A 57,671-nucleotide genomic window follows, 5' to 3' on the forward strand; every position below is an offset into this window, starting at 1 on the left:
GTCTGGGCGCGGCTCGCCAACCGTTCGATTGCCCGTTACCGCGACATCGAGCGCGACAGCGGCATCGATTTCTTCGGCGAGGTTGGCGCGCTGATCGTCGGGCCGGGGCGCTCGCGCGGGCGCTATGTCGAAACCATCATGGATGCCGCCGGACAATGCGGGGCCACCGCCGAAATCGTGGACGGCGCGGGGCTTCAGGAGAAATTCCCCTACTTCTCCTTCGCGCCGAAAACCGAGGGCGTGTTCGAACCGCGCCGGGCGGGTTACATCTCGCCGCGCCGGCTCGTGGCCGCGCAGTCCCTTCTTGCCGGAAAGGCCGGGGCGGAGGTGATCGCCGCGACCGTGACCGAGGTGAGCGATGGCGGCGTGCGGGTCAGCGTCACCACCGATGCCGGCGAGACGCTGACCGCCGACAAGGTGCTGGTGGCCGCCGGCGGCTTCACCATCAATGAGAAGCTTCTGCCGGCGAAGGTCGACCTCACCGTCTTTGCCCGCACCATCGCCTATTTCGAGGTGGATGAGGAGGAGGCGCGGTCGCTGTCGGCCATGCCCAGCCTGATCTACAAGGCGGAGTTCGACGAAGACGGCATCTACCTGCTGCCGCCGATCCGTTATCCCGATGGCCGCTGGTATATCAAGATCGGCGGCGACCCCGATGATGTGCCGCTTTCAAGCGAGGCGGATATCCGCGACTGGTTCCGCTCGACGGGGCATAACGCCACGCGCGAGCATCTGACCCGGATCATTTGCGACCTGATGCCGAAGCTGAAGGTGTTGCAATCGGAAACCGGCACCTGCGTGACGAGCTACTCGCCGTCGGGCTATCCGATGATCGGCTTCTCGCCATCGCCCCGGATCGCGGTGCTGACCGCCGGTTGCGGCGCGGCCGCCAAGAGCTCGGACGAGATCGGCCGGCTGGGCGCGGTGCTGATGGCGCAAGGTTCGCTTGCGGGTGAGGGCTACCCGGTCGATTTCGCGCCGTCATTCTCATAATCCCTTCCTTTCCGTCACAAAACGCACTAGAGAGGCCCGACCAGTTGGCCGGGCGGCCGCGCTTTGCCAATGCCGAAAGGCGGCAGGGTGAGGAAAGTCCGGGCTCCACGGAAACACGGTGCCGGAGAAAGTCCGGCGGGGGCGACCCCAGAGACAGTGCCACAGAAAGCAAACCGCCCGGCCTTGGCCGGGTAAGGGTGAAAGGGTGGGGCAAGAGCCCACCGCGCCGGCGGCAACGCATGGCGGCACGGTAAACCTCACCGGGAGCAAAACCGAATAGGGATGACGCGGCGCTTGACGCCAGCCTGTTTCCAGGCCGGTCATCCGGGTGGGTTGCGAGAGGCAGCGCGCAAGTGCTGTCCCAGATGAATGGCCGCCACGTTTTGCGGGCAACCGCAAAGCCATACAGAACCCGGCTTACAGGCCAACTGGTTATTTCCTTTTTTCATTCAAAAACGGGCGTTTGGGCGCGCCGTTTCGCACGCCGCGACGAAAGCTTTCGTTAAGGGCCGGCTGATAGAATCAGCCTTTCCGGAAGCGCTGTCGACACGGTTAATAACGGCTTATCCCATTGACGCCCAAATCTGCCCATGTTATCCCATTAAGCATAAATTCGCCTCCCGGTGCAGATGCGGCTTCCGGGCAGAGCGATGGCTTCAAGTGTTTGTATTTCATGCTGAGTTCGCCCGTCGGGCGGTTTGGTTTTCCAGGGTATTCCTTTGGGTTGGCGGTCTGCGAATGGCTGCTTGAGACGTCGGTAGTAGCGCGTAATGAACCGGTTTCTGTCCAACGCGACCAAGAAGGTCGACGCCAAGGGAAGGGTGTCGGTGCCTGCGGTGTTCCGCACGGTGCTGGCGGAGCGGAATATCACGGAGCTTTATTGCTTCCAGGATTTCGTCTTCCCGGCAATCAGCATCGGCGGCCCCGATTTGCTCGACCGTTTCGAGCGGCAGATCGACCAGGAGGACCCGTTCTCGGCGGAAGCAAACAGCATGTCGCTGCTGATCCATGGCGGCGGCGTGTTCGCGAAACTCGATGCCGAGGGGCGGTTGATGGTCACGGACTTCATCCGCGATTTCACCGGCATCGATACGGAGGTCACATTTGTGGGGCGGGCGGATCACTTCCAGCTTTGGGAGCCGCAGGCATTTCAGGAAGCGCAGGCGCAAGCGCGCAAGGCCCGTCTCGGCGGGCGGGCGGGCGCCTGATGAAACGGGGAAACGGAATGGCGGGGAATCCTGGCACAATCGATGCCGATGGCGGACCGGTTCGTCACATTCCGGTTATGCTTGCCGAGGTGCTGGCTCAATTGAAGCCGGCGCCCGGCAAGATCATTCTCGACGGCACGTTCGGCGCGGGCGGCTATTCCAGCGCGCTGCTGGAGGAGGGCGCCGAGGTCATCGGCCTCGACCGCGATCCAAATGCGATTGCCGCAGCCAGCGATCTTCTCGCACGCTACCCGCGCCTGTCTCTGCATCACGCCCGTTTCTCCACGCTCGATCGCTATGCCCCGGAAGGCGGGCTTGACGGCGTGGTTCTCGATATCGGCGTTTCCTCCATGCAGATCGACGAGGCCGAGCGCGGCTTCTCCTTCCAGAAAAACGGCCCGCTCGACATGCGTATGTCGGGCGAGGGCGTTTCCGCCGCCGATGTCGTCAATCGGGCGAAGGTCGGCGACCTGACGCGGATTTTCGGTATTCTGGGCGAGGAAAAGAACGCCGGCCGCATCGCCCGCGCAATCGAGAAGAAGCGCGCCGAAGAGCCGTTTGCGACCACCCGCGACCTTGCCGGTCTGATCGAGATCGTTACCCCGCGCCGCGCCAAGGACAAGATCCATCCGGCGACCCGCGTGTTTCAGGCGCTCCGCGTCTACGTGAATGATGAACTCGGCGAACTCGCCGGCGCGCTGCTGGCCGCCGAACGGGCTTTGAAGCCGAGCAGCGTGCTGGCGGTGGTTACCTTTCATTCGCTCGAGGACCGGATCGTCAAGCAGTTCATTTCGGCGCGCCTCGGCAAGGCTGGCGGTTCGCGCCACCTGCCGGAAGTCGCGCCGGCGCCCGCTCTTTTCGATCAGCCGGGCAAGGCCATGATTGCGGCGAGCGAGGCAGAGGCCGCGGAAAACCCGCGGGCGCGCTCGGCCAAGCTCCGCGCTGCGATCCGCACATCCGCGCCTGCGCCTGAAACCGGGCTCGATGCCTTCGGCCTTCCGTCCCTTGCCGATATTTCCCGCCTTGGAGGCGCCTGATGCTTCGTCCGCTCGATCTCATCCTTATTCTGGTCATGGTCGCGACCGCGACGGTCACCTACACGATCAAATACAGCGTCGAGGCGACCTATGACGAGGTTCGCGCGCTCGACGACCAGATCGCGCTGGAGCAGAACAATATCGATCTCCTGAAGGCCGACGAGGCGCTGCTGACGCAGCCCGCCCGCATGGCGCGGCTTGCCGAATTCTTCGCCGCCGAGCTCGACCTGCACCCGGCCGAACCGGAGCAGATCGCAACGCTCGACCAGCTTCCCCCCATCAAAGCCGAGCCCGTCGAAGAGGATCTGCCGCCGCTGATGGCTGGCGACGCCCCCGACGGCACGGATATCGTCATAACCGGATCGGTGACACCATGATCAAGCTCCCCGGCATCCTCAAACTGAAGCCCAAGCTGAAGCCCATGCTGAAGCCCAAGACGCGTCGTGCTGCGAAGGCCACGGAAGATGCAGCGCGGCCCGACGTGTTCCAGGGCACGGCCAAGAAACGGGTCAATCTTGCGCGCAGCCGCGTCGGCTTTGTCACCTTCGCCTTTGTCGCCGTCTATGCCGTGATCGGCGGGCGGCTGGTGCACTATTCGCTGGCCAAGGATGATGGCGCGGTTGCCCGCGCGGCGATGCCGCTGACGCTGGCGCGCCGCCCGGATATCGTCGACCGCAACGGCGCGGTGCTTGCGACCGATGTCCGGATGATGTCGCTTTATGCCGACCCCTCGATGATCACCAGCGCCGACGACGTTCTCGACGCGCTGCTGCCGATCTTCCCCGATCTCGATGCCAAGCGCGCCTACCGGCTGCTAAACTCCAAGGGCGAATTCGTCTGGCTGAAGCGCCAGATCACGCCCAAGCAGCAGAGCCAGGTTCTGGCCGCCGGCGTGCCCGGCGTCGGCTTCCGCCCGGAAGTGCATCGCTTCTATCCCGGCGGTCCGCAGGCGGCACATATTCTCGGCCTTGTCGATATCGACAATCGCGGCCTGTCCGGCATCGAGCGCTATATGGACAGGACCGACGGGATTTCCGGTCTGATGGGCCTCGGCCTCTCCGGCGCGATGGACCTGAAGCCGTTCGAGACCTCGATCGACCTGCGCGTCCAGAGCATCCTGCGCGACGTTCTGGTGGAAGGCGTCAACAAGTTCCACGCCATCGGCGCGACCGGAACCGTTCTCGACGTCAACACCGGCGAGATCATTGCGCTTGCATCGGTGCCCGATTTCGATCCGAACAACCCGCCGCCGGCGACCGATCCGCGCATGCTGAACGACGCGATCACCGGCGTCTACGAAATGGGCTCGACGTTCAAGGCTTTCACGCTGGCGATGGGGCTGGAATCCGGCAAGTTCAACATGAACAGCCTCGTGGACGCAAAGACGCCGCTGATCTTTGGCCGCTCGCGCATCCGCGACGACCATGCCCAGAACCGGATACTCACCTATCCGGAGGTCTTTACCTATTCCTCCAATATCGCCGCATCGCGCATCGCCGCCGCCGTCGGTCCCGATTACCAGCGCACCTTCCTGGAAAATCTCGGTCTGCTCGACAAGATGGACACCGAGATCGGCGGCGCGGGAACGCCCCAGCGGCCGCAGAAATGGGGCGGGGTCTTCTCCGCGACCGTCTCCTTCGGCCAGGGCGTGACCACGACCTCACTGCAGACGGCGGCCGCCGCGGCGGCGCTCGTCAATGGCGGCAAGCTTCTGACGCCGACCTTCCTGCCGCGCAGCCGGGAGGAGGCCGACCGGATCGCCAAGCACGTGGTTTCCAAGGAAACCAGCGACAAGATGCGTTATCTCCTGCGGCTGAACGGCACGGACGGCTCGGGGCGGAACGGCCAGGTGCCGGGCTATCGCGTTGGCGGCAAGACCGGCACGTCGGAGAAGATTATCGATGGGAAATATTCGAAAGATCGCAACTTCAACGCTTTTCTTGCCGCATTTCCCATGGACAACCCGCAATATGTCGTCCTCGTGACGATTGACGATGCCAAGAAGGTCGAGGGGGTCCCCGGTCGTACGGCCGCCTGGAACGCCGGGCCGATGAATGGCGAGATCATTCGCCGGACGGCGCCCATCCTCGGCGTTGATCCCGATTTCGGCGCGGAAGGGGCAGCCCTCCTCGCTTCCTACTGATGCCATGCCATCCGGCCCGCCGGGTGCAGAACAGAGACTGACACGATGAAACTGAGCGCTCTCGCCGGAACGGCCTTTCCCGAACTGAATGCGGCGCTTGCCGGCAGCTCCGGTGCGCTCGACATAACCTCCCTGACCGCCGACAGCCGCAAGGCCGAGCCCGGCGCGCTGTTCGTGGCGATTGCCGGCAGCAAGGCGGATGGCGCGGCCTTCATCGATGATGCCGCCCAGCGCGGCGCGGTCGCCGCCATCAGCGCTTCCCCGCACGAGGGTTCGCGCATACCGGTGCTGACCGTCGACAATCCGCGCGCCTTTCTGGCGATCGCCGCTGCCCGTTTCTACGACGCGCAGCCGGAAACCATGGTGGCCGTCACCGGCACGGCCGGCAAGACCTCCGTCGCCTCCTTCACCCGCCAGATCTGGGCCCAAGCCGGCCTTGCCGCCGCCATGATCGGCACCACCGGCGTGACCGCCCCCGGCCGCACCGAATATGGTTCGCTGACCACGCCCGATCCGGTGGCGCTTCACGCATTGCTTGCCGAGCTTGCCCGCGACGGCGTCACCCATGGCGCGATGGAAGCCTCCAGCCACGGGCTCGATCAGTACCGGCTCGACGGCGTTCGGCTTTCGGCCGGGGCGTTCACCAATCTCGGCCGCGACCACATGGATTATCATCCGACCGTAGAGCATTATTTCGCGGCCAAGATGCAGCTTTTCGAGCGGGTGCTGCCGACCGGTTCGCCGGCGGTGATCAACGCCGATGACGAATGGTCGGATCGCGCGATCGCAGCGGCGGAAGGTGCAGGCCAGCGCGTTCTCACCGTCGGCCGCAAGGGCAAATTTCTGGCGCTGAAGCGCGTCGAGCAGAAGCGCGACAGCCAGTTTGCCGAAATCCTGCACGACGGCACGATCCACGAGGTCCGGCTGCCGCTAGCGGGCGAGTTCCAGATCTCCAATGCACTGGTCGCCGCCGGTCTTGCGATTGCGACCGGCGTTGATGCCCGAACCGCGTTTCTGGCGCTGGAAAAGGTGGAGGGTGCTGCCGGCCGGCTTCAGCTTGCCGGCAAGGCCGAAAACGGCGCGCTCGCCTATATCGATTACGCCCACAAGCCCGATGCGCTGGAAAAGGTGCTCACCGCCGTGCGGCCGTTCACCACCGGCCGGGTCATCGTGGTCTTCGGCTGCGGCGGCGATCGCGATCGAGGCAAGCGCCCGATCATGGGCGAGATTGCCACCCGGCTTGCCGATATCGTGATCGTCACCGACGACAATCCGCGCTCCGAGGTTCCTGCGGAAATCCGCTCGGAAATCCTGGCTGCGGCCCCCGGCGCTAAAGAGATCGGCGACCGCGCCGAGGCGATCGCCCATGCCGTCGGCCTTTTGCAGACGGGTGATACACTGATCGTAGCCGGCAAGGGCCACGAGGAAGGGCAGACGGCGGGCGGCGTGACCCGCCCCTTCTCCGACCTTGCCGAAGTCAAGAAGGCATTGGAGGGCCACGCATCGTGAGTTTGCTTTGGACATCAGCCGAAATGGTCGAGGCCATGGACGGGCGTCCCGTGGGCGAACTGCCGGAAGGCGTTACGGGCATTTCCATTGACAGCCGCACGATCTCCCATGGCGAGGCATTTTTCGCCATCGCCGGCGACCGGGTGGATGGCCACAAATTCGCAGGCCTTGCCGCCAAGAACGGCGCGACGCTCCTGGTCGTCTCCGAGGCCAAGCTGCCGGCGCTAGGCCGGCTGACCTGCGGCATGATCGTCGTTGACGATGTGCTGGAGGCGATGGGCCGGCTGGCGATGGCCGCGAGGGCGCGCACGGACGCGCGCATCATCGCCGTCACCGGTTCGGTCGGCAAGACCAGCACGAAGGAAATGCTTGCCACCGGGCTGAAGGCCTCCGGTAAGGTTCATGCGGCCGTCGCCTCGTTCAACAACCACTGGGGCGTGCCGCTGACGCTTGCGCGCATGCCGGCCGATACCGAGTTCGGCGTGTTCGAGATCGGCATGAACCATTCCGGCGAGATCCGGCCGCTGACGAAAATGGTGCGCCCGCATGTGGCGGTGATCACCACGGTCGCGCCGGTCCATATCGGCAATTTTTCCGGCATCAAGGAAATCGTCGCCGCCAAGGCCGAAATTTTGGAAGGCCTGGAGCCTGAGGGCGCGGCGATCCTCAACCGCGACATTGATGCCTTCGATACGCTGGCGCGGGTCGCCCGGCGCTATGGTGCCCGCGTCGTTTCCTTTGGCGAGCATGCCAAGGCCGACTATCGGCTGCTCGAATACCGCACCGTCAGCGACAGGAAGAACGAGCGGGGCCATGTTCTGGCGGCGCTCGGGACCGAGGAGCCGACCGCCTTCAACCTCGGCCTGCCGGGCCAGCATATGGCCGAAAACGCGCTTGCCGCCCTTGCCGCGATCGCCGAGGCCGGCGGCGATGTCCATGCCGCGCTCGGCGCGTTCGAGACCGTCGAGCAGATGAAGGGCAGGGGGCGGCGTCAGCGTCTGCGCGCGCCGGACGGCGTCTTTACGCTGATCGATGAAAGCTATAATGCCAACCCGGCCTCGATGCGGGCGGCGCTCGAGCTTCTGGGCTCCGGCAACGAGCCCGGCCGGCGGATCGCGGTTCTCGGCGACATGCTTGAACTCGGCGATTACGCCCGCGAGGCGCATGAGGCGCTCGCCGGTCCGCTGGTCGCGGCCGGCGTGACCGATGTCTGGCTTGCCGGCGAGGAAATGCAGGCGCTCAGCGAGGCGCTGCCGGAAAGCATTGTTGTGGAATATCGCGACAACGCCGCCGAATTGGCTGAATTCGCCGTCGGCGCTGTCGCGGCCGGCGACACGATAATGCTAAAGTCGTCAAACGGAATGGGATTCGGCATCATCGTTCAGAAATTGACCGAGACCTATCCGGCGGAAGGGTAAACCGGGCGTAAACAATTTCGTGGCATACCGGTGTTCAACATGCTGCGAACAACGATAAATGACTGCGCCCGCCGTGGCCCGAAAGGGAATGATGGCGCGCGCTCTGCCTTCTCTGGAAAGGGGCGTTCATGCTGATTTGGCTCGTGGAGTTGTCGGACAGGTTCCAGTTTTTCAATCTGTTCCGCTACATCACATTCCGCTCCGGCGCCGCCGTATTCACCTCGGCACTGATCGTCTTCCTGTTCGGCCCGCGAATCATCGCCGCGCTGAGATTGCGCCAGGGCAAGGGCCAGCCGATCCGCGCGGATGGACCGCAGACCCATTTCAAGAAGGCCGGCACGCCCACCATGGGCGGGCTGATGATCCTGGCCGGCATCATCGGTTCCGCGCTGTTGTGGGCCGATCTTTCCAACGCCTATGTGGTGGCCACGCTGCTGGTGACGCTCGGCTTCGGCGCGATCGGCTTTTATGACGACTATCTCAAGGTCACCAAACAGTCCGACAAGGGGTTTTCCGGCCGCCGCCGCCTGTTCTTCGAATTCGTGATCGCCGGCGTCGCGGTTGCCTTCATGATGTATGCCGCCAATCTCGCCAGCATTGACGGCGCGACGCTCGGCTCGGCGCTCACCTTCCCCTTCTTCAAGGATTTCGTGATCGATCTCGGCTGGTTCTTCATCCCGTTCGGCGCTTTCGTGATCGTTGCCGCCGGCAATTCCGTCAACCTGACGGACGGGCTCGATGGCCTCGCCACGGTTCCGGTGATGATCGCCGCCGGCTCCTTCGCGCTGATCGCCTATGTCGTCGGCAACACCGTGTTCGCGACCTATCTCCAGATCAACTACGTGCCGGGCACCGGCGAACTCGTGGTGCTGCTCTCTGCAGTGATCGGGGCCTGTATGGGGTTCCTGTGGTTCAATGCGCCGCCGGCAGCGATCTTCATGGGCGACACCGGCTCGCTGGCGCTTGGCGGCCTGATCGGCTCGGTGGCGGTCGCCACCAAGCACGAGATCGTGATGGCGATCATCTGCGGCCTGTTCGTGCTGGAGGCGCTCTCCGTGATCATCCAGGTCGCCGTCTTCCGGCGCACCAAGCGGCGCGTGTTCCTGATGGCGCCGATCCATCACCATTTCGAAAAGCTCGGCTGGACCGAAAGCCAGGTGGTGATCCGCTTCTGGATCATCTCCTTCGGCCTCGCGCTGATCGGGCTTTCAACGCTGAAGCTCAGGTAGGTCGATGATCGCGGTCTCGCAATTCTCCGGCAAGAAGGTCGCGCTGTTCGGGCTTGGCGGTTCGGGCATGGCGACCGCGCTGGCGCTGATTGCCGGCGGCGCTCAGGTGACCGCCTTCGACGACAACGCCGAGAGCTGCCGCCTTGCCGCGGAAAAAGGCATTCCGATCGCCGATCTGCGGCATATGGACTGGAGCGGATTTGCCGCGCTCGTCCTTGCCCCGGGCGTGCCGCTGACGCATCCGAAACCGCATTGGGTGGTGGAGCTGGCAAGGACTGCTGACACCGAGATCATTGGCGATGTCGAGCTTCTGGCGCGCGAACGCCGCGCAACCTGCCCCGAGGCAAAGCTGATCGCGATCACCGGCACCAATGGCAAATCAACCACCACGGCACTGATCGGCCATATCCTGAAGGCGGCGGGGCGCGATGTCGAGGTCGGCGGCAATATCGGCCGCGCCGTCCTCGATCTCGCGCCACTCGCGCCAGGCCGCATCTATGTCGTCGAATGCTCGTCCTACCAGATCGACCTTGCGCCCACGCTCGACGCCGATGTCGGTCTGCTCCTGAACCTCACGCCGGACCATCTCGACCGCCATGGCGACATGACGCGCTATGCCGCGATCAAGGAGCGGCTGGTCGCCGGCGCGAAGCTTGCCGTGGTGGGCGCGGACGATGACTATTGCAGGGCGATAGCGGAGCTGCTTGAGAAGGCCGGACACGATGTCGTTTCGATTTCCTGCGATCGCGCCCATATCAGCCGGGGTCTCGCCTTCGATGGCGGGGCGATTGTCTCTTTAGAGAACGGGGCAGTGGTCGCGGACCTTTCCAATCACCCCGTTCTGCGCGGCGCGCATAACGGTCAGAACGCGGCTGCTGCTATTGCCGCCTGCCGGGCCGTCGGGCTGACCGACGCCGAAATCCGCGATGGACTTTCCAGCTTTCCGGGCCTTGCCCACCGCATGCAGCCGGTGGCGCGATTGGGCTCTGTGATTTTCGTCAACGATTCCAAGGCCACCAATGCCGAGGCATCGGCCCCGGCGCTGAAGACCTTCAGCGATATCCACTGGATCGCGGGCGGACGCCCCAAGGAAGGCGGCATCGCGTCGCTCGCGCCTTTCTTCCCGAAGATCGCCCGCGCCTATCTCATCGGCGAGGCGGCGGAGGCCTTTTCGGCCACGCTTGCGGGTGCTGCCGACACCGTGATTTGCGGCACGCTGGAAAACGCCGTCAAACAAGCGGCGGACGATGCGGCGAAAAGCAAGGCGGAGACGCCGGTGGTGCTGCTGTCGCCGGCCTGCGCCAGTTTCGACCAGTACCGGAATTTCGAAAAGCGCGGCGATGCCTTCGTCAGCGCCGTGATGGCGCTTGACGGCATCGAGCCGTTTACAGCAACCGGCAAGGAGGCCTGATCCATGGTCAGTCGCGTTCAGCGAGGCCCAATCGCAGACTGGTTCTGGACCATCGACCGATGGTTGCTGGCGGCCTTCATCGTGCTGATGGGCATCGGCTTCATGCTCTCCTTCGCCGCTTCGCCCGCCGTTGCCGAACGCCTCGGCTATGACAGCTTCCACTTCGTCACCCGCCACGCGATCTTTCTGGTGCCGTCGCTCGCGGTGATGATTTCGTTGTCCTTCTGTTCGCCGCGCATGATCCGCCGGCTTGCGGTGATCATCCTTATCGGCTCGCTGCTGGCGATGGTCGCGGCGCTGTTCATCGGCACCTCCAACAATGGCTCGCGCCGGTGGATCGTGCTGGCCGGCTTTTCGGTACAGCCCTCGGAGTTCCTGAAACCGGCCTTCGCGGTGGTCTGCGCATGGCTCTTCGCCGAGCATCAGCGCTATCCGGAAATACCGGGCAATCTGTTCGCCGGCATGCTGTTCATCGTTTCCGCGGTGCTGCTGATTGCCCAGCCCGACTTCGGCCAGACCGTGCTTCTCGGCATCGTCTGGGGCGGCATCTTCTTCATGGCCGGCATGTCCTGGATCTGGATCGCGGGCCTCGGCGGGGCCGGCGTCGCGGGCATTCTGGCGGCCTATACCTGGCTGCCGCACGTGACCTCGCGTATCGACCGGTTCCTGACCGGGGAGGGCGACAATCTTCAGGTGGAGCTTGCCGCCAAGGCGATCCAGAATGGCGGCCTCTTCGGCCTCGGGCCGGGCGAGGGGATCGTCAAGCGGCGGCTGCCGGACAGCCATACCGACTTCGTGTTCTCGGTCGCAGCCGAAGAATTCGGCATTCTGTTCTGCATGTTCATCGTCGCGATCTTCGCCTTCATCGTTCTGCGCGGCCTCAGCCACGCCTATCGCGAACGCGACGATTTCGCCCGCTTCGCGGTTGCCGGCCTCGTGCTGCAGATCGGCATGCAGTCGGTGATCAATATCGGCGTGGCGCTGCAGCTGATGCCGGCCAAGGGCATGACGCTGCCGCTGATTTCGGCCGGCGGCTCGTCCATGATCGCAACCTGCATCGGTGCGGGCTTCGTGCTGGCGCTGACCCGCCACCGCCCCGACAAGCGCGCGCGCCAGGACCATTTCTTCGAGCCGGGTCGACCGCGCGGCGTACCGGCGGAGTAGATGATGGACAATTATTGCTTCTTCCTGTCGGCCGGCGGAACCGGTGGACATCTGTTCCCGGCGGAATCGCTGGCGCATGAGTTGATCGCGCGCGGTCATACGGTGCATCTGATCACCGATCACCGCGCCGAGCGTTTTGCCGGCAGTTTTCCCGCCGACATCCATGTGGTGCCGTCCGCCACCATCGGCTCGAAAAACCCGGTCGCCATCATCAGGGCGGGCTGGAAACTCTTTTCCGGAACCCGCAAGGCGCGCGCGCTGTTTGCGCGCTACAAGCCGGCCGCCGTCATCGGCTTTGGCGGCTACCCCACGGTTCCGCCGCTGATGGCGGCAACCAGCGCTGGCATTCCGTCCATGGTGCACGAGGCCAATGCCGTGATGGGCCGCGCCAACCGCATGCTGGCGTCGCGGGTCAAGGCGATTGCCGGCGGCTTTCTGTCTAGCGACGACGCGACCTATGGCTCGAGAATTTTGGTGACCGGAAACCCGGTGCGCCAGAGCGTGATCGAAGCATCGCAGACGCCCTATCGCAAGCGCGGCGCTGCGGACCCGTTTCATCTCCTGGTTTTCGGCGGCTCGCAGGGCGCGCATTTCTTTGCGGACGCCGTGCCCGATGCGGTGGCAGCCCTTGACGATGAACTCCGCAAACGTCTTGTCATCACCCAGCAGGCACGGCCGGAGGATCTGGACGCGGTGCGCGAGCGTTTCGCCACGCTCGGCATCGACGCCAAGGTCGCGCCCTTCTTCGACAATATGCCGGAACTGATCGCCGATGCCGATCTGGTTGTGGCGCGCTCGGGCGCTTCGACGGTGACCGAACTGTCGGTTATTGGCAGACCCGGTGTTTTCGTGCCGCTGCCGCATGCGCTCGATCAGGATCAGGCGGCCAATGCCGCCCTCGTCGAGGCCAATGGCGGCGCTGAAGTCGTGCGCCAGTCGGAGCTGACGACCGAGCGCTTTGCGGAAATTCTGAAGGATGCGATCGCGCATCCCGAAAAACTTGAAACCGCCGCCGCCGCCGCGCGTGCGGCCGGCCGCCCGGATGCCACCCAAAGACTCGCCGATATGGCCGAGGCGCTGGCGCGCGGACAGAAAATTGAAGGAATTGACTGATGAGAATGCCTGAAGCGATCGGCGTGGTCCATTTTGTCGGGATCGGCGGCATCGGCATGAGCGGCATTGCCGAGGTGCTGAACAATCTCGGCTACAAGGTGCAGGGCTCGGATCAGGCCGAAAGCGCCAATGTTGCGCGCCTGCGCGAGAAGGGCATTTCCGTGTTCATCGGCCACAAGGCCGAAAACCTGGGCGACGCGGAGGTCGTGGTCGTCTCCTCCGCGATCAAACGCGCCAATCCCGAACTCACCGCCGCGCGCGAAAAACACCTGCCGGTGGTGCGCCGCGCCGAGATGCTGGCCGAGCTGATGCGCTTCCGCGACGCGATCGCGATCGGCGGCACCCATGGCAAGACCACGACCACCTCGATGGTGGCAACGCTGCTGGAGGCAGGCGGGCTCGATCCGACCGTCATCAATGGCGGCATCATCAACGCTTATGGCACCAATGCGCGCATGGGCGAGGGCGAGTGGATGGTGGTGGAAGCCGACGAATCCGACGGCACATTCCTGAAGCTTCCGGCCGAGATTGCGGTCGTCACCAATATCGATCCCGAACATCTCGATCATTACGGCACGTTTGACGGCGTGCGCGCGGCCTTCCGGCAGTTCGTCGAGAGCGTGCCGTTCTACGGCTGCGGCGTGATGTGCCTCGATCATCCCGAAGTGCAGACGCTGGTCGGCCAGATCGAGGATCGCCGGATCGTGACCTATGGCGAGAACCGTCAGGCCGATGTGCGCTTTTCCAATATCCGCAATGAGGGCACGCGCACGATCTTCGACGTTGATATCCGCCGCCGTCGTCGTCCCTCGGTGAAGCTTGAAAATCTCTCCCTGCCGATGCCGGGCCGCCACAATGTCTCGAACGCCACGGCGGCGATCGCGGTTGCCGACCGGCTGCATATTTCCGAGGCGGATATCCGCAAGGGGCTGGCCGCATTCGGCGGCGTCAAGCGCCGGTTCACGCTGGTGGGCGAGTGGAACGGCGCGCAGATTTTTGACGACTATGGCCATCACCCGGTCGAAATCCGCTCGGTGTTGAGAGCGGCGCGCGAGGCCTGTCAGGGCCGGATCATCGCCGTCCACCAGCCGCACCGCTATTCCCGCCTCGAAAGCCTGTTCGAGGACTTCACCAATTGCTTCAATGATGCCGATACCGTGTTCATCGCCCCGGTCTACGCCGCCGGCGAGGACCCGCGCCCGGGCTTCGATGCCGAAACGCTGGTCTCCGGCATGAAGTCCGCCGGCCATCGTGACGCGCATTACCTTGCCGACGAATCGGCGCTTGCGGGTGTCGTGGCGAAGATCGCCCGGCCCGGCGACTTCGTCGTCCTGCTCGGCGCCGGCAGCATCACCAACTGGGCGGCAAAGCTGCCGGGAGAGCTGGCGGCGGAGGCGTGATTCGGGGCGATTGCGGCTCACAATCTCCCCCCTTGAGGCAGGGCTATCGCATATGAGCGATCATTGAGATTAGGAAGGTATCGTCCCATCCGGCTTTTTTCATTTTGCGCCGGATGGACGCCTTGTCCGGGTGGTGTCGGATGATGTTGAGAGCGAGCTTGCGAAGGATCGAGAGGTTCCGGGGCCCGTGATCCTTTCGGTTTCTGGCGGCGTCTTCGCAGAAGGCGACGTCGAGCACCCAGTGCAGTTGGTTCTCGATCGTCCAGTGCGCTCTGGCGATGTCCAGAAAGGCGGTAGCGCTGACTGACCTGGACAGCAGGAAATGTCGGATGTGACGCGTTTGCCGGCCATCGGGCTCCACCCGGATGCTTTCAAGCCGTGCGATCGCCTTGACGCCGGGAAAATCCATTCCTTCCGCCTTGACGATGACGGCGCGTCGGGTTTCGGTTCTGTCATGGGCCTTGCCATCGGCCTTTTCGGCTCTGTCGGGGTTGCTTTCCTTTTCAAGCAGGGCGATCGCCCGGTTGAGAAGGCCCGGTTGGTTGCCCTTGAGTGCAAGCGCATAGTCGGCGCCGGTCTTGAGAATGGCAGAGGCCGTGTCTGCCCTGCAATGCAGCGCGTCAGCCGTCACGATGCAGCCATCCAGCGACAAGCATGAAAGAGCTTGCAGAACGCCTTTGACTTCACTGCGGCCCGGCGCGAGCTGCTGGCCGATGACCATGCGCTGGTCGGCGGCCCAGATGTTGACCAGATGCAGGGGCGAGGCCTTGTCGCCGCGTTTGTAGGCCCCGCGCACGGCCTTGCCGTCGATGGCGATGACGCCGCTGATGGATTTTGCGAAAGCCTGCGCGAAGCGTGCAAAGACCGTTTCGAAAGCCTCAGGGTCGATATGTCTGAAAACATTCGAGAAAACGTCGTGACTGGGAGTGCCGTAAGGCAGAGGCACGATCTCCTTCAAAAGCTTGTGCTTGGAGACGCCAAAGTCGGCCATGTCCTGACAGGTTTCGGCCCCGCACAGCACCGCGGCCAAGGCAATGAACAAAACGCTGTTCAGCGAATAGCGGACATTGGCCGCCCGAGGGTCCGGAACCGACCCGAAAAGAGACGCAAATCCGTCCATCCAACCCTCCACAACAGAAAGGCTGAAGATGAATCGATTTGCGTCAAATATTCAATAGCTTAAAAGCCATACGCGATTCCCCTGCCCTTGAGGGGGAGATGCCCCGACAGGGGCAGAGAGGGGTGAACCCTCTCGATAGGGTCGGAGCTTGCGGTTTTTAGGGCTTACGCCCTTTACCCCTCTCTGTCGCTTTCGCGACATCTCCCCCTCAAGGGGGGAGATTGGTGCTGAGAAATTTGAACGAGCCCGAAGGTCAGCAAAGCGGTTTTCGGCCGGTGATGCGCGATGGCTTTGCCGTCGAGTTGGGCTTGTGGGAGATTTGTGATCCGCTTGGTTGTTCTTTCTCCATCACACTGATGAATGGTATACCGCCCCCTTTTGCCGCGAAAAGCCAGGGCAAATGGTATATTGTCGACCAATTGACCAGCGCTGTCATCGCCCCTTAACCCGTTTCACCGCATCGATTTTTTTGCCCTGGTTAACCAAAGTAAACGGTTCATTAACCATCCTCGGTCACTAATGGCTTCATCACGCTTTCCTTAAAAAAAGCGGCATTGTGAGTGTGCTTTCCGGCTTTGGTCGGAAAAGATGGGGATGGGCATGACTGCCTTGCATGTAGCGGTATTGATGGGCGGGTTTTCCTCCGAGCGGCCGGTGAGCCTTGCCTCGGGAAATCCCTGCGCCGATGCGCTCGAGGCGGAAGGCTTCAGGGTCACCCGCATCGATGTCACCCGCAATGTGGCAAGCGTGCTTGCCGAGCTGAAGCCGGACGTGGCCTTCAACGCGCTGCATGGGCCGTTCGGCGAGGACGGCACCATTCAGGGCATCCTCGAATATCTGCAGATCCCCTACACCCATTCCGGCGTGCTGGCCTCGGCGCTTGCCATGAACAAGGTGCAGGCCAAGCGCGTGGCGGGCGCCTGCGGCATTCCGATCGCCGAGGACCGGCTGATGCAGCGCGCCGAAATCGGCCAGACTCATCCGATGGCGCCACCCTATGTGGTCAAGCCCGTCAATGAAGGATCGTCCTTCGGCGTGGTCATCGTCGATGAAGGCCAGAGCGCGCCGCCGCAGTCGATCACATCATCCGAATGGCCCTATGGCGAGACGGTTATGGTCGAGCGCTTCGTGCGCGGACGCGAATTCACCTGCGGCGTGGTCGACGGCAAGCCGCTTTGCGTGACCGAAATCGTCCCTGTCGGCCAGAAATTCTACGATTTTGACGCAAAATACAAACCTGGCGGCTCAAAACACATTCTGCCGGCAGAAGTTAAACCGAATATTTACCAAAAGATTCAATCATTGGCCGTTCAGGCGCATCAGATCATGGGATGCCGCGGCGTCAGCCGTTCGGATTTCCGGTTCGATGAGGAGAGGGGCGAGGAAGGGTTGATCTGGCTGGAAATCAATACCCAGCCCGGCATGACCCCCACCTCCCTGGTTCCTGAAATGGCGGCTGAAGCCGGTATGAGTTTTGGTGCTTTTCTCCGTTGGATGGTGGAGGACGCTTCGTGTTTGCGTTGAAGACTGGAAGGGATGATGTCGACAGGGGCGACCGCATGGCTCAGGGCAGCCGCGCGGGCGTATTGCCGCGCCCTTTCCGGCGTCTGGTGCGCGCCACGACCGGCATCTTTACCGGCCGCACCGGGGCGCCCAAACATATCGGCAGCGCCGCCGCGCTTGTGTTTTTCGCAGCCGTCGGCGCCAACGCCGTCGTCGTGGCCGGCAAGGGCGATCTCGTGCGCCGCGCCGCCTTCCAGCTTTCCGGCTTCGCCGTCGAGGATATCGAGATTTCCGGCAACAGCGAGACCTCGGAAATCGTGGTCCTGCAAAGCCTCGGCCTCGAGGGCGCCTATTCGCTGCAGGGCGTCGATATCCAGATGGCGCGCGGCCAGCTTTTGAACCTTCCCTGGGTCGCCGACGCCGATATCCGCAAGGTCTATCCCTCGACCCTGAAAATCTCGCTGAAGGAGCGCGTTCCCTATGCGCTGTGGCAGCAGGAAGACGGCCGTCTTCTGATGGTCGAGCGTGACGGCAATATCATCGGTCCGCTGAGCGCGCCGAAATTCCGCCGCCTGCCGCTGGTGCTGGGTCAGGGCGGCAATGTCGCGGCGAAGGATGTCGAGGAACTGATGCAGGAATGGCCGGAGCTTTCCGAACGCGTCCGCGCCTTCAAGCGCGTCGACGAGCGCCGCTGGGACCTCTATCTCGATAACGGCATGATCGTGAAACTGCCGGAAAAGGACAGCGATGCGGCGCTTGTGCGCCTGCGCAAGCTGGAAGATGAACGTTCCATCCTCGAGCGCGAAATCGCCGCCGTCGACCTTCGTCTCGACGACCGGGTCGCGATCCAGCTTACGCCCGCCGCCATGGAGCGCCGCGCGGAAGCCACGGAAGCGCTGCACAAGACATTCAAGAACAAGGGGAGGCGTCTTTGACCCTGTTCCGCACGTCCGGCTTCAGTCGCGCCAAGCCTCTTTCGGCCAAGAAGACGCATATCGTCAGCGTGCTCGACGTCGGCTCGTCGAAGGTCGTGTGCATGATCGCGCGCCTCACCCCGCGTGAGGAAAGCCAGATCCTGCCGGGCCGCACCCACAATATCGAGATCATCGGCATCGGCCATCAGCGTTCGCAGGGCATCAAGAGCGGCGTGATCGTCAATCTGGATGCGGCGGAACATGTGGTCCGGCTGGCGGTGGACGCGGCCGAAAGCATGGCCGGCATCACCATCGACAGCCTGATTGTCAATGTTTCGGCCGGTCGCCTGAAGAGCGATACCTATACGGCGGCGATCGACCTTGGCGGGCAGGACGTGGACTCCTCCGATCTCCGACGCGTCCTGTCCGCCGTCTCCCGCCGCTCGATCAACGAGGAACGGCAGGTGCTGCATTCGCTGCCCGCCGGCTTCACGCTCGACGGCGAGCGCGGCATTCGCGATCCGCTCGGCATGTATGGCGAGACGCTCGGCGTCGACCTGCATGTGGTGACGGCGGAAAGGCTGGCGCTGCGCAATCTCGAACTCTGCGTCAACCGCGCCCACCTTTCGGTCGAGCGCATGGTCGCGACGCCTTATGCCAGCGGGCTTGCCGCACTTGTCGATGATGAAGTCGAGCTTGGCTGCGCGGCGATCGACATGGGCGCCGGCACCACCACGATCTCGGTCTTTTCCGAGGGCCGGCTTGTTCATACCGATGCGATCAGCCTCGGCGGCCATCACGTGACGACCGATCTCGCCCGCGGTCTTTCGACCCGGATGGAAGACGCCGAGCGGCTGAAATGCGTGCACGGCTCGACCATTGCCTCGACTGCCGACGAGCGCGAGATGATCGCGGTCCCCTCCATCAGCGAGGACGATCACGATCAGCCCCGCCAGGTCTCCAAGGCGCTGCTTTCGAAGATCGTCAGGGCGCGAATCGAGGAAACGCTGGAGCTGATCCGCGACCGGATCCAGCTTTCGGGCTTTTCGGCGGTTGTCGGAAAGCGGGTGGTGCTGACCGGCGGCGCAAGCCAGCTGATCGGACTTAGCGAATTGTCGCGGCGGATCCTGAGCAGGAATGTCCGCATCGGTCGTCCGATGGGCGTTTCCGGTCTGCCGCTTCCGGCCAAGGGGCCGTCGTTTTCGACGGCCGCCGGCCTTCTGATCTATCCGCAGCTTGCGGAAAGCGAAACCTATGGCAGCGAGCAGCGGGGCTTTCTGTCGTCGGGCGGCGGACGCCTAGCGCGCGTCGGCCAGTGGTTCAGGGAAAGTTTTTAACGAACACCAGAGATTGGCCGGCTAGGCGGTACGGCCATAGCGAGAAGGAACGAAACTCATGACTATCACGCTGCAGAAGCCAGATATTACTGAACTGAAGCCGCGCATCACCGTTTTCGGTGTCGGCGGCGGCGGCGGCAACGCCGTCAACAACATGATCACCGCGGGCCTCCAGGGCGTCGACTTCGTCGTCGCCAACACCGATGCCCAGGCGCTGACCATGACCAAGGCCGAACGGGTCATCCAGCTCGGCGTCGGCGTTACCGAAGGTCTCGGTGCCGGCTCCCAGCCGGAAGTCGGCCGCGCGGCCGCCGAGGAGTGCATCGATGAGATCATCGATCACCTCAACAACACCCATATGTGCTTCGTCACCGCCGGCATGGGCGGCGGAACCGGCACGGGCGCTGCTCCGATCGTGGCCCAGGCCGCCCGCAACAAGGGCATCCTGACCGTCGGCGTCGTCACCAAGCCGTTCCAGTTCGAAGGCCAGCGCCGCATGCGTCTTGCCGATGCGGGCATCGAGGAACTGCAGAAGTCGGTCGACACGCTGATCGTCATTCCGAACCAGAACCTGTTCCGGATCGCCAATGACAAGACCACCTTCGCCGATGCCTTCGCGATGGCCGACCAGGTGCTCTATTCGGGCGTTGCCTGCATCACCGACCTGATGGTCAAGGAAGGCCTGATCAACCTCGACTTCGCCGACGTTCGCTCGGTGATGCGCGAGATGGGCCGCGCCATGATGGGCACGGGCGAGGCATCCGGCGAAGGCCGCGCGATGCAGGCCGCCGAAGCTGCGATCGCCAACCCGCTGCTCGACGAAACCTCGATGCGCGGCGCACAGGGCTTACTCATCTCGATCACCGGTGGTCGCGACCTGACGCTGTTCGAAGTTGACGAAGCCGCAACGCGTATTCGTGAAGAAGTCGATCCGGACGCCAACATCATCCTCGGCGCCACCTTCGACGAGGAACTGGAAGGCATCATCCGCGTCTCCGTCGTCGCCACCGGCATCGACCGTTCGGTCAATCATGCCGATGACGACATGCCGGAACCGCGCCGCGAAACCCGCGCGCCGGAAATCCGCTCCAGCAACGCGCAGCCGAGCCAGCCGGCCCAGCCCGCGGCCCCCCAGCCGCGCCAGGACCCAATCGCCGAAACGATCCGTTCCGCCGAAGCTGAAATGGAACGCGAGCTGCAGATGGCGATGAGCCATCAGCCGCAGCAGGCAAAGCCGCAGCCGCGCGCCGAAGCCCCGCAGATGCAGCCGAAGAGCCAGATCTTCTCCGCTCAGGCTCCGCGTCAGCCCGCGCCGCAGGCAGCCCCCCAGCAGCCGCGCCCGCAGATGGCCGAGCCGCGCCGCATGCCGGAAGTCTCCGACTTTCCGCCGGTGGTTCAGGGCGAGATGAGCGCAAGCCGCCGCCAGGAGCATGAAGAGCGCGGACCGAAGGGCCTGTTCAAGCGTCTTTCCAACACGCTTGGCCGCGGCGACGAAAGCTTCGAGGGCCATCACGAGGAGCCGGTGGCTCGCCGCGAACCCACGCAGCAGCCGCAGCAGAACCCCTACGCGCCGCGCCGTGCCGAAGCACAGCCGGCCCGCCAGGATGACGATCAGTTCGATATCCCCGCCTTCCTGCGTCGTCAGGCGAACTGAAACTCCATCGGTCCCCATTCGTTAGGGGACCGGTAACCGTCTTTTTGAAAACCTTCTCGCACAACGAACCCGGTCGCCCGCGCGGCCGGGTTTTTACGTGTTTCGTAACATTACGAAAGAAACAGTGATTTGGAATTATGCGGACGTATGCGTAACTACATGCAAAGGCATCGACTCGCCAGACGCCCCGCGCGTGCCGTTCTTTCCAGACTGCAACGCAATCCTGAACGGACTATCGGGCATTGATGAGGCAGGGTCGGAATTAGTTGAGTAGGGACATGATCATGTCGACAGGTATTTTCGGATTGCAGACGACCATCTCGAACTCCGTCAGGATTTCGGGGATTGGCGTGCATTCGGGCAAGCCGGCGACCATCGTCCTGCAGCCGGGCGAGGCCGATCAGGGCATCCTGTTCGAACGCTACGAAAACGGCAAGCGCATCAGCAGCTTCAAGGCCGTGGCGGACAATGTCGGCCCGACCGCGCTCTGCACCGTGCTCGGCACGCATCCGGGCGAGTGGATCGCCACGATCGAGCACCTGATGGCCGCGATCTACGCGCTTGGCATCGACAATCTCGTCATCTCGGTGGACGGCGCCGAAATGCCGATCATGGACGGCAGTTCCCGGGTTTTCGTCGATGCGCTGGATGAGGTAGGCATCGTCAAGCTGTCCAAGCAGCGCAGCTATATCAAGGTCGCCAAGACGGTGCGCGTTGAAAGCGGCGCCGGCTGGGCCGAGTTCTCGCCCTATGACGGCACCCGTTTCGACGTCGAGATCGACTTCGAGACGCCGGTCATCGGCCGCCAGAAATGGGCGGGCGACATGAACGCCGATACTTTCCGCAAGGAGCTTTCCGGCGCGCGAACTTTCGGCTTCATGCGTGACGTCGAGCCGATGTGGGCGCGTGGTTTCGCGCTCGGCTCGTCGCTCGAAAACTCGGTGGTGATCGCCGATGACGACCGGGTGATCAATGCCGAGGGCCTACGCTACGAAAACGAATTCGTCCGTCACAAGACGCTCGACGCCGTCGGCGATCTGGCGATGATGGGCATGCGTTTCGCCGGTGCATTCCGCTCCTATCGCGGCGGGCATGCGTTGAATGCGGCCGCCGTGCGCAAGCTGTTCGAAACGCCCGGTGCCGCCGTTATCGTTTCGCCGCGGGGCGCGCTGCCCTTCCGGCTGCGTCAGGAAGGCGTGGTTGCCGCGGGGCCTGCATCCTGAGTTCTATCGGATAAAGCTAAAATATTCAGGCGGATCGCGCGCATTTGCGGCGGTCCGCCTTTTCATTTGCTGGCTCTGTCGGCTCGGGTCGCTTCCAGCCTTTCGGAGTGCTTAAGGATGCGTTATTGAAGCGCCATTAATTTGTGCGTTTTTCGCGCGCCTGCGATTGCTCTTGGCAGCGGGATATGCGTAAAACGTCGGTTGAAACAGAAATGCGTCCGCATGACGCGCAACTGGGGCACAAGCAATGTCTGATACTTTGAGCCGGAAAAGACTGGGAGCGTTTCGCGCAGCGGCGCTGCCGGCGGTCATAATTGTCGGAGCAGGTATCGTTCTTGGCGGCTGCTCCCGGGACAAGGACGTCGACATCACGACGCTGCAGTACGAGGCTGATCCGCCCCAGCAGGTTTACGATGAGGCGCTTGCCAACATCAACGCCGGCAAGGTGAGCGAGGCGCTGCGCAAGTTCAAGGCTGTGCAGGACCAGAACCCGCTTTCCGATTACGCCCGCCAGGCGCTGCTGATGCAGACCTATCTGGAGTATCGCTCGCGCAAATATGAGGCGGCGGTCAAATCCGGCACCCGCTATGTCCAGCTTTATCCGAACTCGCAGGATGCCGCCTACGCGCAATATCTGATCGGCCTTGCCTATTCGAAGGAAATCGTCGACGTCACCCAGGACCAGACGGCGGCCGAGCAGACGATCGTCGCGATGCAGAAGGTGATCGACAACTATCCCGACTCCGATTACGCTGGCGACGCGCGCGCCAAGATCCGCTATGCCCGCGACCAGCTCGCCGGCAAGGACATGCAGGTCGGTCGTTACTATCTCGAGCGCAAGGACTATGTCGCCGCGATCTCCCGCTTCAACCAGGTGGTTGACGAGTATTCGGACACCAACCAGATCGAGGAAGCGCTGGAACGCCTTGTCGAGGCCTATTACGCCATGGGCGTGGTTTCCGAGGCGCAGAACGCGGCCTGGGTGCTGGGTCATAACTATCCCGACAGCCCGTGGTATGCGCGCGCCTACAAGCTCCTGAGTTCCAAGGGGCTCGAACCGAAATCGGCCGGCCGGGGCTCCGCTGTTTCGGACGCCACGCCGAGCTAAAACGGCGCATCCGCCAGGTCGCGAAAAACATGCTTGTCCAGCTTTCCATTCGGGACATCGTTTTGATCGAGCGGCTGGAGCTTGACCTCGGCGCGGGTCTTTCGGTGTTGACCGGTGAGACCGGCGCGGGAAAATCCATTCTGCTCGACAGTCTTTCGCTCGCGCTCGGCGCGCGCGGCGATGGCGCCTTGGTGCGTCACGGGCAGGATTCGGGACAGGTAATCGCCGTTTTCGACGTGCCGATGGATCATCCGGCGCGGCTTCATCTGCGCGAAAACGATCTCGATGACGATGGCGACCTGATCTTTCGGCGGATGCAATCCGCCGATGGCCGGACCCGCGCCTTCATCAACGACCAGTCGGTGAGCGTGCAGATGATGCGCCAGGCCGGGCGGTTGCTCGTCGAAATCCACGGACAGCATGACGAGCGCGCGCTGATCGACACCGATGGCCATCGCCTTCTGCTCGATGCCTTCGGCGGGCTGACGGCTGAAGCGGAGACCGTAGCGGGCCTTTATCGCGGCTGGCGCGATGCGGAGCGCAAGCTGAAACAGCACCGCGCCCATATCGAGGCGGCGATGCGCGAGGCGGATTACCTGCGCGCCTCCGTGGACGAGCTTCAGGAGCTTTCGCCGGTTGACGGTGAAGAGGACGAACTGGCCGAAAAGCGCGCGACCATGATGAAATCCGAGCGGATCGCGGGCGATATCGCCGAGGCGCTGGAATTCCTGAACGGCAATGCCTCGCCGGTTCCGATGATCGCCTCGCTGGTGCGCCGGCTGGAGCGCAAATCGCACGAGGCGCCGGGCCTGCTGGAAGAGACGGTCGAACTGCTGGACGCAGCGCTTGAAAAGCTCTCAAGCGCGCAGATGGAGGTTGAGACGGCCCTGAACCGCGCGGCCTTCGACCCCAAGGAACTGGAGCGCACCGAGGAGCGGCTGTTTGCGCTGCGCGGTGCAGCGCGCAAATATAATGTGCCCGTAACGGAATTGCCGGCGCTGGCCGAGCGCATGGTCGCCGCTCTCGACGAACTCGACGCCGGCGAGGCGAAGCTTGCGGCGCTGACCGAGGCCGTGACGGTCGCCGAAGCCGCCTATTTCGCGGCCGCTCGGGCGCTTTCATCGCGACGCCAGGTCGCCGGCGAACAGCTGAGCGCCGCGGTGATGGCGGAGCTGCCGGCGCTGAAGCTGGAGCGGGCGCGGTTCACCGCCGTGGTTACAGCCGATGACGACGCGGCCGGCGCGGAGGGCATCGACACCGTCTCCTTCGAGGTGCAGACCAATCCCGGCACCAGGGCAGGGCCGATCATGAAGGTCGCCTCCGGCGGCGAGCTCTCGCGTTTCCTGCTGGCGCTGAAGGTGGCGCTCGCCGACAAGGGGTCCGCTCCGACGCTGGTCTTCGACGAGATCGATACCGGGGTCGGCGGCGCGGTCGCCGACGCCATCGGCCAGCGCCTGAAGCGGCTTGCCGAGAATGTGCAGGTGCTTTCGGTCACCCACGCGCCGCAGGTGGCGGCGCGCGCCGAGGGGCATTTCCTGATCTCGAAGGGCGATCGCGGCAAGGATACCGTCAGCACCCATGTCGAGGTGATCGGTCCCGAGGCCCGCCAGGAGGAAATCGCCCGCATGCTGGCCGGTGCCAAGGTTACGGCCGAGGCGCGCGCGGCGGCGGCGAAACTGCTGGCCGGTGATGGTTGATCGGCAATTGCTGATATAAGCTGAGGACGAACCCGCAATTGCTCCCGCCGATCTCCCTTTGACAGGGCGATTGGAGGGCGGGGCGTTGACGGACAGAACAGCCGCCTCCATTTTCCGGTGGCGCAGGAATCAAGGGGACCGCCGCCGATGGAGACTTTTCTGGAACATTACTGGCCGCACATCCTGGCGGCGATTTCGTTCCTCCTCGGCGCGACGGCGGCGATCCATGCCGCGATGACCAAGGATGAGGTGCGCGCGGCGATCGGCTGGGTTGGCGTCATCATGCTGTCGCCGCTTCTGGGCGCTGCGATCTATGCGGTTGCCGGCATCAACCGGATGCGCCGGGCGTCGATCCTCGACCGGCGCGGCAGCATTCCGGATGCGGTTGCCAACGAGGAGAGGGAACATCATGTCGGACGCGAGGCGATCGTTTCCGCCTTCGGCCCGCGCATGGGGGCGATGTGGAACCTCGGCAACCGCGTCACGGGCATGCCGGCGACCGATGGCAATGTCATTCATCTGTTGGAGACCGGCGATCTGGCTTATGCCGCCATGCTGGAGGCGATCGACAAGGCCGAACGCTCGATCCTGATGGAAACCTATATCTTCGATTCCGACCAGATCGGCCGCCGCTTCGTCGACAGTCTCGATGCGGCGGTCAAGCGCGGCGTCGAGGTGCGGATCCTGGTCGATTCCATCGGCGCGCGCTATTCCCGCCCGCGGATCACATCGCTGCTGCGCGAACGCGGAATCAGGGTCGCGACCTTCAACGGCGCGGTGCTTTTGAAGATGCGGCTGCCCTATGCCAATCTGCGCACCCATCGCAAGATCATGGTGATCGACGGCGAAACCGTCTTCGCCGGCGGCATGAACATCCGCGCGGCCTTTACCGGGCCGAATGCCGCCCACGATACCCATTTCATGCTGCGGGGCGCGGCTGCGGGCGATTATTTCACCGTGGCGGCCGCCGACTGGTATTTCGAGACCCGCGAAAAGCTCGACGGGCCGGCCTGGAAGGTCTCCGCGCCTGACACCCATGAGGGCGTCATCGCCCGCGTCGTGCCGTCGGGTCCGGATCGCAATCTCGGCAACAATAACAGCATGATCATCGGCGCGCTTTCGGTGGCGGAAGAGAGCGTGATGATCATGTCGCCCTATTTCCTGCCCGACCGCGATCTCCTGTCCGCGCTCTCCACCGCTGCCAAGCGCGGCGTCGCCGTCGATATCATCGTGCCGGGCCAGAACAATCTCGGCCTTGTCGACAAGGCCATGACGGCGCAGTTCGAGGAGATACTGGAAGGCGGCTGCCGGATCTGGCGCGACAACGGGCCGTTCAACCATTCCAAGCTGATGACGATCGACGGTCGCTGGTCCTATCTCGGCTCGTCCAATCTCGATTCGCGCTCGCTGCGGCTGAACTTCGAAACCGATCTCGAAGTCTTCGATACGGGGTTTGCAACGGAGCTTCACGCGCGCATCAGCGCCGCGCGCGCCAATTCCACCGAGGTGACGATCGCCAAGCTGAAGGAGAGGCCATTCCCCTACCGGCTCCGCGACCGGATTTTGTGGCTGGGATTGCCGTATCTCTGAAAACACCCCATATTCATGTTTATTGAATTGCGTGTGAAACATGATCCCGATCAAATCTCCACTCGCCAATGCCGTGTTGCGCTCCTTCCGTGAGAACGGAAAGCGTCCGGATTCGGTCGTGCCGATGGCAGGCGAGGGGCTCAGGGTCGCGACCTATAACGTGCATAAATGTGTCGGCACCGACGGCCGTTTCGATCCCGACCGCACCTTTGAGGTGATCCGCGAGATCGGCGCCGACCTGATTGCACTTCAGGAGGCCGACACCCGTTTCGGCGAGCGCACCGGGCTTTTGGATCTCAAGCGCATCGAGGATGAAACCGGCCTGGTCGCCGTGCCGGCGGAGGCAAGCGTTCGCGCCCATGGCTGGCACGGCAACGTTCTCCTGTTCCGCGACGGCGCGGTGCGCGATATCCACCGCGAGAAACTGCCGGGGCTGGAACCTCGCGGCGCGTTGTTAACCGATATCGAACTCAGGAGCGGCATACACTTGCGTGTTGTTGCCGTGCATCTCGGCCTGTTCCGCGCCTCGCGCCGCCAGCAGGCCGATCACATTATCGGCCTTCTCGGAAACCGCGAGGAGAGCCCGACGCTGATCATGGGCGACATGAACGAGTGGCGGCTGGGCAATGGCTCGGCGCTGCGGCGGTTCGAGGACAGTTTCGGCGCGCTGCCGCCGCCCAAGGCGAGCTTTCCCGCCCGCTGGCCGGTGCTGGCGCTCGACCGCATCATCGCCAATCGCGACGATCTGGTCGCCGACCTGGCGGCCCATGATTCGCTCTTGGCCCGGGTCGCCTCCGACCATCTGCCGCTGACGGCGTTGCTTGATACGGCGGCGTTGAGCGGCGAGACGACTGAGACGGCACGGGCTTCGGGGTGAATGAACGTGCAGCCTGTTTCTGGAGTCATCCTCGGGCTTGACCCGAGGATCCAGGCCACACGGCGAAAGCTGCCTTGACCCTCGGGTCAAGCCCGAGGGCGACGCGCCGAAACGCGTTATGAAACAGAATGGAACGCTGCGGCGCGCGCGGCGCTGCTCTGGCCAATGAAGTCACAACCCGCTTCCATTTCGCGCCGAACCGCTCTAATTCAGCGGGGGAGCCGCGAAGGAGTGTGACATGGCGAAGAAACCGGTCGAGGAACTGTCCCGCGATGAAGCCGAGGCGGAGCTTGCGCATCTGGCCGCGGAAATCGCCCGTCATGACGTTGCCTATCACGGCAAGGACGCGCCGGAGATCACCGACGCCGAATATGACGCGCTGAAGCAGCGCAATGATGCGCTGGAAGCGCGGTTTCCCGACCTCATTCGCGCCGACAGCCCGTCGCGCCGGGTCGGATCGACGCCGTCGGAGGCGTTTGCGCCGGTGGTGCATGCCGTGCCGATGCTCTCGCTCGGCAATGTGTTTTCCGATGAGGACGTGCAGGATTTCATCGCCTCGGTCTATCGCTTTCTGGGGCAGATGCCGGATGGCTCGATCGCCTTTACCGCCGAACCCAAGATCGACGGGCTGTCGATGTCGCTGCGCTATGAGGACGGCGTGTTGGTCTCCGGCGCCACCCGCGGCGATGGCGCGACCGGCGAAAATGTCACCGCCAATGTCCGCACCATTAGCGAGATCCCGAACCGGTTGCCGAAGGGCGCGCCGGCGGTGGTCGAGGTGCGCGGCGAGATCTACATGGCCAAGAGCGATTTTGCCGCGCTCAACGCCGCGCTCGCGGAAGAAGGCAAGCCCACCTATGTGAACCCGCGCAACACCGCCTCCGGCTCGCTGCGCCAGCTCGACCCGCAGGTGACGGCGAAGCGCAAGCTGCGATTCTTCGCCTATGCCTGGGGCGAGATGTCGGAGATGCCGGCCGATACCCAGATGGGCATGGTCGAGACCTTCGGGAAATGGGGCTTTCCGGTCAATCCGCTGATGCGGCGGTTATCCTCCGTCGATGACCTGATCGATCATTACCGAGAGATCGGCGTAGAGCGCGGCGATCTCGACTATGATATCGATGGCGTCGTCTACAAGGTCGACCGGCTCGACCTGCAGGCACGGCTCGGTTTCCGCTCGCGTTCGCCGCGCTGGGCGACGGCGCACAAGTTCCCGGCCGAACAGGCGATCACCCGGCTTCTCAACATTGATATCCAGGTCGGCCGCACCGGAGCGTTGACGCCGGTCGCGCGGCTGGAGCCGATCACGGTCGGCGGCGTGGTGGTGACCAATGCGACGCTGCACAACGAGGACTATATCGCCGGCAAGGGCTCCGGCGGCGAGCCGATCCGCGAGGGCCGCGATATCCGCATTGGCGACTATGTCATCGTCCAGCGCGCCGGCGACGTCATTCCCCAGATCGTCGACATCGTGCCGGACAAGAGGCCCGACGATGCCGAACCCTATCAGTTTCCCGATCACTGCCCGGTTTGCGGGGCGCATGCGGTGCGCGAGATCAACGAAAAGACCGGCAAGCTCGATGCGGTGCGGCGCTGCACGGCGGGGTTCTCCTGCCGGGCGCAGGCGGTGGAGCACCTGAAGCATTTCGTCTCGCGCAATGCCTTCGATATAGAAGGGCTCGGCTCCAAGCAGGTCGATTTCTTCTTCGAACATGAGGACGAGGCGCTGGCGATCCGCACCGCGCCCGACATCTTCACGCTGGAGCGGCGGCAGGGGGCGGCGCTCACCAAGCTCGAGAATTTCAACGGTTGGGGCAAGACTTCGGTCGCCAATCTCTACGAGTCGATCAACGAGCGTCGCACGATCGCCCTCAACCGCTTCATCTTCGCCCTCGGAATCCGCCATGTCGGCGAGACCACGGCAAAGCTGCTGGCGCGCTCCTACGGCTCCTATGAGGCCTTTGAGAAAGCGATGCGCGAGGCGGCCAGCGGCGAGGGCGAGGCCTGGGACGATCTCAACAATATCGACGGCATCGGCGCTGTCGTCGCCCGCGCCATCGCCGAATTCTTCGCCGAGGAGAACAATACCGATGTCATCGCCCGCCTGCTCAAGGAGGTGACCCCGGAGGACGACCAGCAGCGCATCGACACCTCAAGCCCGGTCGCCGGCAAGACGGTGGTGTTCACCGGCACGCTTGAGAAAATGACGCGCGACGAGGCGAAGGCCAAGGCCGAAAGCTTGGGCGCCAAAGTCTCCGGCTCGGTGTCGAAAAAGACCGATATCGTGATCGCTGGGCCGGGGGCAGGTTCCAAGCTGAAGAAGGCGGAGGAGCTCGGGGTTCAGACCATGGACGAGGATGAGTGGCTGGCGCTGATCGGCGGGTAACCCGGCTCAGTTTGGGAGACACGTGGTCTGCCGCTTGCTCCAAATACTCTCTCCCGCTGGCGGGAGAGATGCCCCGAAAGGGGCAGTGAGGGTGGCGCAGCGTATCCAGCTGTGAGGGCGTTCGCGGGGACACTCTCCCCCCTCACTGTCGCTTTCGCGACATCTCTCCCCTCCGGGGCGAGAAGATTGGGGGGCTATGCGTCAGAGCCATGTGCCATTCGCTCGCTTTCTCGCAGGCGGTTCGCTTGCATAGCGTCGGCGACAACCTATCTTGAGAGCATGGATTTTCAGGGAGTTTCGATATGAAGCGGTTTGGTTTTGCCCTTTGCGCGGGTCTGTTGACGGCGGGGCTTGCGCAGGCGGAGCAGGTGGGCGAGGTCGGGGTCGACTGGGTCGGCAACGATATCGTCGTGGAAGCCCTGCATGATCCTGAAGTGGACGGCGTAACCTGCCACATCGCCTATTTCGACCGCTCGATCATCGACCGGCTGTCGAAGGGGAACTGGTTCGAGGACCCGTCGAATTCCTCGATCGCCTGCCGCCAGACCGGACCCATCAGGATCGGTGACATCGACCTCGACGCAAATGGCGAGGAGGTGTTCCGCGAGGGGCGCTCGCTGATCTTCAAGCAACTCGTGATCAAGCGCATATACGACAAGGCCAATGAAACCCTGATCTATCTCGCCCACACCCGCGAGATCACCGAGGGCTCCGCCAAGATGTCGATGTCGACCGTGCCGCTTTACGGCCAGGACGTCGTGTGGGAAAACGGAGCGCCCGAGTAAAGCAGGCACGAGGAGAGCATCATGAGGCTTGAAGCGAGCTGCCAGTGCGGCAAGGTTTCCTATTCGGTCGAAAGCCGAACGCCCTATCCCTATATGCGCTGCTATTGCAGCATCTGCCGCAAGCACGCCGGCGGCGGCGGTTATGCGATCAATCTTGGCGCAGACTCGGATACTCTGGAGGTGAGGGGCGGCGAGCACAAGCGGTTCTACCACGCCCGCATGCATGACGGCGAAAGCGAGGGCGAGCGACACTTTTGCGGCAATTGCGGCAGCGCGCTCTATCTCTATGACGAGCGCTGGCCGGAACTGGTGCATCCAATTGCCGCAGCGGTGGATACGCCCTTGCCGCATCCGCCCGAGATCGTGCATATCATGCTGGACTCCAAGGCCAATTGGGTGGACGTGCCGGAAGGCCCCGGCCATGTCCATTTCGGCGGCTATCCGGAGCTTTCGATCGAGGACTGGCACCGCAAGCACGGTCTTCTGGAGGAATAGGGCGGCGCTCGGCGCGCCGAACAAGGGATAAGCATGAAAACCTTCCGTCGCGTGCTCTGGGCTTCCGTCGCTGTGATATGCGCGGTGCTGATCTGGCTGGTTTATGAAATCGGCGAGACCAATGAGGAGATGATGAATGTCCCCTTCGGTCCCTCCTTCCAGTTGACCGCCGGCGACGGCCAGCCGATCACCGAACAGGCGCTGCGCGACAAGCCGACCGCGCTGTTCTTCGGCTTTACCCATTGCCCGGAAGTCTGCCCCACAACGCTCTACGAGTTGAACGGCTGGCTCAACGAGGTTGATCCCGATGGCGACAGGATCAACGCCTACTGGATGTCCGTCGACCCAGAACGCGATAGGCCGGAAACCATGGAGCGCTACCTTTCCAATGTCTCCGATCGCATCGAGGCGATTTCGGGCGATCCCGACAAGGTGCGCGCCGCGCTCGACAAGTTCGGGATCTACTACGAGAAGGTCCCGCTCGACCCCGATCAGCCGGATGGCGATTACACGATGAACCACAATGCCTCGGTGTTTTTGCTCGATGATGGCGGGGTGCTGAAGGGCACGATCGCCTATGGCGAAAGCCCGGATGTGGCGGTGAAGAAGCTCGAAAACCTGATCAACTGACGGCTGTGGCCTTGCCATTGACGGCGGGCGGGCTTATCGCGGATGGCAGGAATTTCAGGAAAGGCCGCTCCGTGAGCCAGATCAGACTTTACGTCACCACCAATGAAGCCGGCGCGGGCCAGATGCTCGATGCGCTTTCCATGGCGCTCGGCGAGGAGCCCTATGCGCTGGCGACCATGGAGATCGACGAGAAGGCTGATCGCTGGGAGGCCTCTGTCTATCTCGACGCGGACGAGGAAGACGCGCTGCGGGCGATCTTCGCGGACGTGGTGAAATCCGTCTTTGGCGAGAGCGGTCCGGAAATCGAGAAGGAAGAGATCGAGGAAATCGACTGGATCGCGAAATCGCTGGAAGGGCTGAAGCCGGTGCGTGCGGGGCGCTTTCTGGTTCACGGTTCGCATGACCGCGATCACCGCCGCGCCGGCGATATCGCCATCGAGATCGAGGCGGGGCAGGCGTTCGGAACTGGCCATCACGGCACCACCAGCGGCTGCCTGGAAATGATCGATACCGTGCTGAAGGCCGAGCAGCCGCTGAACGCGCTCGATCTCGGCACGGGTACGGGCGTGCTGGCAATGGCGGTGCGCAAGCTCAGGCCGATCCCGGTTCTCGCCACCGACATCGACCCGGTCGCTGTCAAGGTGGCGCGCGACAATGCGCGCGCGAACGGCATCGCCTCCGGCATCGATTTCGTCACCGCGCCGGGCTTTCACCACGCGGCCTTTGCCGAATATGCGCCGTTCGACCTGATCATCGCCAATATTCTCGCCCGCCCGCTGATGAAGCTCGCGCCGGGCTTGAAGCGCAATCTGGCGCCGGGCGGCGCGGTCATCCTGTCCGGCATTCTCGCCGAGCAGCGCTGGAAGGTGCTCTCAGCTTACCGTACGCAAGGCATGCGCCACGAGCGCACCTATTGGCGCAATGGCTGGGTGACGTTGCTGCTGAGAGGGTAGGCCGTCACTTTCGGGACGGCATCAGACTGCTGACAAAGTTCTCCCCACCTTCCTTCGTCACCCTCGGGCTTGTCCCGAGGGTCTAAGCACGTATCAATGCGACAAGCGTATCGGACGAAAGGTCAATTCAAAGCAAGATGTTACGGACCGCCGACTCCGCTCGTGCGAAGCGGTGGTTAGATCCTCGGGACAAGCCCGAGGATGACGTCCGTAAAAAGGGTTGGTTTGTAAGTAACCCGAAGGCTCTACACCGCAACCCCGATCGCGCTTTCCCGCACAGACATGCGGGCCTGGCGGCGCTGGGCGCGTTCCTGCTGGGGGGAACACTGGTAGATTTCGCGGTAGCATTTTGAAAAATGCGAGGCGGAGACGAAACCGCAGGCGACCGCGACATCGACGATCGGCATGGTCGATTGTGCCAGCAGCCGGCGGGCGCGATCGAGGCGGATTTCGAGATAATAGCGCGCCGGCGAGCGGCCCATCTCCTGGCGGTACAGCCGTTCGATCTGGCGGCGCGACAGCCCGACCGCATCGGCAATCTCGATTAGCGAAAGCGGCTCGGCGAGGTTGGCCTCCATCAGCTCGATGATCTGCAGCACCTTGCCGTTCTGGACTCCGAGGCGGGCGCTGAGCGGCAGGCGCTGGCGCTCGGAGGACAGGCGCACCCGGTCGGTCAGCGCCTGTTCACAGATTGCGTTGACGAGGCCCTCGCCGAATTCCCGGCCGATCAGGTGCAGGATCATGTCGAGCGAAGCGGTGCCGCCGGCCGAGGTATAGATGTTGCGGTCGATGACGAAGAGGTCGGCATGGGCGTCGATTTCCGGCCAGGTTTCGGTGAAGCCCGGCATATTCTCCCAATGGATCGCGCAGCGGCGGCCCTTGAGCAGGCCGGCGCGCGCCAGCAGGTGCGTGCCCGTGCACATCGCGCCGATGCCGCAGCCGCGATTGTTGAGCTCGCGCAGCCAGGCCTCGAAGGATTTGTTGTAGTAGTCCTCGACGTCGATGCCGGAACAGACCAGCACCAGATCCGGACGCTTCTCGCCCATCAGCGCGCGGCGCTCGTCGGCGAGCGAGGTGTCCGGCTCGATGGCGATGCCGCTCGAGGAACAGATTTTCAGCCCGCTATCGGAGGCGATCCGCCAGCGATAGGCCTCATAGCCGAGCATCCTGTTGGCGATGCGCAACGCCTCGATCGCGCTGGTAAAGGGCAGCAGCGAGAATTGCGGAACGAGATAAAAGACAAACGATCTTACCATGATGGACACCGCCGCGCTGAGAGCCGGATTCGACACTTGAGAAAATACAATTTCCGCAAGAAACCGGGTCGCCAATAGTCTGTTTACGACATTGACACAGACAAATGCGGCGGGAAAGAGCACGACACTTAGAATGGTTCGATTTTTCCGGTCGGCCATGCCCTTTCAGGCGCAAAGGACGTGGCCGACCGGCGCTTCCGGCGCGCCTCAATCATGCCGCCAGTAGCGGTCATCGGAAAAGACATCCTGGCGCAGATGCGGCGGGACCCGCCTGATGTTTTTCTCAAGCTGCTGCTTGCGCGCAAGCTGGTCCTGCAGGTTGGCATATCCTGCGAGCGGCGCCACCAGATGGCGTAATATGATGAACAATCCCATGACTTCTCTCCTTCAAGCGGGGGTGATGAGAGAAAGGTAGGCGGATTTGACATTCAATCAAACGAAATGTAATCATAGGTTCAGTCAAAAATATTGATCCAAGAGGCAGCCATGACCCTCAGCCTGCAAACGCCGCTCCCGGTTCTCGACAACGACATTCTGCGCACCTTCGTGGCGATCGCGGAAACCGGCAGTTTTTCCGGCGCCGCCGAGCGGGTTTTCAGAACGCCCTCGGCGGTGTCGATGCAGATCAAGCGCCTGGAAGAAGTTGTCGGCGCCTCTCTGTTCGTGCGGGACTCCCGATCCGTGCGGCTCACCCGCAGCGGCGAGACGTTGTTGTCCTATGCCAGACGGATGCTGGCGCTGTCCAATGAGGCGATGTCGCGTTTCCGCCATCCCGATATGCATGGCGTGGTGCGGCTCGGTGCGACCGACGATATCGGCGAGCGCGTCCTGCCGACCGTGCTCAAGCGTTTTGCCGAGGCATTTCCGAGCGTGATGGTCGACGTCACCATCGATAATTCCAACGGCCTTGCCCAGCGGCTGCGCGAGCAGCGGCTCGACCTCACCCTTCTGAACTCCGGCGACCTGCCGGGCAGGGATGAAGACGGCGAACTGATCATGCGCGAACGGCTGGTCTGGGTCGGCGCGAAATGCGGCACGGCCTATCTCAAGGAGCCCTTGCCGGTGTCGATGTGGGAGCAGAGTTGCTGCTGGCGGCACGAGGCGGTGCGCAAGCTTGCCGAGGCCGGCCGGCCCTATCGCGTCGCCTATCTGAGCGCGACCACCATGGTTCAGCGCGCCGCGGTTCTCTCCGATCTCGCCGTCGCGCCGATGGCGGCTTATTACGTCACCGACGACATGGAAGTGCTGGGACCCGACAAGGGGCTTCCCGAACTCGGCCTTTATGACATCCGGCTGAAGTTTTCCGACCAGCGCGGCGAGCTGATCGAGGCGGTGGCCGATGCGATCCGCCATGCCCTGCAGCCGACCCAGCTTGCCAACCGGGTTGCATGAACTGCGTAAGACAAAGCCCGTAAGCCTTTAGAAAAGCAGTGCAATCAGTGCCCCTGCCGCAATCACCACGAGGCCCGCGAGCAGGATCGAAATGACGCCGGTGATGATGCCGACGATAAGGCCATAGCCGTCCCGTTCGGTGTCCGACAACCCGATCACGGCGAGCGCGAATGCCGGCAGCCAGTTGCCGAACGGGATCGGCATGAACACCACCAGCGACAGCAGAAAGGCGAAGGCGCCGAGCAGGCGCTCCGACCGACGGGTTTTCAGGAACCAGTATCGGGGCCGCACCGCGCTTTCGATCCAGCGCAACCAGGGCAGTATCCGTTCCAGCAACGCCATGAAGCGCGCGCCGTCCATCGAGAATTGTGCGATCCGCTCCGGCAACCAGACGCGCTTGCGGCGCGATGCCATCATCTGCCAGCTCACGAGGATCAGCGGTATGCCGAGCACCAGTGTCGCGCCCGGCGGCAGCGGTATCAGGTTGGGGATCGCAAACAGCACCAGAAAGGCGCCGAAGGACCGTTCGGCCAGCGCGCCATCGAGCTGATCGAGGCTGACGCGGCCATCCGGTCCAGGCTGGAGGCGGGCGAGAATGGCGGAGAGCTTGTCACTGTCTTCCGTATGTTCGTTCACGACGGTTTCCTCTGCTTGGGCACGGAAGAAAGTAGGAACGCAATGCGGCTTTTGGAAGTGCCACCGGGCGTCTTCGCGGGGCATGGTGAAGCCTGTGGAAATCTCTGCTTTTCATTGTGGATAATGGAGGGAAGATCTGGGGAGAAACTGTGAAGATCTTTTCGAGCCCGGTTCTGAGTAGGGATTAGTTTCGCTCTCGCAGGCATTGGCCCGGAACACGATGCGGTTCTGAACGTTTAAGAGACATCCGAACGAAAAATCAGGAGTTCGAAATGTTCAAAGGTAAGGTCATCCTCGCTTCCATTCTTTTCGCCATGGGCAGCCTGCTTGCCTCTTGCGGCAACACCATCGAAGGCATGGGCCAGGATACGGCGAACGCCATCGATGCGACGCAGAACGCCGGCCAGTCCGTAGACCGCGCTGCAAGCTATTAATCCAAGATTTTGATTTCATTGCAAAAGCCCGGGCCGAGCGCTCGGGCTTTTTGGTTTCCGGAAGAAGGTCAGATCGCGTTCTGCCAGCCGTGGTAAAATGCGTGATCGGCCATCACCGGCAGGGGTACGGGGCTGTAGGTCTTTGCCGACCAGTATGCCGCCGTGGCGAAATCGAGGCTGTGGCGCGCGTCGGCAAGGGTCAGCGGCAGCGGCGTCTTGGTGCAGATGGCGTTATGGAAACCCTGCATCTGGCCCGCAAAGCCGGTGGGCGGCGGGGCGAACTCGGCCAGGGCCTCGTCGATCCGGCGCGCGATTTCGTCATTCGCCGGGATAAAGCGCCACGGCGCGTCCTCGGCCGTGAAGTCGGGTCGGCTATCGGTCTCGATCACCATGTTCTCGAAGCACAGCCGCATGCGGCTCAGCGGCTCGACGGAGCCGAGCGTTGCCGATGTGGTGGCGAGCGCGCCGCAATGCAGTTCTACGGTCACGCTGGCGCAATCCTCGACCTCGATGCCGCGGTTGACGCGGGTGGCGATGCGCGCGGACAGCGAGCGCACAGGACCGAGCAAATAGAACATCAGGTCGTTGGCGTGGATCGCGTGGTTCATCAGCACCCCGCCGAGCGCATCATTCCAGTGCCGCCGCCAGTCGTGCTCGTAATAATGCGCATCGCGCAGCCAGTGAACCTCGCATGTCGCGACATAGGGCTTGCCGGCAATGCCGGTGGTGATCAGATGCTTGGCCTTCTGGGCGCCGTCATTGTAGCGATACTGCATGATCGGCATGACATGGCCGCTGGAGCGCGATTCGGCATCGAGCAGCTCGTCGATATCGGCAAGCGAGCCGACCAGCGGCTTTTCGCAGATCACGTGTTTGCCGGCTTTCAGCGCCGCAAGCATCAGGGCCTTGTGGGTGCCGGGCGGCGTGCAGACGTCGATCACGTCGATATCGTCCATGCCCAGGATTTCGAGATAGTCGGTCTCGCGCCGCTCGATGCCGAACCGGTCGCCGACCGCGTTGAGGTGGCTGGCGTCGATGTCGCAGATGGCGGCGACTTCGAAGCGCTCCGGGTTGGGAAGATAACCGCGGCTGATATGCGTTTGGCCGACGCCCAGGCCGACGACGGCGACTTTGAGTTTTCTCGTCATTCCAATGTCCTGTTATGCATATTTCGGACGTTTGCTTTCAATGCCGTTCCGTGCCTTCGGGCGCGGTCAAAGCCTGACGATCCGGCAGGGCGCGGCGCGCGGCGCTGGCAAGGGTTTCGGGGGCCAAAACAAACTCTGAGCAAGAATCATGCTTCCAGCAGGTAACCGCCAGCATTATCCGATTTCGCGCTGGCGAAGCTTTGTCACTTTATCGCCATGTTCGGGCGCTCATGGCAAGCCCCTTGCGTGATTCGATCCGATGCGAATCGATTTTAAAAGTGAGCGAAGGCGGCTAAGTTTTTGACTAAAATCAGTTTTCAATGCCCGCTCTCAGTCAGAAAACCTTCGACCATCGCCCTGTAGCCCGATCCGAAAAGCCGGAAATGCACCAGCGCCGGCCAGAGACTGTAGACAGCGCGCCGCGTCTCGAAGCCGGGATCGAGCGTGCCATAACGTTCGTAGAATCGGTCGTCGAGATGGCCGAAAAGCGCGGCCATCGCCAGATCGACCTCACGGTCGCCATAATAGCAGGCCGGATCGATCAGCGCGGTCACGCGACCGCCCGACGTCATCACATTGCCCGACCAGAGATCGCCGTGCAGCAGGGCCGCCGGCGGGGTGTCCGGAATGATATCGCCAAGCCGCGCGGCGAGGCTTTCGACCCGCCGGGCGAGCGGGGAAGGCAGGTCCGCGAGGTTGTTGAGCAGACGGTTGTCGCGCCAGAAGGCGACCCAGGACGGGGTCTCGTCATTGCGGATGGTAACCTTGCCGAAAGAAAAGTCCGCGCCGAAGCCGTAGGGTCTGTCGACCGGCTGGTGCAGGGCGGTCAGAACGCGCGCCAGATCGTCCTCCGCGCCCGAAAATCCGCTGCGGCCCTCGACCTCCTCCATGATGAGCAATGTATCGTCGGCCGCAATCACCCTGGGCGCGGGCGCGCCGGTCGCCGCGATCAGCCGCAGCATCGCGGCTTCCAGCGCCGGCGCCGGGCCGGTCTTCACGATGTAGCTCTGTTCCGTACTTGTCACGGCGCGCATCAATGCGGAGAGGTCGCCGCTTGAAAAATGGGTGAGTTCGACGCTTTCGACGCCGAGCAGACGGGCGGTGTGGCGTGCAATCTGGTTCATCGTCGTTCCGTGGCTGAGCGCGCTCTGGACGCCGGGGGCGGTGCTGTCTTAAAAGCAATCACCGCCGCCTGAAGGCTACGGCAATTTACCCGCGGAGTGCAAGAATGGCGATCGAGGACGTAACAACCCGGCTGAGAAATCCAGAGGCGGCGCAGACCGTCATCGCCATCCTGCAACAGCGCTTCGCCGACAAGGTGCAGACCGGCGAGGCCTTCCGCGCCCAGCATGCCCACACCACCACCTATCTGCCGGCGCAGCTTCCCGACGCCGTGTTCTTCGCTGAAAGCGCCGAGGATGTGAAGGCGGTGGTCAAGGCCTGCGCCGCCCACAAGGTGCCGGTGATACCCTTCGGCACGGGCTCCTCGCTGGAGGGGCAGGTGAACGCGCCCGAGGGCGGCATCTCGATCGATTTCTCGCGCATGAACCGCGTGCTTGCGGTGAATGCAGAGGATCTCGACTGCACGGTCGAGCCCGGCATCACCCGTGAGGAACTGAACGCATATCTGCGCGATACCGGCCTGTTTTTCCCGATTGATCCCGGCGCCAACGCCTCGATCGGCGGCATGGCCTCCACCCGCGCCTCCGGCACCAATGCCGTGCGCTACGGCACGATGAAGGACGTGGTCCTGGCGGTAACGGCGGTGACGGCGGATGGCGAGGAGATCACCACCGCCAGCCGCGCGCGCAAATCCTCGGCGGGCTACGACCTGACGCGGCTGTTCGTCGGCGCGGAGGGCACGCTCGGGGTGATCACGTCCGTAACGCTGAAGCTTGCCGGCATCCCGGAAAAGATCGCCGGCGGCGTGTCCTCCTTCGCCACGCTGGAGGATGCCTGCAATGCGGTGATCATGACCATCCAGATGGGCATTCCGGTCGCCCGCATCGAACTGCTCGATGCCCTGCAAGTGAAAGCCTGCAACGCCTATTCCGGCCTCGACTTTCCCGAAACGCCGCTGCTGCTGCTGGAATTCCACGGCAGCGAGCAGGCGGTGGCGATGCAGTCGGAGCAGTTCGCCGAGATCGCAGCGGAATGCGGCGGATCGGAGTTCGTGTGGACCGCCAATGCCGAGGAGCGCAATCGGCTCTGGAAAGCCCGCCACAATGCCTATTGGGCGGGCAGGGCGCTGAAGCCGGACTATGAGGGCTTTTCCACCGATGTCTGCGTCCCGATCTCGCGCCTTGCCGATTGCGTGCGCGAGACCCAGGCCGATATCGCAGCCGAGGGCATTCTGGCCCCGGTGGTCGGCCATGCCGGCGACGGCAATTTTCATCTCCTGGTGCTGTTCGACAAGGACAAGCCCGGTGAGATCGAGAAGATCGAGGCGTTCACCGTCCGCCTTGCCGAGCGCGCGATCGCCATGGGCGGCACCTCGACGGGCGAGCACGGCGTTGGTCAGGGCAAGAAACGCGTTGTCGGCAAGGAGCTCGGAAGCGCGGTCGCGATGATGCGGGCGATCAAGCAGGCGCTCGACCCGGACAACATCTTCAACCCGGGCAAAATATTCTGATTGCAGCCGGTGCGGTGCCGCGCGGAAAAAGGGCATATCGCCCCGCACGGAACCGGCGCCTGAACTGGTTTGCCATTCTGCCCTGTGCTAGGTTCTGGCCAATGCGGCCGGAGCCGCAAACGCAAGTGACAGAGGAATAGCAGGTTTGCTGGCACGAATACTGGTTATCATTGGCGCTTTTCTGGTTTTCGTCCTCTGTGTCGCGCTGGTCGCCCCCTATTTCATCGACTGGAGCAGCTTCCGGCGGGAATTCGAGGTGCAGGCGAGCCGGGTGATCGGCAAGAAGGTCGAGGTGCTCGGCGACGTCGATGTCCGCATCCTGCCGTTTCCGGCGATCACCATGCACGATGTCAGCGTCGGCCGGGATGCCGCCGGCCCGCCGCTTGCGACGGCGGAATCCTTCTCGATGGACGCGGAACTGGCGCCCTTCCTCAGCGGCGAAATGCGCATCTTCAAGATGCAGCTCGAACACCCCGTGTTCAATCTCTCGCTTGATGAGAATGGCGCGCTCTCATGGACCGATACCGGCGAGAGTGCCATCGCCTCCCGCCGCGTGATCTTCGAGGATGTCGAGGTGCGCGATGGCGAAATCCACCTCTCGGATGCGGCAAGCGGGCGGATGCGCAGTCTGACCGATATCGACGCCATGCTTTTCGCCAACGCGATCGAAGGCCCGTGGCGGATGGAGGGGACGGGTGTGCTCGACGGCCGCGCCGGAAGCTTCAGCATCCTTACCGGCAGACCCGATCCCGAAACCCGCTCCGTGCGGGTGCGATTGACCGCCGCGCCGCTGCAATGGCCGCTTCTGGCGTCGATGGAAGGCGATGTCTCGCTTGCGACCGGCGCGCCGGTCTATGCCGGCGACTTCCGTCTCGCCGTGACCGCCGATGAGGAACAGGACGTGCCGCCGCCGCGCGTTGCCGGCAAGTTCGAGCTCACCAACAACTCCTTCGCGGTGCCGGAATACCGGCTGGAAGTCGGCACCCGAGTCGATCCCTATGTGATTTCGGGAGAGGGCAATTTCGACACACGGCCGGGCGGCACCTTCCTGCTGACGGCCAACGGCCAGCAATTCAATGTCGAGCGGCTTTCCGATTACGACACCAATCTGAAGAAGGGCCGGGTCGCGCCGCCAAGCGCGCGCGAGCGCCTCGACGTGCTGATCGGCTTCATCAGGGACGTGCCGATCCCGCAATTGCCGGGCAAGGTGACGTTCCGCCTGCCGGCGCTGGTCTCCGGCGACACCACGATCCGCTCGATCGTGCTTGACGCCTCGCCCGACGGCGATGGCTGGCGGATCGAAAACGGCTCGGCGATCCTGCCCGGCCGCACCCAGGTGGAGGCGTCCGGGCGGCTGGCCGTCGGCGAGACCACGGATTTTTCGGGCTCGCTCCTGGTCGCCTCGCGCCAGCCAAGCGGACTTTCGCAATGGCTGACCGGCAAGGTCAGCCCGGAAATCCGCGAACTCGACCGCGCCGGCTTTTCCGCCGACGTTATTCTGACGCCGCAGACCCAAGCCTTCGAAAATCTGCAGATCGTCGCCGGCGACGCCGTGCTTGACGGCACCTTGTCGCGACAGGCCGATGGCGCCGCCACGCCGACGCTCGATTTCGACCTCTCCGGAAATGTCATCGATCTGAACGCGCTCAGGGCGCTTGCCGGGCTGATGGTGGGCGAGGATATCGATACCGGCCTCAGCCAGCACCGCATTCACGCCACGCTCAGGGCCGGCGCAGTCAACGCCTTCGACCTGACGGCCAATGTGGTCGATACCGATTTCACCTATCAGGCCGGCGCGGTGACGATCGACAGCCTGAAGATCGACGATCTCGCGGGCGCGGCGATCACGCTTTCGGGGCAGGCGCAGACGATGCGGGATATGCCGACCGGCTCCGCCCGCCTGACGCTGTCCGCCGGAGACATTACCGATTTCGTGGCGATGCTCCGCCAGCGGGCCGGTGATCACCCGCTGCTGACGATGCTTGGCGATGGAGCGATCTGGTACAACGATACCAGTCTCGAGGCGGACCTGACCTTCGGGCAGGATGGAACCGCAGCCGCCGCCGTGATCCAGGGGAGCGCCAATGGCAGCCGCATTTCCGGCTCGTGGCGGATGGACTCGCTCACGGGGCAGGGCGGCATGAGCGGCCAGCTTCAGGCCTCGAACCCGGATGCCGCGGTGCTGTTCGGGCAGGCGGGCCTGATGCCGCTGCCGATCCCGGCGCCGGCGGGCGCGCAGGTGTCGCTCTCCGTTGATCGCGCCGATGCCGAAGGGCCGGCCGCCATCGGCTTTCGCGCGGCAAGCGGCGAGACCCGGTTCTCCGCCAGCGGCGAGGCGAGCCTTGCGGCGGGCGATTTCCTGAGCGGCCGCTATTCGGTTTCGCTCGAAAGCCCTGATCTTGAACCTTATCTGGCGATGAACGCCTTTGCGGTGCCCGGCACGGCCTTCGGGGTGCCGGTGTCGCTGAAGGCGGCGCTCGATATCGACGATGAGGCCTACACGCTTTCGGCCATTGACGGAACGCTTGACGGCAACGGTCTTGCCGGTCGGCTTTCGCTCGCAAGGGGCGGGCCAGTGGCCTCGCTCAAGGGGGCGCTCGCGCTCGACCGGCTCGACATGGCCTGGCTGACGGAGGCCGTTTTCGGTCCCGATTTCACCGATTCCGAGGGCAATCTCTCGGATGTGCCCTTCGACCGCGCCTATTTCGGAACGGCTGAGGCGAGCGTGGACCTGCAGGCGGGCGCCTTCGATCTCGGTCTTGCCGAGCCCGTGACCGGCATGGGCGGCAAGCTCGATTTCCGCGGCGGCGGCATGGCGCTCAACGGGCTTTCTGGCCGGCTGATGGGCGGCACGCTTTCCGGCGACATGCGGCTCGGAAACACCGATGGCAATGGCTATTTCCAGGCCCAGCTCAATCTTGCCGACGCGACCCTGCCCGAAAATCTCTGGCAGGCGGACGGGACGCCCGTCGTCTCCGGCGCGTTCGATCTCGGCCTTGTGGTGGAGACCACCGCCGATACCGCGCGGGGTCTGAAATCGCAGGCCAGCGGTTCCGGCATCGTCACGCTCAAATCGCCGATCTTCAACGGCCTCGATCTCGGCTTCAGGGACGAGCTTCTCGCCTGGGCGGATGCCGAGGGCACGGAAATCACCAATGAGGCCATCGAGGACAAGGTTCGCGCGCTGCTCTTCGGTGGCGGCAGCTTCCAGGCGGGCGATATCGCGATCCCGTTTGCGATCACCGACGGAACGCTGCAGGCGCGCAATGTGCTGGTCGATCTGCCCGAGGCCAGCGTCTACGCGGCGATGGAGGCCGATCTGGATACGCGCGATCTGGACGCCGCGCTCGATGTCGCGCTCAAGCTTGGCGACGAGGGCGAGGAGGGGGCGAGCGCCGGCTTTACGATCGGCTTCAACGGCCCGCTTGCTGCGCCGGACCGCACCCTTGATCTCACCGAGATCGATAATTATCTGGCGCTGAGGGCGGTCGAGCGCGAGCGCGAGCGCGTGGAACGCCTGCAGGCCGACATTCTCGAAAAGCAGCGCCTGCGCCGTGAGGCGGCCCTCTATCAGGGCCGGGAAGAGGCGCGCGAGCGCCAGCGTCAGGAGGAGGCGGAACGGCAGCGGCGGGAAGAAGAGGCGCGCCGCGCCGCGGAAGCCGCCCGAAGCGCCGAGGCGGGTGCCTCCGGTGAGCCTTCGTCAGATCAGCCATCGCCGGGCGGCGCTGGCGAGACAGCGCCCGATCGGCCGGCTGAAGCCGCGCCGATTTCCGCCGCGCCAGCGGAGGTCGTTCCCGAAGCGCCGGCAAAGAGCGATTGGGACCGACTGATTGAATCGATCATCGACGGGGCGGAGGAAGTGCGCCAGGACGGCGCACCCAGCCCCTGAACGGTTCCGTCAAAATATCGCCGGTATTGCGGAGCATGTGAGGCGCAAGCCGGGCACTGTCGGAGCCAGTTGAAGAACGGCGCAATAATCTTTTTGCCGCAGAAACGCACTATGGATTCGGCAAAGTTGTAGCGGTAAAACAATGTGATAGAGCCATAGTGTGATGAATGAGATGAAGGGCAGACTTGAATGAAAACGGTGAAGCGCAGGCTTTTGATCGGGCTTGGTTGGGTGATGGTGGCGCTTGCCCTTATCGGCGCGGTTCTGCCTATCATGCCGACCGTGCCGTTCCTGATCGTTGCCGCCGCCGCCTTTGCCCGTTCGTCGCCGGAGCTTGAGGCGCGGCTGATGAACCATCCGCATTTCGGCCCGCATCTCGGCCGCTGGCGGCGCGAGGGCGCGATCTCGCTGCCGGCCAAGCTGCTTGCCGTGGCGGCCATGGGCTGCAGCATGGTCTCGGTTCTGCTGTTTGCCGGCGCATGGCCGTGGCTGCAGGCCGGCGTCGCGTTTGTGCTCGCCTGTTGCGCGCTCTACGTCCTCACCCGCCCTTCGCCTTCCTCAATCGCCGCGGACGGCTGATTTCGTCAGGTTTTAGCTGTTTTCCCGCGCCTTTGCCGCTGGCGCCTTCGACCAGTCGGGCTTGCTGATGCTTTGCAGCGGCTTCGATCCGGCATTGTCGATGCGGGCGAGAACGGCGCGGGCGAGTTCGCGCCCGGCCTGGCTGAAATCCTCGCTCATGGCGATGAGTTCCGGGTTGATCCAGTTCAGGAAATCGGCCGGCTGCTTGGCCACCACGTCGACCTCGCGGCCGAGCGTCAGGTTGCAGTCTCTCAGCGCCGCCATGATCGGGATCGCGCTGCTGCCGCTGCAGGCGATCACGGCGTCCGGCGGATGGCTGGAGCGCAGCGTCGCGAGCATGCCGCTGCGGATCTCGGTCAGGGGCGAATCGGTCGAGATCGATGTCAGCGGCGTCTCCTCCAGGGAGAACTGGCTGAGGCCGCGTTCGAAGCCGGAGCGGAAATACTTGTAATAGGTCAGGTGGCTCGGTGGCTGCAGGCTGACGATCCGCCGCCGCCCGCGCCCCGCCAGCATTTCCACGGCGTCGAAGGCATAGGCGTCATTGTCGAAATCATGGAACGGATAGTCGATACTGCCTTCCGTGCGGCCATGGGCGGCAAACGGCATGCCGCGCTCGCGCATCAGCTTGATGCGGGGATCGTCGGGCTCGATGCGCGAGATGATCACGCCATCGGCCGAGCCGGTATCCAGGATATAGCGCACCGGCGCCATCTGGTCGTGATGGATCGGCTGCGGCATCAGCACGAGATGATAGGGCGTGTCGGCCAGGATTTCAGAGATGCCGAAGATCATCTGACCGGCCATGCCCATGATTTCCTCTTCCAAATTGAGGATGAGGGCGATGACATTGGTCTTGCCGGTCCTGAGCCTGACGCCGGCGCGATTCGGCATGTAGCCGAGCTGCTTGGCGACCAGCCGCACCCGTTCCTTGGTGTGCTCGGCGATATCCGGCGCATCCTTCAGCGCGCGCGAGACGGTGGTGACGCCGAGCCCGGTCATATAGGCGATCGTCTTCAGCGTCGGCCGGGCGTTTGCGGTTTCGCCTGTCCGGGTCTCTGCGCGGCGGCCTTCCGTGCGGCCATCTGTGCGGCTTGTCGTCGGTTTCATTGCGTCTCCTCATTCGCCGGCAACCGGATTGATTGCAAACGCGCCTTGCCGCGCGAAACTGGTCGCGCGCCCCGGTTCGTCTGCGGCTCGAGGTTGCGCCTCTCCCGCCCCGCCCTGAACAGCCCTGCCTGCCGCCGACGCTTATAGCGTCTCCCGGCAATCCATGCGCAAAAAAAAGCGCTGTTCGCCGGGCGTCAGGCAGTCTCCTCCCGTCAGGGAAAGGGGATGATGGTAGTCTAGCGCGGCAAGAACTGAAACGATACAGAAAAGTGTTTCTGGCCGTTCGATCCCCTGATTTTCAAGGCCTACGCGGCGTCATGACGCATAGGTCACCACATTGTTTGCGTTAGCGAAGAAGCGCCGCTTTGAAAGCCGATTTCTTAGAAAAAAACCAATTAAAATAACATTTTAATGGGGTATTTGCATTGCAAAAATGAGGACGGCGGGGGAGCCCTGAACTCCAACTAAAGTCGCACGGAAACAAAAACTTCGACAAAAAGGTTGCCAGCTTCCGGGAATTTGAATACCGTTTTCCGGCAACGTTTCAGTTGGGAGGACAAGATGAAACATGCAATTCTCACCGCAGCGCTCGCTGCCGGCGTCGCGATGCCGCTTTCCGCCAGCGCGACCGATCTCGAAGTAACCCATTGGTGGACCTCCGGCGGCGAGGCTGCCGCCGTGAAGGTGCTCGCCGACAATTTCAATGAGACGGGCAATACCTGGGTTGATAGCGCCATCGCCGGTTCCGGCACCACCGCCAACCCGATCATCGTCAGTCGTATTCTCGGCGGCAACCCCATGGGCGCGACCCAGATGAACACCGGCCGCGATGCCGAGGAGCTCATCAAGGCTGGCCTGATGCTCGATCTGACCGAGCTTGCCGAGAAGGAAGACTGGGCCAGCAAGATCCGCCCCGCCAAGCTTCTCGAAGCCTGCGAATATGATGGCCGCATCTATTGCGTTCCGATCAACATCCACTCCTGGCAGTGGATGTGGCTGAACCGGCATGTGTTCGAGGACAATGGCATTCCGGTTCCGACCAACTGGGCCGAACTGGTGGAGGCCGCGCCGAAACTGGAAGAAGCTGGCGTCATTCCTCTTGCCACCGGCCAGCCCTGGCAGGTCGACGGTATTCGCAACGTGATGCAGGTCGCGATCGGCGGCGTCGACAATTATCTCGCCGTCAATGGCGACAAGGATCCCGATGCGGTGATGAGCGATGAAAACCGCGCCATCTGGGAAGCCTTCGCACAGGCCCGCACCATGGTCGACGATGCCTATTCCGGCCGCGACTGGAACGTCGCCACCAATATGGTGATCCAGGGCGATGCCGCGGCACAGATCATGGGCGACTGGGCGCAGGGCGAGTTCGCCCAGGCCGGCCAGGAAGCCGGCGTCGACTATGATTGCCTGCCCGGCCTCGGCAACAACCCGGTGCTTGATACCGGCGGCGATGCCTTCTACTTCCCGAAGACGGATGATCCGGAAATCACGGCCGCCCAGCTTGAGCTCGCCTCGATGCTGGTCTCGCCCGAAACCCAGGTCGAGTTCAATCTGGTCAAGGGCTCGCTGCCGGTGCGCGGCGATGTCGATCTGGAAGCCGCCAATGCCTGCATGAAGAAGGGTATCGAGATTCTCGCCAACCCGGAAAACGTGCTGCCCTCGACCGAGCAGTTGCTCGATTCCGATACGCAGGGGCAGATCACCGACCTCGCGCTCGAGTTCTTCTCTTCCGACATGTCGGTGGATGATGCCATGGAGCGGCAGAAGGAAATCATCGAACAGGCAATGTAATTTGCCCGGTTGAGCGGCGGGGCGGTTGATCCGCTCCGCCTTTCTTTCTGCACCAATCTCGTGAGGGGAGCAGCAATGGCTGATGTCGCTCGCCGTCCGATGGGTCTGTTCAAGAACCTGAACGCCAAGATCGCGGCCATACCGATGATGCTCACCGCGGTGGTCATCTTCATCGGTTGCACCGCCTGGACGGTTATCTATTCATTCACCGATTCAAGGCTTCTGCCGAGCGAGAATTTCGTCGGTTTCGCCCAGTATGATCGCCTGTTCGGCACCACGCGCTGGAATGTCGCGATCGGCAATCTGCTGATCTACGGCTGCCTCAGCCTGATCTTCTCTTTCGTCGTGGGCTTCATTCTGGCAACGCTGCTCGACCAGAAGATCCGCTTCGAAAACACATTTCGCACCATCTTCCTCTATCCCTTCGCGCTTTCCTTCATCGTGACCGGTCTGGTCTGGCAGTGGATTCTCGATCCCGGCCTCGGCCTGCCGAAGTTTCTCGATGAACTCGGGCTTCCCGGCGGCAATCTCGCGCTGCTCGGTAACAAGCACACCGTGATTTACGCGCTCGTGATCGCCGGGCTGTGGCAGGGCACGGGCCTCGTCATGGTGCTGATGCTGGCGGGGCTCCGCGGCATTGACACGGAAATCTGGAAGGCCTCGAAGATCGACGGCATTCCGGCATGGCGCACCTATATCTTCATCGTCATTCCGATGATGCGCGGCGTGTTCGTCACCACGCTGGTGATCGTCGCCTCCGGCATCGTCCGGGTCTACGACCTTGTCGTGGCCATGACCCAAGGGGGACCCGGCTTCGCCTCCGAAGTGCCGGCGAAATATGTCTACGACCTGATGTTCCAGCGCGGCAATATCGGGCAGGGACTGGCGGCCTCCACCGTCATGCTGGTCACTGTGTTCATCATCCTCGTGCCTTGGGCATTGATGGAATTCAGAGGCAAGAAGAGGTAGCAACATGGCTGACATCGCTTTGAACGGACCTGCGGGTCCGCGTCCGAAACGCCGGCTCGCCCCCTCCAGGATCATTCTCTATTCCATCCTGTTCGTGGCCGCAGTCTATTATCTGATCCCGCTTTACGTGATGATCGTGACCTCGTTGAAGGGCATGCCGGAAATCCGCATGGGCAACATCTTCGCCCCGCCGGTGGAAATCACCTTCGAACCCTGGGTCAAGGCCTGGAGCGGGGCCTGTACCGGGCTTTACTGCGAAGGCATCAGCGTCGGTTTCTGGAACTCGGTCAAGATCACCGTTCCCGGCATCATCATCTCGATCGCGGTTGCCTCGGTCAACGGCTATGCGCTCGCCAACTGGCGCTTCAAGGGCTCGGAATTCTTCTTCACCGTGCTCCTGTTCGGCGCCTTCATCCCCTATCAGGTGATGCTCTATCCGCTGGTGATCATCCTGCGCGAGCTGCACATGTTCTCGACGCTGCCGGGCATCGTGCTGGTGCATACGATTTTCGGCATGCCGATCCTGACGCTTCTGTTCCGCAACTATTTCGCCTCGCTGCCGGAGGAGCTGTTCAAGGCGGCGCGCGTCGATGGCGCGGGGTTCTGGCAGATCTTCTTCAAGATCATGCTGCCGATGTCGTTGCCGATCTTCGTGGTTGGCATGATCATCCAGACCACCGGCATCTGGAACGACTTCCTGTTCGGGGTGATCTTCGCAGGCCAGCAGAACTATCCGATGACGGTCCAGCTCAACAACATCGTCAACGCGGTGCAGGGCGTGAAGGAGTACAATGTCAACATGGCGGCGACCCTTCTGACCGGCCTCGTCCCGCTCGCCGTCTATTTCGTTTCCGGACCGCTGTTCGTGCGCGGCATCGCCGCCGGCGCGGTGAAAGGGTAAATGATGAATACCAGTGTTTCCATCAAGGACCTCTCGCTCTCCTTCGGGGCGATCGACGTCCTCAAGAACCTCGATCTCGATATCCATGACGGCGAGTTCCTCGTGCTGCTCGGCTCGTCCGGCTGCGGCAAGTCCACGCTTTTGAACTGCATCGCGGGACTGCTGGACGTGACCGGCGGGCAGATATTCATCAAGGACAAGAACGTCACCTGGCTGGAGCCGAAGGATCGCGGCATCGGCATGGTGTTCCAGTCCTATGCGCTCTATCCGCAGATGACGGTGGAGAAGAACCTGTCCTTCGGCCTTCAGGTCGCCAAGGTGCCGAAGGCGGAGATCGACAAGCGCGTCAAGCGCGCCTCCGAAATCCTGCAGATCGAGCCGCTCCTGAAACGCAAGCCTGCCGAGCTTTCTGGCGGGCAGCGCCAGCGCGTCGCGATCGGTCGCGCGCTGGTGCGCGATGTCGACGTGTTCCTGTTCGACGAGCCCTTGTCGAACCTCGACGCCAAGCTCAGGTCGGAGTTGAGGGTTGAGATCAAGCGGCTGCACCAGTCGCTTGAAAACACGATGGTTTACGTGACCCATGACCAGATCGAGGCGATGACGCTGGCCGACCGGATCGCGATCATGCGCGGCGGCGTGATCCAGCAGCTCGACGAGCCGACCACGATCTATAACCGCCCGGTCAATCGCTATGTCGCCGGCTTCATCGGCTCGCCGCCGATGAACTTCATGGATGGCGAATTGCGCCACGAGAACGGCAAGCCGGTGTTCCGCACCAATGATGTCGACTTCTCGCTCGAAGGCTATGATGCCAATGGCGAACTGCCGGAAACCGACAAGGTGACGCTCGGCGTCAGGCCGGAGCATATCGTCATCGACAAGGCGCTGTCGGAAGAAAACCTCGAAGTGCATGAGGCGACGGTCGACCTCGAGGAGCCGATGGGCGCCGACAGCCTGCTATGGCTGAAATATGCCGGTCATCTGATGACCGTCAGGGTGAACGGCAATGTCCGCTACAAGGTCGGCCAGAAGATCCGCTTCGCCTTTGATATTCCGCTTGCCTCGGTCTTCGATGCGAAGACCGAACTGCGGCTTTGAAGCAAGGCCGCGCTCCCGCGCGGCATGAATAACAGACAGGGCATGCCGGCCGGATCGATGGCGGCAGCCGGAGGAAACAGATGACAAAACTAGGATTCCAGCTTTACAGCGCGCGCAACTACCAGCCGTTTTCTACCATCTTCAAGAAACTCGCGGCAGCGGGCTACAGCGAAGTGGAAGGCTACGGCGCGCTTTACGACGATCTCGACCAGGCGGCGCTCGACCGGCTTTCTACCGATCTGGCGACGATCGGGCTTGCCATGCCGACCGGTCACTTCAGCCTCAACATGCTTGAAAACGAGCCCGAACGCGTGCTCGAGATCACATCGGCGCTGAAGATGGACAGCGTGTTCTGCCCCTTCCTGATGCCGGATGACCGCCCGACGACGGCCGAGGGCTGGCGCGATTTCGGGGCCCGGCTGGAGAAGGCCGGCGCGCTCATGCGCGATGCCGGCCTCGTGTTCGGCTGGCATAACCACGATTTCGAATTTGCAGCCCTTGAAGATGGCAGCGTGCCGATGACGCATTTGATGGAGGGCGGGCCTACGCTGGCCTGGGAGGCCGATATCGCCTGGATCATCCGCGGCGGCGCAGATCCGCGCCACTGGATCGAGACCTACAGCGATCGTATCAGCGCCGTCCATGTCAAGGATATCGCGGAACCGGGCGAAAACGAGGATGAGGATGGCTGGGCCGATGTCGGCCATGGCACGGTCGACTGGAAGGGGCTGATGGGCGTCCTGAAGCCGCTGCCGATCCGCCACTACATCGTCGAGCACGACAATCCGAACGATATCGATCGCCTGATCGAGCGGTCCATCGCATCTTTCCAGTCTTTCTGAACGAGGCTTTCATGACCAGGGAACTTGGTGTCGGCATCCTCGGATGCGGCAATATTTCCGCGACCTATTTTTCTCTCGCGCCGCTGTTTCGCGGCCTCAAGGTGCTCGCCTGCGCCGACATCAATCCGGCGGCGGCCACCGCGCGCGCGGAGCAATACGGCGTGACGGCACAGAGCGTCGACGAACTGCTCCAGAACGATGAGCTTGACGTGATCGTCAACCTCACCATTCCGGGCGCGCATTACGAAATGTCGAAGCGGATTCTCGAGGCCGGCAAGCATGTCTATTCGGAAAAGCCGCTGGTGCTTTCCGTCGACGAGGGCAAGGAACTCGGCCGCATCGCCGCCGAAAAGAGGCTTTCGGTCGGCTGCGCGCCGGATACGTTTCTGGGCGGCGCCCACCAGCGCGCCCGCAAATATATCGATGAGGGCGGGATCGGGCGGGTCACCTCCGGCACCTGCCACGTGATGAGCCCGGGCATGGAGATGTGGCATCCCAATCCGGATTTCTTCTTCTTGCCCGGCGGCGGCCCCGTGCTCGATCTTGGCCCCTATTACATCGCCAACCTGATCAACCTGATCGGTCCGGTGAAACAGGTGGCGGCGCTGACCTCGATGGCGAACGAGACCCGCACCATCACCTCCGAACCGCGCCGCGGCGAGATCATTCCGGTGAAGACCCCGACCAATATCCATGCGCTGCTGGAGTTTCAAAGCGGGGCGACCATTTCTCTTTCCGCAAGCTGGGATGTGTGGGCGCACCGTCATTCCAACATGGAGCTTTACGGAACCGAGGGAACGCTGTTCGTGCCGGATCCCAATTTCTTCGGCGGCAAGGTCGAGGCGGCGGGCCGCGACGGCAAGACATCCGAGCTCGACAGCCAGGATCACCCCTTCGGCAAGCCCAATCAGGGCGAGCGCGCCAATTACCGCACGGCGGGCCTTGCCGATATGGCGGTGGCGCTGATCGAAGGTCGCGATGCCCGCTGCTCGCTCGCTCGTGCGCTGCACGGCGTCGACGTCATGGCCGCGATCCTGAAATCCGGGGAGACCGGCGCCTTCGTCCCGCTGTCGACGACCTGCTCCCAGCCGGCGGCGCTGGATGCGGAGGCGGCCAGGGCGCTGTTGCGGTAGTTCCCCTAGTCATGCGTCATCAACTCTGTTGGATGACTTTCTCTGTGAACCTTGCATTGAGGGTCACGACGATTTTTCGCATGACTGCTGCGATCGCGACGATTGGCTTTTTGCCGGCTTCGACAAGGCGCTTGTAGAAGGCGGCGAACTCGCCCCTTCCGCGGGCGGCCTGCATGGCCGGCATGAACAGGATGGTGCGCATGACGGGTCTGCCGCCGCGCATTCTCCGGTAACCGATCTTGTTGCCGCTCTCGTTTGGGTGCGGCGCCAGGCCGGCCAGCGCCGCCGCCTTTTTTCGATCCAGCGTCCCGAGTTCGGGCATTGTGGCGATCAGGGCGGCGGCGGTTGTCTCCGCGATGCCGGTCATCGCCATTGCGATGCTGGCCCTGGCTGCAAAGGCTTCGCTGCGCATGAGCATGCGGATTTCCTTGTCGAGCAGCGCGATCTGGCGATTGATGGCAGCGAGCATGGCCTTGAAGGTGACGGCAAGTTCACGTCCGCCCGGCGCCATGGCGCGGTTTTGCTCGGCGACCCTGATGGCGACCAGATCGGCGCGGCGGCGCACAAGGGCCTTGAGCCTTGCCTCTTCAGGGTTTTCAGCCTGCCACAGGGACAGGCTTGCCCAGCGTTCCATGCCATAGGCGACCATTTCCCGGGCATCGATCGCATCGCTCTTGCCGACCCGTCCACGCGAACGAATGAAGGCCTTGAGCCTGCGCGTATCGGCCCGGTGGACGGCAAGGCCGCGCCGCAGGCACTCTTCGATCAGGACGGTTTCATACCCGCCGGTGGGTTCGCAGATGACCAGATCTGCCTCGCAGTTTCGCAGGAAGCGACGAATATCCCTGCTGCGATTGGCGATGACGGTGGCCGGACCGCCGCAGGAAACGGCGATCGTGTCCTTTGCAACGTCGCAACCAAGACAGATGTGCGGAGGGTGATGCAAAACGACCATGGCGATGCTATCCTTTCAAGGCATGCTTGGGATTGTTTGCGGGCGTGGCAATCAGCGGCCCAATCAACTCTTCAAGCGGTTGCTCGGTGCAACAGTGACCTTGATGACAGCGGGTGTTCCACCCAATGCTCGGACGGTCGGCTGTTGCAGCAGCTGCGGGCAAGCCAACGGCCCGCAGCTGCATCACAACAATAGCGCAGATCCGACAAACAATGCTCGGGCTTGACCCGAGGATCCAGGCCACACGGAGAGCGTCGCCTGGACCCTCGGGTCAACCCCGAGGGTGACACGGAGAGCGGGGTGGGATATTCCAAAATCAGAGGCGGCGGCGTTCTGCCGCCTTTTTCATGGTCGGGCCGTCCCGGCCCTCTTCAGGCAGGAGGATATGATGCGCTGGACACCCTCGAAGACCCGCTACGATACGATGCAATACAACCGCTGCGGCGCCTCCGGCCTCAAGCTGCCGGCGATATCGCTCGGCCTGTGGCACAATTTCGGCGACGATACCGAGCGCGCCCGCAAGGTGGCGATCTGCCAGACCGCGTTTGATGCCGGCATCACCCATTTTGATCTCGCCAATAATTACGGCCCGCCGCCCGGCTCCGCCGAAAAGGCCTTTGGCGATATCCTGCGCAACGAATTTGCCGGCTTGCGCGACGAGTTGATCATCTCGTCCAAGGCCGGCTATGGCATGTGGGAGGGGCCCTATGGCGAGTGGGGCAGCCGCAAGAACCTTCTCGCATCCTGCGACCAGAGCCTGAAACGGCTCGGCCTCGACTATGTCGATATCTTCTATTCCCACCGCTTCGATCCCGATACGCCGCTGGAGGAGACGATGATGGCGCTCGACCAGATCGTGCGGTCGGGCAGGGCGCTTTATGTGGGAATTTCTTCCTATAATTCTGAGCGCACCCGCGCGGCCTATAAGATCCTGAAGGAGTTGAAGACGCCCTTCGTCATCCACCAGCCGAGCTATTCGATGATCAATCGCTGGGTGGAAGAGGACGGGCTGCTCGATACGCTTGCGGAACTCGGGCTCGGCTCGATCGTGTTCTCGCCGCTGGCGCAGGGCATGCTGACGTCCAAATATCTGAAGGGCATACCCGATGACAGCCGGGCGGCGCAGGGCAAATCGCTGCGCCATGAATTCCTGCGCGAGGACACGCTTGAGCATATCCGGGCGTTGAACGCGATCGCCGAGCGGCGCGGCCAGACGCTGGCGCAGATGGCGTTGGCCTGGGTGCTGCGCGGCGGGCGGGTTACCACCGCGCTGATTGGCGCAAGCCGTCCCGAACAGGTGCTCGATTGCGTGAAGGCGCTCGACAACCCCGATTTCACTGAAGCCGAGCTTGCCGAAATCGACAAATATGCTCGCGAGGCCGACATCAATCTCTGGGCGAAATCGGCCGAACGCAAGGGTCCGGAGCGGCAGAAGTAATCGCGCCCAGAAACGGCGGACAAAAAAGGCCTGCGGGGGCACTACTCGCCCGCAGGCCACATCGCCCCGGCCATGCGCGCCCGGGGCGATGCCTTCATGGCGGATTACTCGGCCACAAAGCAGTCGGTGAGGTTGCCGGCGAGGTTTTCCAGAAGCAGGAAATAGAGATCCGGACCATCCTCCAGGCCGGCGCCCAGCGGATCGAGAACGCCGGTGCGGGCATCCGTGCCCTCGATCACCGTGTCGACGATCTTCGGCGGGAACTGCGGTTCGGAGAACACGCAGGCAGCACCCAGTTCGGTCAGCTTGTCGTGGATTTCGCGGATGCGCTGTGCGCTCGGCGGGGCTTCGGGGTTGACGGTGATCGAACCCGCGGCCTCGATGCCGAAGCGATGGCCGAAATAGTGGTAGGCATCGTGGAAGACGACATAGGGCTTGGCGTTCACGGCGTCAATCTGGGCCTGAATGTCGGTCGTCAGCGCATCGAGCCGTGCCTCGAGCTTTTCGGCATTGTCGGCATAGATCTCGGCGTTGGCGGGGTCGTTTTCCGAAAGCGTTTCCGCCATCGCGGCGGCAAAGGCCTTCGCATTCATCGGGTCGAGCCACATATGCGGATCGACCTCGCCGTGGTGGTGGTCGTCATGACCGGCTTCGTGGTCATGGTCGGCATGGTCGTCGTGGTCATGCCCGTCTTCATCATGACCCCCGTGATCATGGTCTTCGTGATCATGGCCTTCGTGATCATGGTCATGCGCATCGAAAGCGCCGCCTTCGCGCGGGGCGAGCGTCTCCACGCCGGGGGCGTCTTCCAGTTCCACGATCTCGGCATTGCCACCGAGCGCGTCGAGGGGCTTGTCGAGAAAATGCTCCAGCGCCGGACCGATCCAGAACACGACATCGGCATTCTGCAGCGCGCGCGCCTCGGATGGCGTCATGCTGTAGGTGTGGGGCGAGGCGGCGCCCTTTACCAGAAGCGTCGTTTCGGTCGCCGTTCCCGCGGTAAGCGCGGTCGTCAGCGAATAGAGCGGCTTGATCGACGTCACGACCTTGAGGGCATCTTCTGCCGCTGCGGTCTGGGCGAGGGCCATCGCGGCCGTCGTGAGGAGAAGCAAGCGGGACGTTTTCATGAGATCCTCATTATTTTTGAAGGCGGGAAGCCTGGGGATTGCAGTTCTACGTAATGTTATTACATCAATTGCGTTACGCTATAACGTATGCCATAGACGCGGACAAGACGGAGTTTTGAAAAAATGCACTCGAATGACCTGCTGGTCTCGCTCGACAATGCCGGGCTCCACCGCAATGGAAGGTGGCTCGTGCGCGGCGTGGGCTTCAGCGTGCGTCGTGGCGAGATCGTCACCCTGATCGGACCGAACGGCGCCGGCAAATCCACCAGCGCGCGGATGGCGCTCGGGGTTCTCGCTCCCGATGAGGGCAGCGTCGAGCGCGCCGCGGGGCTGACCGTCGGCTATGTGCCGCAAAAGCTCGCCATCGATCATTCCCTGCCGCTGACGGTGCGTCGCTTGATGACCCTGACCGGGCCGCTCCCAGCCGCCGCGATCGCCGAAGCGCTGGAGGAGGTCGGCATCGCCCATCTCGCAAGGGCCGAAGTCCAGACGCTGTCCGGCGGCGAGTTCCAGCGCGCGATGCTGGCGCGTGCGATTGCCCGCAAGCCCGACCTGCTGGTGCTGGACGAGCCGGTGCAGGGCGTCGACCATGCCGGCGAGATCGCGCTTTACGCTCTGATCTCGCGCATCCGGGAACGCCAGGGCTGCGGCATATTGATGATCTCGCACGACCTGCATGTGGTGATGGCGCGGACCGATACGGTCGTCTGCCTCAACGGCCATGTCTGCTGCACCGGCACGCCGGAGGCCGTGAGCGGAAGCGAGGCCTATCAGTCGCTGCTCGGCGCCCGCGGCGATGGCGCGCTCGCGCTCTATCGCCATGATCACGATCATACCCATCTGCCCGATGGCAAGGTGCGCCATGCCGATGGCTCGGTCACCGAACATTGCCATCCCGATGACGGCCATCATCACGAGGCGCAGGAACATGCTTGACGATTTCTTCGTGCGCGCTCTGGTCGCCGGCATCGGCGTCGCGCTGATGGCGGGTCCGCTCGGCTGCTTCATCATCTGGCGCAAGATGGCCTATTTCGGCGACACCATGGCGCATTCGGCCCTGCTCGGCGTGGCGCTCTCCCTGCTGTTCACGGTCAACCTGACGCTCAGCGTGTTCGTGGTCGCCACCATCGTTTCGGTGATGCTGATCATGCTGGAGCGCCGGCGGGCTCTGTCCACCGACAGCCTGCTCGGCATTCTCGCCCATTCCACGCTGGCGATCGGCCTGGTGATCGTGTCGTTCCTGACCTGGATCCGGGTCGATCTGATCAGCTTCCTGTTCGGCGACATCCTCTCGGTGACCCGCGTCGATATCGCCACGATCTGGCTCGGCGGGCTGGTGGTGGTCGCGGCCGTCGCGGGCCTGTGGCGACCGCTTTTGGCAGCCACGGTCTCGCCCGAGATCGCCCAGGCCGAGGGCATGCGGCCGGAAACGGTGCGCTTCATC

The 57,671-nt window shown here is 63.2% G+C and carries 50 protein-coding genes and 1 other RNA gene (2 of these 51 only partly in view); 42 read left to right on the forward strand and 9 right to left on the reverse strand.

What is annotated here, in order from left to right:
- From Mame_RS12365 to murC, 13 genes are all read left to right on the forward strand, one after another.
- Positions 1-993: the 3' portion of an NAD(P)/FAD-dependent oxidoreductase gene (locus tag Mame_RS12365; protein WP_018063610.1), read on the forward strand. Its footprint begins 195 nt before the window's first position; the window shows 993 of its 1,188 coding nt (coding positions 196-1,188); its start codon lies off the left edge, out of view; its stop codon occupies positions 991-993.
- 40 nt (positions 994-1,033) lie between these two features.
- Positions 1,034-1,429: RNase P RNA component class A (gene rnpB / locus Mame_RS12370), an RNA gene on the forward strand.
- Positions 1,430-1,763: 334 nt separating this feature from the next.
- On the forward strand, positions 1,764-2,201 hold the full coding sequence (mraZ, locus tag Mame_RS12375; protein WP_018063609.1) for a division/cell wall cluster transcriptional repressor MraZ: 438 nt from the start codon (positions 1,764-1,766) through the stop codon (positions 2,199-2,201).
- Between the two features lie 17 nt (positions 2,202-2,218).
- Complete coding sequence (rsmH, locus tag Mame_RS12380; RefSeq protein ID WP_018063608.1) at positions 2,219-3,238, forward strand: 16S rRNA (cytosine(1402)-N(4))-methyltransferase RsmH; 1,020 nt, start codon at positions 2,219-2,221, stop codon at positions 3,236-3,238.
- On the forward strand, positions 3,238-3,615 hold the full coding sequence (gene ftsL, locus Mame_RS12385) for a cell division protein FtsL (protein WP_018063607.1): 378 nt from the start codon (positions 3,238-3,240) through the stop codon (positions 3,613-3,615). The genes rsmH and ftsL overlap by 1 nt, the downstream gene beginning before the upstream one ends.
- On the forward strand, positions 3,612-5,381 hold the full coding sequence (locus Mame_RS12390; RefSeq protein WP_018063606.1) for a peptidoglycan D,D-transpeptidase FtsI family protein: 1,770 nt from the start codon (positions 3,612-3,614) through the stop codon (positions 5,379-5,381). Before ftsL ends, Mame_RS12390 begins: the two co-directional genes overlap by 4 nt.
- A 45-nt stretch (positions 5,382-5,426) precedes the next feature.
- Positions 5,427-6,890: a UDP-N-acetylmuramoyl-L-alanyl-D-glutamate--2,6-diaminopimelate ligase gene (locus Mame_RS12395; protein WP_018063605.1), complete on the forward strand. Its 1,464-nt coding sequence runs from the start codon at positions 5,427-5,429 to the stop codon at positions 6,888-6,890.
- Positions 6,887-8,308 carry a UDP-N-acetylmuramoyl-tripeptide--D-alanyl-D-alanine ligase gene (locus tag Mame_RS12400; protein ID WP_026173263.1) on the forward strand — a complete coding sequence of 474 codons (1,422 nt, stop codon included), beginning with the start codon at positions 6,887-6,889 and terminating at the stop codon, positions 8,306-8,308. Before Mame_RS12395 ends, Mame_RS12400 begins: the two co-directional genes overlap by 4 nt.
- Positions 8,309-8,436: 128 nt before the next feature.
- Positions 8,437-9,537 (forward strand): phospho-N-acetylmuramoyl-pentapeptide-transferase, encoded by a 1,101-nt coding sequence (gene mraY / locus Mame_RS12405; protein WP_018063603.1) that lies wholly within the window; start codon positions 8,437-8,439, stop codon positions 9,535-9,537.
- A gap of 4 nt (positions 9,538-9,541) precedes the next feature.
- Positions 9,542-10,948, forward strand: coding sequence for a UDP-N-acetylmuramoyl-L-alanine--D-glutamate ligase (gene murD / locus Mame_RS12410; RefSeq protein WP_018063602.1), 1,407 nt, complete (start codon positions 9,542-9,544; stop codon positions 10,946-10,948).
- Between the two features lie 3 nt (positions 10,949-10,951).
- Positions 10,952-12,112, forward strand: coding sequence for a putative lipid II flippase FtsW (gene ftsW, locus Mame_RS12415; RefSeq protein ID WP_018063601.1), 1,161 nt, complete (start codon positions 10,952-10,954; stop codon positions 12,110-12,112).
- A gap of 3 nt (positions 12,113-12,115) precedes the next feature.
- Complete coding sequence (gene murG, locus Mame_RS12420; RefSeq protein WP_026173262.1) at positions 12,116-13,225, forward strand: undecaprenyldiphospho-muramoylpentapeptide beta-N-acetylglucosaminyltransferase; 1,110 nt, start codon at positions 12,116-12,118, stop codon at positions 13,223-13,225.
- Positions 13,225-14,625 carry a UDP-N-acetylmuramate--L-alanine ligase gene (murC, locus tag Mame_RS12425; RefSeq protein ID WP_018063599.1) on the forward strand — a complete coding sequence of 467 codons (1,401 nt, stop codon included), beginning with the start codon at positions 13,225-13,227 and terminating at the stop codon, positions 14,623-14,625. Before murG ends, murC begins: the two co-directional genes overlap by 1 nt.
- Before the next feature lie 43 nt (positions 14,626-14,668).
- Here murC and Mame_RS12430 read toward each other — a convergent pair whose 3' ends face one another.
- Positions 14,669-15,745 (reverse strand): ISAs1 family transposase, encoded by a 1,077-nt coding sequence (locus Mame_RS12430; protein WP_079920686.1) that lies wholly within the window; start codon positions 15,743-15,745, stop codon positions 14,669-14,671.
- A gap of 221 nt (positions 15,746-15,966) precedes the next feature.
- On the opposite strand from Mame_RS12430, the gene Mame_RS12435 reads away from it, so the two are divergent.
- The 15 genes from Mame_RS12435 (at position 15,967) to Mame_RS12505 (ending at position 32,897) form a co-directional block, all read left to right on the forward strand.
- On the forward strand, positions 15,967-16,191 hold the full coding sequence (locus Mame_RS12435; protein WP_155122101.1) for a hypothetical protein: 225 nt from the start codon (positions 15,967-15,969) through the stop codon (positions 16,189-16,191).
- A 154-nt stretch (positions 16,192-16,345) separates the two neighbouring features.
- The gene (locus tag Mame_RS12440) at positions 16,346-17,269 is read left to right on the forward strand and encodes a D-alanine--D-alanine ligase (RefSeq protein ID WP_026173931.1); all 924 of its coding nucleotides are present in this window, start codon (positions 16,346-16,348) and stop codon (positions 17,267-17,269) included.
- Positions 17,257-18,183, forward strand: a complete 927-nt coding sequence (locus Mame_RS12445; protein WP_235726883.1) for a cell division protein FtsQ/DivIB — start codon at positions 17,257-17,259, stop codon at positions 18,181-18,183. Before Mame_RS12440 ends, Mame_RS12445 begins: the two co-directional genes overlap by 13 nt.
- On the forward strand, positions 18,180-19,499 hold the full coding sequence (ftsA, locus tag Mame_RS12450; RefSeq protein WP_018067418.1) for a cell division protein FtsA: 1,320 nt from the start codon (positions 18,180-18,182) through the stop codon (positions 19,497-19,499). Before Mame_RS12445 ends, ftsA begins: the two co-directional genes overlap by 4 nt.
- A 58-nt stretch (positions 19,500-19,557) precedes the next feature.
- Positions 19,558-21,153 carry a cell division protein FtsZ gene (gene ftsZ / locus Mame_RS12455; protein WP_018067419.1) on the forward strand — a complete coding sequence of 532 codons (1,596 nt, stop codon included), beginning with the start codon at positions 19,558-19,560 and terminating at the stop codon, positions 21,151-21,153.
- Positions 21,154-21,437: 284 nt separating this feature from the next.
- Positions 21,438-22,376 (forward strand): UDP-3-O-acyl-N-acetylglucosamine deacetylase, encoded by a 939-nt coding sequence (gene lpxC, locus Mame_RS12460; RefSeq protein ID WP_033411232.1) that lies wholly within the window; start codon positions 21,438-21,440, stop codon positions 22,374-22,376.
- Positions 22,377-22,623: 247 nt separating this feature from the next.
- Entirely contained in the window at positions 22,624-23,484 is an 861-nt protein-coding gene (locus Mame_RS12465) for an outer membrane protein assembly factor BamD (protein WP_051085182.1), read from the forward strand.
- Positions 23,485-23,513: 29 nt separating this feature from the next.
- Positions 23,514-25,181, forward strand: coding sequence for a DNA repair protein RecN (recN, locus tag Mame_RS12470; protein ID WP_018067422.1), 1,668 nt, complete (start codon positions 23,514-23,516; stop codon positions 25,179-25,181).
- Positions 25,182-25,328: 147 nt separating this feature from the next.
- Positions 25,329-26,771, forward strand: coding sequence for a phospholipase D-like domain-containing protein (locus tag Mame_RS12475; RefSeq protein ID WP_018067423.1), 1,443 nt, complete (start codon positions 25,329-25,331; stop codon positions 26,769-26,771).
- A 40-nt stretch (positions 26,772-26,811) separates the two neighbouring features.
- Complete coding sequence (locus tag Mame_RS12480; protein ID WP_018067424.1) at positions 26,812-27,648, forward strand: endonuclease/exonuclease/phosphatase family protein; 837 nt, start codon at positions 26,812-26,814, stop codon at positions 27,646-27,648.
- A 238-nt stretch (positions 27,649-27,886) separates the two neighbouring features.
- Positions 27,887-30,034 (forward strand): NAD-dependent DNA ligase LigA, encoded by a 2,148-nt coding sequence (ligA, locus tag Mame_RS12485; RefSeq protein WP_018067425.1) that lies wholly within the window; start codon positions 27,887-27,889, stop codon positions 30,032-30,034.
- A 302-nt stretch (positions 30,035-30,336) separates the two neighbouring features.
- Positions 30,337-30,819, forward strand: coding sequence for a CreA family protein (locus tag Mame_RS12490; protein WP_018067426.1), 483 nt, complete (start codon positions 30,337-30,339; stop codon positions 30,817-30,819).
- Between the two features lie 21 nt (positions 30,820-30,840).
- Positions 30,841-31,314: a GFA family protein gene (locus Mame_RS12495; protein WP_018067427.1), complete on the forward strand. Its 474-nt coding sequence runs from the start codon at positions 30,841-30,843 to the stop codon at positions 31,312-31,314.
- 33 nt (positions 31,315-31,347) lie between these two features.
- The gene (locus Mame_RS12500; protein WP_018067428.1) at positions 31,348-31,944 is read left to right on the forward strand and encodes an SCO family protein; all 597 of its coding nucleotides are present in this window, start codon (positions 31,348-31,350) and stop codon (positions 31,942-31,944) included.
- A 71-nt stretch (positions 31,945-32,015) separates the two neighbouring features.
- Positions 32,016-32,897: a 50S ribosomal protein L11 methyltransferase gene (locus tag Mame_RS12505; RefSeq protein ID WP_026173933.1), complete on the forward strand. Its 882-nt coding sequence runs from the start codon at positions 32,016-32,018 to the stop codon at positions 32,895-32,897.
- A 245-nt stretch (positions 32,898-33,142) separates the two neighbouring features.
- Here the strand turns inward: Mame_RS12505 and Mame_RS12510 are convergent, their stop codons facing one another.
- Both Mame_RS12510 and Mame_RS26695 read right to left on the reverse strand, forming a co-directional pair.
- Positions 33,143-34,153 carry a GlxA family transcriptional regulator gene (locus tag Mame_RS12510; RefSeq protein ID WP_033411234.1) on the reverse strand — a complete coding sequence of 337 codons (1,011 nt, stop codon included), beginning with the start codon at positions 34,151-34,153 and terminating at the stop codon, positions 33,143-33,145.
- A gap of 207 nt (positions 34,154-34,360) precedes the next feature.
- Positions 34,361-34,528 (reverse strand): hypothetical protein, encoded by a 168-nt coding sequence (locus tag Mame_RS26695; RefSeq protein ID WP_018067431.1) that lies wholly within the window; start codon positions 34,526-34,528, stop codon positions 34,361-34,363.
- Positions 34,529-34,639: 111 nt separating this feature from the next.
- Between Mame_RS26695 and Mame_RS12515 the strand changes: the two genes are divergently transcribed.
- Positions 34,640-35,545 carry a LysR family transcriptional regulator gene (locus tag Mame_RS12515; RefSeq protein WP_018067432.1) on the forward strand — a complete coding sequence of 302 codons (906 nt, stop codon included), beginning with the start codon at positions 34,640-34,642 and terminating at the stop codon, positions 35,543-35,545.
- Positions 35,546-35,572: 27 nt separating this feature from the next.
- On the opposite strand, the gene Mame_RS12520 is transcribed toward Mame_RS12515, so the two are convergent.
- Positions 35,573-36,181 (reverse strand): exopolysaccharide biosynthesis protein, encoded by a 609-nt coding sequence (locus Mame_RS12520; RefSeq protein WP_018067433.1) that lies wholly within the window; start codon positions 36,179-36,181, stop codon positions 35,573-35,575.
- 314 nt (positions 36,182-36,495) lie between these two features.
- Here Mame_RS12520 and Mame_RS12525 point away from each other — a divergent pair, with 314 nt between their 5' ends.
- Positions 36,496-36,615, forward strand: coding sequence for an entericidin domain-containing protein (locus Mame_RS12525; protein ID WP_085986587.1), 120 nt, complete (start codon positions 36,496-36,498; stop codon positions 36,613-36,615).
- Positions 36,616-36,683: 68 nt separating this feature from the next.
- Here Mame_RS12525 and Mame_RS12530 read toward each other — a convergent pair whose 3' ends face one another.
- Positions 36,684-37,763 (reverse strand): Gfo/Idh/MocA family protein, encoded by a 1,080-nt coding sequence (locus Mame_RS12530; RefSeq protein WP_018067435.1) that lies wholly within the window; start codon positions 37,761-37,763, stop codon positions 36,684-36,686.
- A 317-nt stretch (positions 37,764-38,080) separates the two neighbouring features.
- Positions 38,081-38,887, reverse strand: coding sequence for a fructosamine kinase family protein (locus Mame_RS12535; RefSeq protein WP_018067437.1), 807 nt, complete (start codon positions 38,885-38,887; stop codon positions 38,081-38,083).
- A gap of 104 nt (positions 38,888-38,991) precedes the next feature.
- Between Mame_RS12535 and Mame_RS12540 the strand changes: the two genes are divergently transcribed.
- The 3 genes from Mame_RS12540 to Mame_RS12550 all read left to right on the forward strand — a co-directional run bounded on the left by Mame_RS12540 (position 38,992) and on the right by Mame_RS12550 (position 44,863).
- A complete protein-coding gene (locus Mame_RS12540) occupies positions 38,992-40,395 on the forward strand; it encodes an FAD-binding oxidoreductase (RefSeq protein WP_018067438.1) in 1,404 nt (467 codons plus the stop codon).
- Positions 40,396-40,540: 145 nt separating this feature from the next.
- Positions 40,541-44,284, forward strand: coding sequence for an AsmA family protein (locus Mame_RS12545; RefSeq protein WP_018067439.1), 3,744 nt, complete (start codon positions 40,541-40,543; stop codon positions 44,282-44,284).
- Between the two features lie 189 nt (positions 44,285-44,473).
- The gene (locus tag Mame_RS12550; RefSeq protein ID WP_018067440.1) at positions 44,474-44,863 is read left to right on the forward strand and encodes a YbaN family protein; all 390 of its coding nucleotides are present in this window, start codon (positions 44,474-44,476) and stop codon (positions 44,861-44,863) included.
- 12 nt (positions 44,864-44,875) lie between these two features.
- Here Mame_RS12550 and Mame_RS12555 read toward each other — a convergent pair whose 3' ends face one another.
- Positions 44,876-45,970 (reverse strand): LacI family transcriptional regulator, encoded by a 1,095-nt coding sequence (locus Mame_RS12555; RefSeq protein ID WP_018067441.1) that lies wholly within the window; start codon positions 45,968-45,970, stop codon positions 44,876-44,878.
- A 561-nt stretch (positions 45,971-46,531) separates the two neighbouring features.
- On the opposite strand from Mame_RS12555, the gene Mame_RS12560 reads away from it, so the two are divergent.
- From Mame_RS12560 to Mame_RS12585, 6 genes are all read left to right on the forward strand, one after another.
- Positions 46,532-47,764 carry an ABC transporter substrate-binding protein gene (locus Mame_RS12560; protein WP_018067442.1) on the forward strand — a complete coding sequence of 411 codons (1,233 nt, stop codon included), beginning with the start codon at positions 46,532-46,534 and terminating at the stop codon, positions 47,762-47,764.
- A gap of 75 nt (positions 47,765-47,839) precedes the next feature.
- Positions 47,840-48,733, forward strand: coding sequence for a carbohydrate ABC transporter permease (locus Mame_RS12565; protein ID WP_026173936.1), 894 nt, complete (start codon positions 47,840-47,842; stop codon positions 48,731-48,733).
- A 4-nt stretch (positions 48,734-48,737) separates the two neighbouring features.
- On the forward strand, positions 48,738-49,634 hold the full coding sequence (locus Mame_RS12570) for a carbohydrate ABC transporter permease (protein ID WP_018067444.1): 897 nt from the start codon (positions 48,738-48,740) through the stop codon (positions 49,632-49,634).
- A gap of 3 nt (positions 49,635-49,637) precedes the next feature.
- Entirely contained in the window at positions 49,638-50,732 is a 1,095-nt protein-coding gene (locus Mame_RS12575) for an ABC transporter ATP-binding protein (protein WP_026173937.1), read from the forward strand.
- Between the two features lie 80 nt (positions 50,733-50,812).
- On the forward strand, positions 50,813-51,574 hold the full coding sequence (locus Mame_RS12580; protein ID WP_018067446.1) for a sugar phosphate isomerase/epimerase family protein: 762 nt from the start codon (positions 50,813-50,815) through the stop codon (positions 51,572-51,574).
- Positions 51,575-51,585: 11 nt separating this feature from the next.
- Positions 51,586-52,707 (forward strand): Gfo/Idh/MocA family protein, encoded by a 1,122-nt coding sequence (locus Mame_RS12585; protein ID WP_018067447.1) that lies wholly within the window; start codon positions 51,586-51,588, stop codon positions 52,705-52,707.
- A gap of 19 nt (positions 52,708-52,726) precedes the next feature.
- On the opposite strand, the gene Mame_RS12590 is transcribed toward Mame_RS12585, so the two are convergent.
- Positions 52,727-53,662, reverse strand: coding sequence for an IS110 family RNA-guided transposase (locus Mame_RS12590; protein WP_079920699.1), 936 nt, complete (start codon positions 53,660-53,662; stop codon positions 52,727-52,729).
- Between the two features lie 385 nt (positions 53,663-54,047).
- On the opposite strand from Mame_RS12590, the gene mgrA reads away from it, so the two are divergent.
- Positions 54,048-55,100, forward strand: coding sequence for an L-glyceraldehyde 3-phosphate reductase (mgrA, locus tag Mame_RS12595; protein ID WP_018066926.1), 1,053 nt, complete (start codon positions 54,048-54,050; stop codon positions 55,098-55,100).
- 104 nt (positions 55,101-55,204) lie between these two features.
- On the opposite strand, the gene znuA is transcribed toward mgrA, so the two are convergent.
- Positions 55,205-56,227, reverse strand: a complete 1,023-nt coding sequence (znuA, locus tag Mame_RS12600) for a zinc ABC transporter substrate-binding protein ZnuA (RefSeq protein ID WP_026173849.1) — start codon at positions 56,225-56,227, stop codon at positions 55,205-55,207.
- 123 nt (positions 56,228-56,350) lie between these two features.
- Here znuA and Mame_RS12605 point away from each other — a divergent pair, with 123 nt between their 5' ends.
- Together Mame_RS12605 and znuB are read left to right on the forward strand one after the other, a co-directional pair.
- Positions 56,351-57,163 (forward strand): ATP-binding cassette domain-containing protein, encoded by an 813-nt coding sequence (locus tag Mame_RS12605; protein ID WP_018066928.1) that lies wholly within the window; start codon positions 56,351-56,353, stop codon positions 57,161-57,163.
- On the forward strand, positions 57,156-57,671 hold the 5' portion of the coding sequence (gene znuB, locus Mame_RS12610; protein ID WP_018066929.1) for a zinc ABC transporter permease subunit ZnuB. Its footprint extends 282 nt past the window's final position; 516 of the gene's 798 nt are visible here — the first part of the coding sequence; it begins with the start codon at positions 57,156-57,158; its stop codon lies beyond the right edge, outside the window. Before Mame_RS12605 ends, znuB begins: the two co-directional genes overlap by 8 nt.

The sequence above is a fragment of the Martelella mediterranea DSM 17316 genome, from assembly GCF_002043005.1.
Taxonomy (GTDB): domain Bacteria; phylum Pseudomonadota; class Alphaproteobacteria; order Rhizobiales; family Rhizobiaceae; genus Martelella; species Martelella mediterranea.

Coding starts and splice junctions, on each gene's coding strand:
- murD (WP_018063602.1), top strand. CDS start 9,542: ATGATCGCGGTCTCGCAATTCTCCGGCAAGAAGGTCGCGCTGTTCGGG.
- Mame_RS12550 (WP_018067440.1), top strand. CDS start 44,474: ATGAAAACGGTGAAGCGCAGGCTTTTGATCGGGCTTGGTTGGGTGATG.
- Mame_RS12530 (WP_018067435.1), bottom strand. CDS start 37,763: ATGACGAGAAAACTCAAAGTCGCCGTCGTCGGCCTGGGCGTCGGCCAA.
- mraZ (WP_018063609.1), top strand. CDS start 1,764: ATGAACCGGTTTCTGTCCAACGCGACCAAGAAGGTCGACGCCAAGGGA.
- Mame_RS12480 (WP_018067424.1), top strand. CDS start 26,812: ATGATCCCGATCAAATCTCCACTCGCCAATGCCGTGTTGCGCTCCTTC.
- Mame_RS12575 (WP_026173937.1), top strand. CDS start 49,638: ATGAATACCAGTGTTTCCATCAAGGACCTCTCGCTCTCCTTCGGGGCG.
- Mame_RS12560 (WP_018067442.1), top strand. CDS start 46,532: ATGAAACATGCAATTCTCACCGCAGCGCTCGCTGCCGGCGTCGCGATG.
- Mame_RS12430 (WP_079920686.1), bottom strand. CDS start 15,745: ATGGACGGATTTGCGTCTCTTTTCGGGTCGGTTCCGGACCCTCGGGCG.
- murG (WP_026173262.1), top strand. CDS start 12,116: ATGGACAATTATTGCTTCTTCCTGTCGGCCGGCGGAACCGGTGGACAT.
- murC (WP_018063599.1), top strand. CDS start 13,225: ATGAGAATGCCTGAAGCGATCGGCGTGGTCCATTTTGTCGGGATCGGC.
- Mame_RS12540 (WP_018067438.1), top strand. CDS start 38,992: ATGGCGATCGAGGACGTAACAACCCGGCTGAGAAATCCAGAGGCGGCG.
- Mame_RS12570 (WP_018067444.1), top strand. CDS start 48,738: ATGGCTGACATCGCTTTGAACGGACCTGCGGGTCCGCGTCCGAAACGC.
- Mame_RS12565 (WP_026173936.1), top strand. CDS start 47,840: ATGGCTGATGTCGCTCGCCGTCCGATGGGTCTGTTCAAGAACCTGAAC.
- Mame_RS12475 (WP_018067423.1), top strand. CDS start 25,329: ATGGAGACTTTTCTGGAACATTACTGGCCGCACATCCTGGCGGCGATT.
- Mame_RS26695 (WP_018067431.1), bottom strand. CDS start 34,528: ATGGGATTGTTCATCATATTACGCCATCTGGTGGCGCCGCTCGCAGGA.
- Mame_RS12390 (WP_018063606.1), top strand. CDS start 3,612: ATGATCAAGCTCCCCGGCATCCTCAAACTGAAGCCCAAGCTGAAGCCC.
- ftsL (WP_018063607.1), top strand. CDS start 3,238: ATGCTTCGTCCGCTCGATCTCATCCTTATTCTGGTCATGGTCGCGACC.
- Mame_RS12465 (WP_051085182.1), top strand. CDS start 22,624: ATGTCTGATACTTTGAGCCGGAAAAGACTGGGAGCGTTTCGCGCAGCG.
- Mame_RS12585 (WP_018067447.1), top strand. CDS start 51,586: ATGACCAGGGAACTTGGTGTCGGCATCCTCGGATGCGGCAATATTTCC.
- ftsZ (WP_018067419.1), top strand. CDS start 19,558: ATGACTATCACGCTGCAGAAGCCAGATATTACTGAACTGAAGCCGCGC.
- Mame_RS12535 (WP_018067437.1), bottom strand. CDS start 38,887: ATGAACCAGATTGCACGCCACACCGCCCGTCTGCTCGGCGTCGAAAGC.
- recN (WP_018067422.1), top strand. CDS start 23,514: ATGCTTGTCCAGCTTTCCATTCGGGACATCGTTTTGATCGAGCGGCTG.
- Mame_RS12395 (WP_018063605.1), top strand. CDS start 5,427: ATGAAACTGAGCGCTCTCGCCGGAACGGCCTTTCCCGAACTGAATGCG.
- Mame_RS12525 (WP_085986587.1), top strand. CDS start 36,496: ATGGGCAGCCTGCTTGCCTCTTGCGGCAACACCATCGAAGGCATGGGC.
- Mame_RS12495 (WP_018067427.1), top strand. CDS start 30,841: ATGAGGCTTGAAGCGAGCTGCCAGTGCGGCAAGGTTTCCTATTCGGTC.
- Mame_RS12555 (WP_018067441.1), bottom strand. CDS start 45,970: ATGAAACCGACGACAAGCCGCACAGATGGCCGCACGGAAGGCCGCCGC.
- Mame_RS12490 (WP_018067426.1), top strand. CDS start 30,337: ATGAAGCGGTTTGGTTTTGCCCTTTGCGCGGGTCTGTTGACGGCGGGG.
- Mame_RS12515 (WP_018067432.1), top strand. CDS start 34,640: ATGACCCTCAGCCTGCAAACGCCGCTCCCGGTTCTCGACAACGACATT.
- mraY (WP_018063603.1), top strand. CDS start 8,437: ATGCTGATTTGGCTCGTGGAGTTGTCGGACAGGTTCCAGTTTTTCAAT.
- Mame_RS12605 (WP_018066928.1), top strand. CDS start 56,351: ATGCACTCGAATGACCTGCTGGTCTCGCTCGACAATGCCGGGCTCCAC.
- Mame_RS12580 (WP_018067446.1), top strand. CDS start 50,813: ATGACAAAACTAGGATTCCAGCTTTACAGCGCGCGCAACTACCAGCCG.
- Mame_RS12590 (WP_079920699.1), bottom strand. CDS start 53,662: ATGGTCGTTTTGCATCACCCTCCGCACATCTGTCTTGGTTGCGACGTT.
- lpxC (WP_033411232.1), top strand. CDS start 21,438: ATGTCGACAGGTATTTTCGGATTGCAGACGACCATCTCGAACTCCGTC.
- Mame_RS12440 (WP_026173931.1), top strand. CDS start 16,346: ATGACTGCCTTGCATGTAGCGGTATTGATGGGCGGGTTTTCCTCCGAG.
- Mame_RS12510 (WP_033411234.1), bottom strand. CDS start 34,153: ATGGTAAGATCGTTTGTCTTTTATCTCGTTCCGCAATTCTCGCTGCTG.
- ftsW (WP_018063601.1), top strand. CDS start 10,952: ATGGTCAGTCGCGTTCAGCGAGGCCCAATCGCAGACTGGTTCTGGACC.
- znuA (WP_026173849.1), bottom strand. CDS start 56,227: ATGAAAACGTCCCGCTTGCTTCTCCTCACGACGGCCGCGATGGCCCTC.
- Mame_RS12500 (WP_018067428.1), top strand. CDS start 31,348: ATGAAAACCTTCCGTCGCGTGCTCTGGGCTTCCGTCGCTGTGATATGC.
- ligA (WP_018067425.1), top strand. CDS start 27,887: ATGGCGAAGAAACCGGTCGAGGAACTGTCCCGCGATGAAGCCGAGGCG.
- rsmH (WP_018063608.1), top strand. CDS start 2,219: ATGGCGGGGAATCCTGGCACAATCGATGCCGATGGCGGACCGGTTCGT.
- mgrA (WP_018066926.1), top strand. CDS start 54,048: ATGATGCGCTGGACACCCTCGAAGACCCGCTACGATACGATGCAATAC.